The organism is Amylibacter marinus (assembly GCF_030160015.1).
Taxonomy (GTDB): domain Bacteria; phylum Pseudomonadota; class Alphaproteobacteria; order Rhodobacterales; family Rhodobacteraceae; genus Amylibacter; species Amylibacter marinus.
This window is the reverse complement of the sequence record NZ_BSNN01000004.1, coordinates 169,952-227,622: the sequence shown is the minus strand read 5'-3', so window position 1 is coordinate 227,622 and position 57,671 is coordinate 169,952. Positions and strand designations below refer to the sequence as shown.

Genomic DNA, 57,671 nt, shown 5'->3' with positions numbered 1-57,671 from the left:
CCTATGTGGGCGAGGGCACCATGGTCGATACATGGGCCACTGTTGGTTCCTGTGCGCAGATCGGCAAAGATGTGCATCTATCTGGCGGTGTAGGTATTGGTGGTGTGCTAGAGCCTATGCAGGCTGGCCCAACCATCATCGAAGACAACTGTTTCATCGGCGCGCGTTCTGAGGTGGTAGAGGGCTGTATCGTTCGCGAAGGCTCTGTGCTGGGCATGGGCGTATTCATCGGCCAATCCACAAAAATCTTGGATCGCGAAACCGGAGAAGTGATGTATGGCGAGGTTCCAGCAGGATCAGTTGTGGTGGCGGGATCTATGCCATCCAAAAACGGCGTAAACCTGTATTGTGCTGTGATCGTGAAAAAGGTCGATGCAAAGACCCGTTCGAAAACATCGATCAATGAGTTGTTGCGCGACTAAGGCGTTTGCAATTTGAAATTTGGGCATGCCAATTCTGGTGTGCCCTTTTTTATGCGCCACCAAAATTATGAAACATTTCTAAAGCAGATGTTACGTCCCATCAGCGAAACGTTTATTGTTCGCTATGCAGATCAGGTTAGGGTGGCGCCATGGAACTTATCTTTGCATATATAGCGGGCCTTTTGACCCTGATTAACCCCTGTGTTTTGCCGGTGCTTCCGATTGTTTTGGTGACAGCGCTGAACGCAGACAAGCGCGGGCCATTGGCTTTGGCCCTGGGGATGTCGATCTCGTTCATTGGATTTGGGATGTTTGTCGCGCTGTTTGGGCGAGCAATCGGCCTAAGCGTGGATCGCCTGTCTAGTATCGGTGCATGGGTGATGATCGTGTTTGGACTGATTCTACTGATCCGTCCTTTGGGTGCGATATTCGAACGGGGTCTCGCCCGATTTGCACAGAATGCGGATCAACAGATCGGCAATAGCCCTACCTCTGGTCTGCGCGGGCAATTTATTGGCGGTACATTGTTGGGGGCGGTTTGGTCTCCGTGTATTGGGCCAACGCTAGGCGGGGCAATCGCATTGGCCAGCCAAGGTGAAAATTTGTTTTGGGCTTTTCTGATTATGCTGTTCTTTGCATTGGGTGTATCGACCCTGATTATCGGCATTGGGATGGGCGGACAGAACCTGATCCGCAAGCGTGCACAGAAATTACAGGGCTTGGCCGAGAAATCCAAACCCCTAATGGGGGGCGTTTTCATAGCCGTTGGGGTTATGATTCTAACCCGCCTACACCATACCATCGAACGCTGGGCGGTAGAGAGCCTGCCCTATTGGTTCCAAGATTTATCAGTCGCACTATAGGAGAGAGACATGAAACGTAGAACATTTATCACAAGTACATTGGCTATGGGGGCATTTGCGCCAGCTGCGCTTGCAGCAGATACTGTATCCTTTAGCCCTGGTGTGATCCAGAAGGCGCTGGATGAGGGCAAGACCGTGTTTGTGGATTACTACACTGGCTGGTGTTCGACCTGTGCGCGCCAAGAGCGGGTGATTAACGAGCTGCGCAAATCGAACGCTGATTACGATGCGCATATTCTGTTTGTGAAGGTCGATTTCGACAAGTACGGCAGCCATCCCGTATCAACAAAGCGCAACATACCGCGCAGATCAACGTTGATCGCGCTAAAGGGGTCAGACGAGTTGGGGCGCATTGTGGCCGGTACATCAAAGAGCGCGATCAAAGAGCTGATGGATGCGGCATTGGCCGTGGCCAGCTCTTAGGTCTTTCTTAGTTGGCGGCGCTGTTCTATACCGCCGCCATGACAGAGAAAAAGCAAAAGAGAAAACAGCAGGTCTTTACCCTGTTGGTCGAGGTGGGCCGCAACGAGAACGATGGCCTGCCCAAGGGAGCCACCGGTGGCGCGCTGATGTGTTTCAGCTCGGGTGTGGACGAGGCCGAGGCCGTGCGCGAAACGGTTGCGTTATTAAAACAGGCTGATTTAGCGCCGCTGGATGTGACCGGATACGGCACATTGGACGAGCGCATCGAACAGGGCCATGATATCAACGAAGAAGAGCGCGGGCTGATGCAGCAGGCACTAGATGAAAATTCAGTGGTGGTCTATCAGTTGACGCCGTTTTTCGAGGATAAGAAGTAATGCTGAACCTGTTCTTTGATCTGGATGGCACGCTAATCGATCCCCAAGAGGGCATCACCAATTGCGTACAACACACGCTACGCGAGCTGGGTGCAGATGTGCCTGATGCGGCGGAATTAACATGGATGATTGGCCCGCCGCTTGGGCATGGGTTCATGCATTTACTACAGGACCCCGACCTGGCGATGCAGGCGGTGGAAATCTACCGCGAGCGCTATGCTGAGGAAGGCATGTTTGAGGCCGATATTTATGATGGCGTTGGCGAGATGTTTGATCAGTTACACCAAATCGATGCGCGTCTGTTTATCGCCACATCAAAGCCATTGGTTTTTGCCCAAGAGGTGGTGGGCCATTTCGGATTGCACGCCCATATCGAACAGCTGTTTGGATCAGAGCTGGATGGAACACGCGCCGACAAAACCGAATTGTTGCAGCATGCTCTGGATGAAACAGGTATCGATCCTGCGCAGGCGATTATGATCGGCGATCGCGAGTTTGATATTTTCGGGGCAAAAAACAACGACATCCCCAATATTGCCGCCCTATGGGGATTCGGCGACGCCGAGGAGTTACGCCGCGCCGAACCTGATATGATGGCAGGCCATCCAGAAGAGGTTCTGGAGATTGCCGCGGATATGATGGGGTTAGAGATTTAGGGGTTTTATTTGATTATGCCAAAGTTCATTATTTGTTTCGCATTTTTTATATCGGTAATGTGGCTAAATAATACCTCTTTGTTTATGTCGCCCACTGACCAAGATCCCAAAATATTATCGCATCGCGGTATTCATCAAACCTTTGCGGGAAAAGAGCTGAATCTAGATACCTGTACTGCCCAGCCTATTGCCCCGCCGGCCCATAGCTACATCGAGAACACCTTGCCATCGATGCAGGCTGCATTTGAGCTAGGCGCCGAGGTGGTTGAGCTGGATGTCCATCTCACCCCTGATAAGGTGTTCGCAGTTTTTCATGACTGGACCATTGATTGCCGCACAAATGGAACAGGGCAAACGAATAAAATTACCTATGATGACCTTCGGACGTTAGATTTGGGCCACGGATATTCCACAGATGGCTCTCATTTTCCTCTGCGTGGATCTGGGGTGGGCATGATGCCAAACCTTGCCGAGGTTTTGGCAAGGTTCCCGACGGAGAAATTTCTAATTAACTACAAAAGTAACAAGCGAAGTGAGGGCAAAGAGCTTGTAAGACGTTTGCGCGATGTGCCGGCATATAAGGATCAGATTTTTGGGGTGTACGGTGGAGATGAACCAACCAACTATGTTATAAATGCAGGTCTAGGAATTAAGGGTTTTACCCGCAAGAGTGTCAAGAGATGCGTCGTACAATATACGCTTATTGGTTGGTCTGGTTTTGTGCCTCGGGCATGCCGAAATCAGATCGTGATGATACCGAGTGATATTGCTCCGTATCTTTGGGGGTGGCCCCTGCGGTTTCAGGCGCGCATGAGCGCAAATCAAACGGATATTGTGCTGGTTGGCCCATTGCAAAAAAACAGTCGCATTCTCGGCATTGATAGCCCAGAAATGTTAGACGAGGTCGCACAGGGATTTACCGGATATATTTGGTCGAACGATTTGCCGAATTTACTAACAAAAAGGGCACCCCAGCGGGATGCCCAATAGGAATTTATGTATTAGAATTTACATCTCGAATTTAAGAGCAGAAACCGTTTTAAACATGCCGGTTTCCTTTAGCGCATCCAGCGCTTCTTGGTTTGGAGTATCGTCTAAATACAACAGGGCGATTGCATCACCGCCCACCTCTGTACGACCCAATGTAAAGTTCGCAATATTAACATCATTGGCCCCCATGGTTTGACCCAATGTACCGATGATACCCGGCGCATCATTGTTGGTGGTGTACAACATATGTGCACCTACCTCTGCATCAATGTTGATCCCTTTGATTTGGATGAAACGTGGCTTGCCGTCAGAGAATACAGTCCCAGCAATTGCGCGCGCGCGCTCGGCTGTTTTTACAGTCAGCTTGATATAGCTGTCAAAAACGCCTGACTTTGCTTGGGTTGTGTTTGAAACCTTGATGCCGCGATCCTGCGCGATAACGGGTGCAGACACCATATTCACATCCGGATTTTGTGCCTGCATCACGCCTGCGATTGCAGCAGATGCCAATGCTTTGGTGTTCATTTCGGCCACACCACCATCATAGACGATGTTGATTTCGGTGATCGGTTCGTCGGTTAGCTGACCCGCGAATGCGCCAAGGTGTTGTGCCAATTTCACAAACGGCCCCAGTATAGGCGCCTCTTCTGCGGTGATGGATGGCATGTTAATTGCATTGGATACTGCGCCGTTATTCAGATAATCTGACAGTTGCTCTGCGACTTGGATCGCGACGTTTTCCTGAGCCTCTGATGTAGACGCGCCAAGGTGGGGTGTAACCACAACATTTGGCAGATTGAACAGCGGGCTATCTGTTGCAGGTTCTACTGCGAATACGTCAAATGCGGCACCGGCTACATGGCCAGATTTCAACGCCTCTGCGAGGGCTTCTTCATCTACTAGGCCACCACGCGCACAGTTCACGATGCGGATGCCTGGTTTCATTTTTGCGATTGCTTCGGCAGAAATCATGCCTGCGGTGGCCTCGGTTTTTGGAACGTGCAGGGTGATGAAATCTGATCTGCCCAGCAATTCGTCCAACTCTACCTTGGTGACACCCATTTCTTGGGCGCGCTCTTCGGACAAGAAGGGGTCATATGCGACGACCTTCATCTTTAGACCCAAAGCGCGAGATGCAACGATTGACCCGATGTTGCCTGAGCCGATCAAGCCAAGGGTTTTGTTGGTCAGCTCAACACCCATAAATTTGGATTTCTCCCATTTGCCGGCATGTGTTGATTGCGATGCTTCTGGGATTTGGCGTGCCACGGCAAACATCATCGCGATCGCATGTTCTGCGGTGGTGATAGAATTACCAAAGGGGGTGTTCATAACGATCACGCCGTTTTTAGATGCGGCTTTCAGATCCACATTATCCACACCGATACCCGCACGGCCTACGACCTTTAGGTTGGTTGCGGCTTCTAGCAACTTTTCGGTGACCTTGGTGGCCGAACGAATGGCTAGGCCATCATATTCGCCAATTTTGGCCAGCAGGGCGTCCTTGTCTTTGCCAAGAGTTGGTTCGAAATCTACATCGATTCCATTGTCGCGAAAGATTTGAACGGCGGTTTCAGACAGTTTGTCAGATACAAGTACTTTGGGCATTACAGCCTCCTTTAGAAATATTTGGGTGGCCGGCCCCTTGGGGCCAGCAAGAATTACAATGTGGCGATTTGGGTTTCAAAGGCCCAGTTCAACCAAGGCGCCAACGCCTCTAGGTCGGCTTGCTCGACCGTGCCACCCGTCCAGATACGCAGACCAGCAGGCGCATCGCGATAGGCGCCGATGTCTTGGGCAACGCCCGCATCGTCCAATAACTTGGCCAGCCCCTTGGCAAATGCGGCTTGGCCGTCCGCATCCAGTGCCGCAACACGCGGGTCGGAAATCTTCAAACATACGGATGTGTTTGAGCGGGTTTCGGGCACCTCTGCCAGAAAATCGATCCAGTCATTGGCGGCCACAAAATCGGCCAACACGTTCATGTTGGCATCTGCCTTGGCGATCAGGCCAGCGTTGCCGCCCAAGCCCTTGGCCCAGTTCAGCGCAAACAGGTAGTCCTCGACCGCCAGCATAGATGGCGTGTTGATCGTGGCCCCCTTAAAGATACCCTCGATCAATTTGCCACCTTTGGTTAGGCGGAAAATTTTTGGCAATGGCCATGCCGGTGTATAGGTTTCCAGGCGCTCAACCGCGCGCGGGGACAGGATGATCATGCCATGGGCCGCTTCGCCGCCCAGTACTTTCTGCCAGCTGAATGTGGTTACATCCAATTTATCCCATGCCAAGTCCTGGGCAAATGCCGCAGAGGTTGCATCACAGATGGTTAGACCAGCGCGATCAGATGGGATGAAGTCGCCGTTGGGAACCTTTACGCCTGATGTGGTGCCATTCCATGTGAAGACAACATCGTTGTCGAAATTCACGGCACTCAGATCAGGTAGGTGGCCGTAATCGGCGCTGTGGTGTGTTACATTTTCCAGTTTCAGCTGTTTGACCACATCCGTGACCCAGCCGGCGCCAAAGCTTTCCCATGAACACATATCTACACCACGTGCGCCCAATAATGACCACATGGCGGCTTCGACTGCACCGGTATCAGATGCGGGCAGGATGCCGATTTTGTAATCTGTTGGAATGTTCAAAACCTCGCGGGTGGTTTCGATGGCTTCTAGCAATTTATTTTTGCCAATGGCAGCGCGGTGCGAACGGCCCAGTGCCGCATCAGATAGCGCATCCAAAGTCCATGTAGATGGTTTGGTGCAGGGGCCAGAAGAGAATTGGGGATTGTTCGGACGGATGTCCGGTTGTGTCGTCGTCATATGTGTATCCTCACAGATAAAATGCCCTTCGTTGGGGAAGGGTGTCCCACTGCCGCAAATAGGCAAGAAAGGGTCGCAGGGCAAGTGTTAGTTCTGGTAATTTTGCAAAATTTCCTCATAAGGGCGGAGAAACAGGTTCAGATATTTTTGATAGGACACCCAATGTTCGTTGCTACACTGATTGCAAATCCCTCCGGTAAACCGCTAACCGATGAATTGGTGCAAAGAGCCGCAGCAAATCTGAATAGTGCTGATATCAATTGGCTGGCCGATGGAATCGCCGCCGACATTGCCTGTGATCAATCCGAATGCGAATCCCTATGGCGCGATTTACAAGAATCAGAGATTGATCTGGTGATCCAAGCAGAGAGTACGCGCCGAAAAAGGGTTTTGTTGGCTGATATGGACAGCACGATGATTCAGCAAGAATGCATCGACGAACTGGCCGATGTTGCAGGGGTTGGCGCAATGGTCGCGGATATTACTGCACGCGCCATGAACGGTGAAATGGACTTTGATGGCGCATTGCGCGAACGGGTAGGATTACTGAAGGATCTGAACCTAGATGTGATCCAACAAGTTCTGGAGACACGCATAACCCTTATGCCCGGCGGTCCGGCGCTATTGGCCACCATGAAGGCGAATGGCGCATATTGTGCGCTGGTTTCTGGCGGGTTTACAGATTTTACACAGGCAATCGCGGCGAGATTGGGATTTGATGAGAATCGCGCGAACACGTTGCTGAATGCAGATGGTAAGCTGACAGGAGAGGTCGGCATGCCGATTCTTGGGCGCGAGGCCAAGGTTGAGGCGCTAAAGGATATCGTCGCGCGCCTAGATATTTCACCGAAGGATGTGATCGCGGTTGGGGATGGAGCGAATGATCTGGGGATGCTGACCCTTGCAGGCAGCGGCGTGGCCCTACATGCAAAGCCAGTGGTGGCCGCACAGTGCAATATTCGGCTAAATTTTGCAGATTTAAGCGGCCTATTGTACCTACAGGGTTATTCAAAGTCGGAATTTGTGCTGTCGATCTAATAAATCCTCTTGTAACACCTGCGCCTTCTCAATAAACACGCCCGTGGAGACGTGGCCGAGTGGTCGAAGGCGCTCCCCTGCTAAGGGAGTAGGCGGTTTGTAGCTGTCTCGAGGGTTCGAATCCCTTCGTCTCCGCCATTTACTTTAAAATCAATGACTTACAAGTTGATAGCGTCCGGTGCACCACATAGGTGGAACACAAGGCCATGAAATTCGACGCGTACCTAAGTCCCTCACGCCACGGCATTTATTACTTTAGATGGCCGTTGCCGTTAACGGATCATCAACCAAAACGAGCCACGTTTAGAGTATCTTTACGAACTCGTTGCCCAGAACGGGCTGGACGGCTTGCAAGATTGCTTACAGTATCGGGCGAAAAGCTAAGGGAAAGCAGCGCATTGGCAGGGCTGAGACAAGATGAAATGCGGGAAATGGTCCGCAAGTTTTTCCAATCTGTGTTAGACAAGCATATTGATCGTGTGAACAAGCGTGGCTTGTCGCCTATGCAGATCACGGCCATTCAAAATGGGATCGACTTCCATGATGAGGCTGTCGATGGTGACACGGAAGTTTCTGATCAGATGCTTAACCTTGTTGGGTTTCGAAAGGCTGCTAAGCTGACAGAAGAGCAGTGGACCGACAACGAAACATTCTTGTTGCGGGAAATACGGAAGGCTGACCGAGATCATCTTCGAGCTGTCCTTGCGCACTACAAAACTTTGGATAGCTATGAGTTTGGCAATGATGGGCGAGCAGTTAGCAAAGCCATTGCAGCATCTAACGAAACCACGTTGGGCGATGCTATTCGAGACTATCTGGACGAACAAGCACGGGCCAAGACTTGGCGAGGAAAGACAGCAGAAAAGAACCGTCGCGCTTTAGATCACTTGATTGAGATATTTGGACAGGACAGGGTTCTTACCTCAATCTCACAAAGGGATGCGCAAGAGGCAAAGAAGCTGATGATGGAGTTGCCAGCCCGTCAGAAAACCCTGCCTGCCACACGTGACTTAAGCCTAAGAGATGCGACAAAAGTTGATGGTCTCAGCAAGATCAGTGTCGAGACATTGAACTGGTACTTGCAGGCTTTTGCTGCATTTTTCGGATGGGCCAAAAAGAACGGCTACATCCATGAAAAACTGTTTGAAGGTATGAAAGTTGGCCGCGCCAATGCCACCAAGGAAGAACGATTGCCTTTCACGCCTGATGCTATGAACACCATGTTCATTGAGCTGACATCGAACAGGTCTGGCTTGGTCAAAAGTGAAAGCCATAAGTGGGGCGCATTGATCGGCATGTTTACAGGTGCGCGGCTCAACGAGGTTGCTCAACTTTTAGTTGAGGATGTTCAGGAAACAGATGGTGTTTGGCACTTCAATATCTCCGACGAGGGCGAGAACCAGAAAGAAGTGAAAAACAAGGCCAGTAAGCGCAAGGTGCCAGTCCATAGCGCCTTGATCGATGCAGGGTTTCTTGACTTCTACCAGTCACGCCAACGTGGAAAACAACTCTTCCCCGACTATCGGTTTACGAAGTCAAACGGCTATGGTCGAAACCTAGGTCGGTGGTTCAATGAGAGCTTCACCCCGAAGTTGGGCATCAAAACACCCCGCCACGTCTTCCACAGCTTCCGGCATACGATGATCACAAGATTGATCCAAGCTGAGGCCCCACCAGAAAAGGCCAAGTGCATAGTTGGACATGAACAAGCGGGCGTCACCTTCCAAGTCTACATGCGGGAAAGATACACACTTACTCAACTGAAAGAGACCATAGAGAGGTTCCAATTGTGAAGGGCATTGGGGGAAATTTGAGCGCAACTAGTAGAGTATATGGGCATGGAAAAATGTTTCATTTTTTATCGCAGCGCCTTTGAGCGTAAAGCGAAATGTAGTAGTAGGCCTTTGGAGAGTTCGCCAATTGGTTGACTAGTAATTGAATTTCACGAGAGCTAATTACATGGCCGACCAGTATGACTTTGGTAATTTATCACCCATCGAATTTGAAGCTCTCGTAGCTGATCTTATGAGTGCGGAATGTCGAGTACGGTTTGAAACGTTCTCGGAAGGTGCGGATGGCGGCATTGATGCACGACACAGCAGTGCATCGGGCAATGTAATTCTTCAGGCCAAACACTACAAAAACAGTACATGGGCTGACTTGGAGACCTCAGCGAAAAAAGAATCCCCGAAGATTCGTAAGCTCAGTCCCAGTACGTACTATTTTCTGACGTCTCAAAAGTTGACACCAGATAGAAAAACTTCGCTCAAAAACCACTTAAACCACCCTTCGGTTGCGGTATCGAACATTCTCGGGAGGACCGAGCTAAACGCTCTGATAAGAAAGCATAGTGATGTCGAAAAGAGTAACATTAAGCTTTGGCTTTCAAGCGCGGCGGTGCTTCAGCGATTACTCACTAACGACATAGCAGTTTTCACTGAAGCAACTAAAGAAGGCATAGAGCGCATACTTAAGGTGTTTGTTGCCAATCCAAGCCTACCGACAGCTGCAAAAATTTTGAAGAAACAACATTGCTTGATAGTTTCCGGTCCGCCCGGTGTGGGAAAGACAACGTTATCGCAAGTTTTGGCGGCAGAACACTGCGAAGACGGTTGGGAACTTGTCGCGATAAGTAGCATCGAGCAAGGCTATGAAGCGTTCCATCCTGAAAACAAGCAGGTCTTTGTTTTTGACGACTTCCTTGGCAAGATCAAACTTGATGCGAGATCATTGGCGAAAGATGACGCAAAAATCGCTGGTTTTATGCGGCTCGTCGCTGGGCGGACTACAAAGCGGTTCATTTTAACCACACGTAAGTACATACTAGAAACGGCACGAACCGCTTCTGAATCACTAGATGATGATCAGGTGGAATTAACAGAGATGATCCTTGATCTCGACGTTTATACGAGAGAGATCAAAGCTCGAATTTTGTACAACCATTTATATCACTCAGGTCTTGAAGAAAGTGCTATCGGGGCGCTTTTAGTGGGCGATACCGTCTCCCGTATTGTTGATCATCCGCACTATATGCCGCGCATCGTACAGTGGATGACAGACCATGTTCGATTTAGAGATGCTGACCCTGAAGAATACCCACGCACGTTTATACAAGCACTCGATAACCCTGAGAAGGTTTGGGAAAAGCCTTTCCAGAATCATATCAGCGGCGCGGCGCGTGTGATGCTGTATTGCATGTACTTATCGAGACATGAGACCTTCATTGAAGGTAGTGGAGTTGCGAGAGGCATAAAGGTAGAAAAGTTGCGCGATTTTTTTGAAAGAGCGCTATCGGCTTTTTCTATCGAGAGTGACGGAACCATTCCAGAGAGCCGCTTCGAAGATACACTCCGAGAAATCAAATCATCATTTATTGTACTTCAAGGAGGAACGGTAAATTTCATAAATCCTTCGGTACAGGACTTTCTGGCGCGTAGGTTGAATGATGTTAAAATTCTGGATCGACTATCTCGTTCAATATCGACATTCGACAATGCAGCAGACTTGTGGAAATTCGCGTCCGAATATTTCAATGGGAAACCGTCTAAGACCATTCAGGTCGCAACCGTAATCCTGTTACAGATTAAGTCTGGTGCAGTGAAGGGGCGGCTGCCTCTCGAAGATTTAGCACCTTTTCTTGGAGATTTAATTTCCGAATCTAAGGCGTCTGATTTTATCCATTTTTTGCGTGGAGGTGGATTGTCCGTCAGTTCTTGGATCAATGAAGTAGAGCTGCCTAACCTCATAGATGACCTGATGTTTGGGAAATATAGTGAATTGCAGCATGCACAGGCATTCGGCAGGTGGCTTCGACTTCAACTGTTTAAGTACCTGTCGAAGAGAGACTATGTTCTGGAAATCGAAGAATTAGGCATGCTTGCTGACAACTTGCCCATGTATCGAGAAGACCTGCCAGAATGCATACTCGAACAGTTTGAAGAAGCAGCAACGGAAAGTATCGATAGTTTGGAGCCTTCTGGCATAGCAGGCCATGAGGATCGCGAGTCAGCTATTGGCACATGGCTAGAAGAGATTGAGAAAATTGAGAGTTATCTTGGGCATCCTGTTGATAGCTGGAAACGAAGGGAGCTTGAAGATGATCTATGGATCATGCAGCAGCTTCATGATCAGCAGATGCAAGAAATGAGGGAAGAAGGTGGCTTAAGACGGTCTTCTGCTAGCTCTGGCACATCCGCAAACTCGTCATCTCCTGCCAGTCCTTTGGGGGCAGCCAGAAGTGGCTTCTCCAACGTTGACTTGGGCAACATGTTTTCATCACTCAAGAAATGAGTTGCAGTAATTCACATCAAGTCGTGTTTTCAATCGTGATGTGCCAAAGGAGATAGATACTACACGTGACAGCACGCCCATTTGACCCACAGTGGACCACTGATGCACCTGAGCTTCTGAAGTATCTTGATGATCTTTGCACAGAGATGACATTGGCAGAGGTGCGTCTGAAAAAACGTAAGTCCGATGCTCAGCCGAGCTTTGAAGCGGCAATAAAAGCAATTGTGCTGGACCTGTATCGCGCCAATGAAAGTAATCCTGACTTGGAGGTTGGGATCGCGTCGGGCACTACTACCTTACAAAAATTGAGTAAATCACGCTATGGCGCTTCGTTCATATCAGCTCGAACCTTTCAGGACGCGCTAAGCATTTTGATCAGCCAAGGCCTTGTGATTATAACGACACCCCATTGGCACGATCCATCGGGAAAAACGAGCCGTGTAGCGCGTCACAGAGCGTCAGAAATGCTCTTGAGCGCCCTACGTGGTGCAGGCGCTTCCGTTGCCCTCCTGCGTCGGCACAGTGCCTCTGAGGGGATAATCCTAAAGGACGGAAAAAAGAAAAAGATCGAATATGGCGATATTCAAGTTGCCAATGATGCACGAGATCGACTTCGGGTAATCAACAGGATGCTTCGAAACCACTGGGCTGACATCGCGCTGCCAGACAGCGAACTGATCGCGCACAAAGCTGCTGTGAGTGGAAAACGTAAGGAGGAAGCCAGTCAATCTTTCGACTTTGCTGCAAGGACCGTTCATCGTGTCTTCAATAATGATGATTGGGAACAAGGTGGTCGGTTTTATGGTGGTTGGTGGATAAGCATTCCTTCAGAGCTAAGACCTTTGATCCTGATCGATGGAAAGCCAACTGTTGAAGTGGATTACTCAGGCCTTCACGCTGCTATGCTGTATGCAATGGATGGAAAAGCAATCCCTTCGGACCCTTACGAACACTGCTACTCTAAGTGGAGCAATAAGAGCGCTCGCAAACTTGTTAAACTGGCATTCAATGCAATGTTAAACGCAGACAGCACCATTAAGATTAGCCCTATAGACGGCTTCAGAGAAGATTTTATGGGCATGGCGTGGCAAGAATTTCTTCTATATGTAGTCAGCTGCTTTCCAGAGTTCGAACATCATTTCGGAACCGGAATAGGTCTGCGGCTGCAATTTAGAGACAGCATGTTGGCGGAGACAGTTATGTTAAAGTTTGCCTCTCAGGGTAACGCTTGCTTACCAGTTCATGACAGCTCCATCGTTCATCATGCTCTTCTCGATGATCTGACAAGTGCCATGCAAGAAGCATTTGAAGATGAATTCGGTGCAGTTGGAGAAGTCAGCTACCAGCTTGGAGCTGGGGAACAGATCAGTACAACAGGACAGATGGTCGAAGTAGATATGGACGAGCTATTAAGCCCAATTGGCTATCTAGAGCGTTTACAGGCCTTTTGGGACAATCAAGATCATCAGCAATCGTGATGCAGTATCTCTATATATGAGTAAATGCTGTAAGTGATTGATTAGAATAAATAATATATAAACCAATAGAAAGGCCATAATATATATATGCTGGATAATATAAAAACCCTTCGGTCAGGCCAACCAGTGACCCTCCCTCGCTACTGGTAACGATAAGGTTGCATCATCCAGCTTAGTGTGACACACAAGTGCGACAAACACAGCAAATGCGTTCCGGAATATCGCTATTTGCCAAGGGTTTAGATTTATGGTGGAGCCTCCCTTCGTCTCCGCCACTGAACTTGTGAACATGCTAGGCGACCTTACTCGTCTGTTCCAGTTTCAATCGGAACATCTAAAGGTACGGTGATGCGTGGTTTTGTTTTTAGCTACAAGCTATTAAATTGATGACCAAGTCTAGATAGTCCCATAGGCCTAACCTGCGTCTTTAATTACAGCACGTCACCTTGGTACCCGGTTGATGCTACGTGCACTTACCCCCTAGTTGCCCCAATCAGAGCAGTCACGTGGATTAAGATCACGAGAGGCAGGGCTAGGGGAGCTCTCCCAACCTTTCATTGTTTCCGCGGCTACTCTTGTTGGAAACTATAAGCATTGAATAAGAGAATCTTCGGTCATTGATCTCTGCTGCTTAACATATTTGATAGATCAGCATGAGCCTAGGCGCCTACTCCAGAGAGCTAACTATCAGTGATGCGCTAGCTTCGTTTATGGCCAACACTGTGTTGTATAGGGTGGCCAGCCTTAGCAGAGATTTCACATCCACATCGTGGGGCAGTGCAGAAAGCGGATCTGTGAAAAATATCAACGCGTCCAATTTGTTTTCTGCAATCATGGCGCCGATTTGTGCGTCACCCCCTAGAGGGCCACTTTTAAGGCATTCGATATTCAGGCCGGTCTCGTTGGCAATACGGCCGCCTGTTGTGCCCGTGCCATAAAGTGTTAGCGTGGAGAGCATGGATTTGTGCGCCTGAACCCATTCAACCAGCGCGTCCTTTTTCTGATCATGTGCGACCAATGCCATGGTTTTTATATTTGGAAAGCTGTTTTTAGGCTGTGTCATTACTTTTGTCCACGCGGTTTGAATTGTCGGTTGCCCAGTTCCATGTCAGTGGAGATTTACGTTTCATTGCCCCGCTGAGATGTTGCCGCATACGATAGGATGCGTCGGCTATTTCGCCGCGCTCAAGCAGTGTTAGGATCTCTAAGTGTTCCGTACATTGCTCTATTAAACGCTCGCGGTTTATTTCAGCGCGATATTCCATCAAGCGGCGCATACGATTTACGCGTTGCAAGGCCACATGGAAGAACGGGTTGCCTGAGAGCTTGATGATTTCTTCATGAAACTGTGAGCCGCTGTGCAAAAGCGCCTCGCCGGGCGCTGTGTTTATGCTCATTTCCAGCATGTTCTCTTGGTTCCGGCGCTGTTCGTCTAGCACCTTTCTGTTTAGTGAAAACGAGGGTTCAAGCAATGCCGCGGGTTCGATCGCCAGTCTGAAACGATAAATCTCGTCAAAAGCTTCGGGCGTTTTGGCAACAGGTAACAATCGCCACCCATAGCCTTCTTTGCGCTCTGCCCAGCCCTCGCGCGCGGCGCGAATTAACAGATCACCAACCTTAGCCTTGGTCCAATCATATTTATCGCGCAGAAATTGCTCGGTCACTTCCTCGGGGATTTGGTTTGTCAGCCAGTCATTGGCGAAAATTTGATAATCATTTGCTTCTTCGCGGTTGCTTAGTGCCATCTCCTGCGTGATTTCCAAGGGCATCTCGTCAGTTACGAAATACCCGCGGTTTTCCTCGCGGGTCAGAACGCTCTTGGCCTCAAGCGTGTTGAGAGCCTCTCTGACAGGGGTGCGTGATACCCCATATCTATCGGCGACCTGTTGGGCGCTGATATGTTGGCCGGACGCTAGTGCTCCTGATAGAATATCTTGGATAAGCCGATTAGAAATCTTTGTGGATAGGTCACTTTTTCGCATCAAACTCTCTGGGGTGCTCTGGCATTGCCGTGGTTGTATCTTTGGTTTTAAACCCTAGGGTAATCCCGTTATTTAGGTTTTCATAGTCTAAAAAACCTAAATATTGGATTTTTAACCGATATTGGGTGGGATTCGCGTTTCGTTATTGACGTGTGACGGATAAAGCAATTGTTATCTAAACGTCAATGCAAGAGCGATTCTGTTAAAAAATCTACTTATAAACAATACGTTGCTGAATTTTGGGCTGTTCGGCTCAGCCTTTAAAAACCTGTTTTTTGGTTTTTGTAATATAAAAAGCCAAATTTATATTGGCTTTTAGGGTTTCAATGTGCAATTTAATGGTGTGGGGCGAAGAATCACCCTACCTGACATCACAATTTCTGGGAGGAACTATCTGTGTTCAAAAAATATTCACGTATCGGCCTGCTTGTAGCAGCAAGCGCCATTGCCAGCACGACTGGCGCATCCGCTGAGGGCTTCAAAGCGGAAAACCCACAATGTATCGCTCCATCTAATCCAGGTGGCGGTTGGGACTTTATTTGCCGGACAACAGCAAAATACCTATTTAACCTGAAGGTCATCGAAGATTCGATGCAGGTGACAAATATGTCTGGTGGCGGTGGCGGCGTTGCGTTCGCACACGTTACCAAAGAGCGTAATGAAGATAACAACCTAATCGTAGCTGCATCAATGAGTACCAGTGCACGTATCGCACAAGGTATCTATGAAGGTGCTGAGCAGGACGACGTTCACTTCTTGGCGACATTCGGCGCTGAGTATGGTGCGATCGCTGTTCGTGCGGATTCACCTTACACATCTCTTAAGCAAATGATGGATGACATTGTAGCGGATCCTAAGTCTGTTGGTATCGCTGGTGGTTCTTCTGTTGGTAGCTTTGACCACATCAAGCCGATGCTGGTTGCACGCGAAGCAGGTTTGGCCGATGTGACGCAAATGAAATACGTCTCATTTGACGGTGGCGGCGAAGCTATGACTGGTCTTCTGTCCGGTGCGGTTGAAGCGCTTTCGGGTGACTTCTCTGAAATGTTGGGCTTCTTGGAATCAGGTGACATTCGCATCCTGACCATCATGGCGCCTGAGCGCTTGAAGAACTTCCCTGACATCTCAACAGCCAAAGAAGAAGGTTACGATGTTGTTGGTGCAAACTGGCGCGGTCTTTACATGCCAGCTGGTGCAACAGACGAAGCCAAAGAATTCTGGAAAAGCGCAATCATGACGCTGACACAGGACCCAGGTTTCCAAGCAGAGCTTGAAGCGGCTGCAATCGAGCCATTCAACAACTTTGGCGATGACATGCACAAGTTCGTAGCAGGCAGCATTGCAGATGTGACCAAGCTTTCTAAAGAAATTGGCATCATTAAATAATACACTAACGTGCCGGCCAATGTGATTGGCCGGCACCCATTTTTCCCACAAAACAGGAGGCGAAAATGAGCGACCGCATATTTGGTGGTTTCGGGCTGCTACTTGCAGTTTTTTATATTTGGGCTGCGTCCACCATCAAAGATAGCTTTATGGTCGATGTTGTTGGGCCGCGGGCCTTTCCCTACATTGTAGGCACAATTCTTGGCCTGTGTTCGTTGTACTTTATCATCCGCCCTGATGATGAACCTGATTGGCCACATATGCGAGAATTCGCAGAAATCTTCTTCGCTGCTGCCGTTATGTTTGCGTATTGCGTAGCGTTGCCCGAATTTGGGTTCTTGATTTCAACCGTATTTGCCACAGCATATCTGACTTGGAGACTGGGAACACTGCCTTTGTGGTCGTTGCTAACCGGTGTTCTGACGTCTGCTGGCATCTATATCGTTTTTCACCTGATCCTTGGCCTGCACTTGGCCGAAGGTCCCCTAGGATTTTAAGGAGAGGATCATGGAGACTCTTTCACTTCTTGCGGATGGATTTAGCGTTGCTTTGACGCCGCAAAACCTATTCTTGGCCATTATGGGCTGCTTTTTGGGTACACTTATGGGTGCTTTGCCCGGACTTGGCCCAGCGAATGGCGTAGCTATTCTTATCCCAATTGCTTTTTCATTGGGGCTTGGGCCAACACCATCTCTAATTCTGTTGGTCAGTGTGTATTACGGGGCCATGTATGGGGGGCGGATCAGTTCGATTCTGCTGAATATTCCTGGCGATGAACCGGCAATGATGACCTGTCTTGATGGGTATCCAATGGCACAACAAGGCAAAGCTGGCGAGGCCCTGTCCTTGTCTGGGGTTGCATCTTTTGTTGGTGCATTTGTTGCTACATGTGGCCTGGTTGTTTTGGCACCGCAATTGGTTAAAATTGCGTTGTTGTTCGGACCTGCAGAATATTTCGTTTTGTTTACGGTGGCCTTTGCGACATTGGGTGGTATTTCATCCACGAACCAAGCCAAGTCTGCATTTGCGGCGGCGTTGGGGCTGGGTATTGCGATGATTGGCAGTGACAGTCAAACTGGATCGCAACGCTTTACCTTTGACCATATTCACCTATACGACGGGATTGATTTTCTGATCGCGATTGTTGGTTTGTTTGCGTTGAGCGAGGTTTTCATCTTCCTTGAGCATCACCGTGGCGGCGCCGCAGGCAGCTCTGCTGCGACAAAAGTTGGTCGCATCATGCCTGACTTTGGGATGATTAAACGCTGTATTCCATCCATGGCTCGCGGTACTGGCCTTGGCTTTTTCTCTGGTGTCTTGCCAGGTGCTGGGGCGTCTTTGGGTTCATTCTTGGCCTATTCGCTAGAGAAGCAAACCGTCGATCGTGATGGCAAAACATTTGGTACGGGTGATCCGCGTGGTGTTGCGGCGCCTGAGGCTGGGAACAATGCCGCCTCTGGTGGTGCGCTTGTACCTATGCTGGCACTTGGTGTTCCGGGTTCTGGAACGACGGCGGTTTTGTTGGCTGTATTGTTGCAGTTGAACATCACACCAGGCCCGCTTCTGTTTACCAAAAACCCAGATATCGTTTGGGGCCTTATCGCGGCGTTGTTCATTGCGAACTTCATCCTACTAGCGATGAACATCCCATTGGTGGGCATCTTTACACGGGTGCTGATGGTTCCAACGCGGATCCTGATGCCGATTGTTGCGATGATTTCTTTCGTTGGCATTTACAGCATCACCGGTTCATCATTTGATGTGATGTTGATGGTTGGATTTGGATTGGCCGGTTGGGTCTTACGCAAATTGGACGTGTCATTGGTTCCTGTCATTCTAGGCATTCTTTTGGGCAACCAAATGGAAGTGAACCTGCGTCGCGCCATGACGATTTCGGATGGTGATTGGCTGACTTTGGTCGGTAGCCCGCTGGCGATCATTTTGTGGATCATTGCGATTACCGGATTTGTTTTGCCGATGATGCTGGGCCGCCGGATGAAAAACAAAATGGAAGCCGCCCGCAACGAAGAAGAATTTGTTGGTGACTAAACCAATACTAGAGACAAGGGCCTTCGGGCCGAATAAAGGAGATAAAAATGAAGATTATGACACTTCCCTGTGATGGGATCGGGCCAGAAATTATGTCAGCGACACTGGCAGTAGTCGAGGCTGCGAACCAAAGGTTCAACCTGGGCATTTCGTTCCACGAAGAAGAATCCGGATTTGATAGCTTGAAAAATCATGGTATTACCTTGCGCGAAGAAGTTCTGGATCGTGCCAGAACTGAGTTCGATGGCGTGATTTTGGGAACCCAATCGCATATGGATTACCCCCCGCTAGTTGAGGGTGGTCGCAATGTATCGGCTGGATTTCGCATCGGGCTAGACCTGTACGCCAATGTTCGACCTGCCCGCAGCCGGGAATTTATTCCCAACAAGGCGCCAGGAATGGATTTGGTGATCATGCGCGAAGCGACCGAGGGTTTCTATCCTGATCGCAATATGTATCAAGGTGTGGGTGAGATGATGCCAGATCCCGATATGGCACTGTCTGTTCGCAAGATCACACGCCATGGGTCAATGCGCATCTGTCGCGAGGCATTTAAATTGGCAATGCAACGCGAGAAAAAAGTAGCTGCGATCCATAAGGCGAACTCGTTCTTGATGACCGATGGTTTGTTCTTGGAATGCTTCCGCGAGGTCGCGAAGGATTTCCCAGAAGTGGAAACAGAAGAGCTGATCGTTGATGCCTATGCAGCGCTATTGGTTCGCAAACCAGAAGCATATGATGTGGTTGTTGCTACCAATTTCTACGGTGACATCCTGTCTGATCTTGCATCTGAGTTGTCTGGGTCACTGGGACTGGCGGGATCGATTAATGCCAATGCTGAAACAGGGCTGTGCTGTGCTCAGGCGCAACATGGTTCCGCCCCTGATATCGCAGGTCAAAACGTTGCAAATCCGACGTCATTGATCTTGTCTGCGGCGATGATGCTTTCTTGGTTGGGTGAACAACGCGGCGTGGCCGATTTGATGAAGGCTGGTGATGCCATCGCACAGGCTGTGGATCGTGTAATTGATGATCCATCTACCAGAACTCGCGATCTTGGCGGTACGCTGAATACTGATGAGTTCGGTCAGCTGGTGGCCGATGCCGTAGCTGAAGAAGCGATGGCCGCATAAATCTTCTCCCAGTGGGTTCCCATGCCCACACTTTGCGTGGCGCCACCTTCTGGTGGCGCCCGATACTACCCCAAGGAGGTCTAAGTGACTGAACGCCCACGCATTGCCCTGATCCATGCGACCAAAGTAGCGATCGAACCGATTGAAACGGCGGCCAAGGAAATCTGGGCGGAGGCTGAAACATTCTCGATCTTAGAGGAAGCTTTGGCGCTGGATCGGCAAAAGCACTCAGATCTAACAAGTGATATGAATCGGCGCATCGTTGATCTTGCACGTTACGCAGAAGCCGCGAATGCCGATGGCGTTCTTTTCACCTGCTCTTCTTTTGGCGATGCAATTAGCCGCGCTAATTTAGATACAAATATTCCCGTGATGAAACCCAACGAAGCCATGTTTGATGATGCGTTTTCGTATGGGGATAATGTTACGATGATTTACACATTCCCACCTGCCGCACCTAGCATGGAGGCAGAGTTTGCCGAGATCGCAAAGGCCAAAGGGCGGGATGCTACGCTAACATCCGTTCTATGTGAAAACGCATTAGAGGCAAAAAAGGCAGGTGACGTTGCAGCTCATGATCAGATGATTGCAGATACTGTGGCCCAGATTACCAATGCGGATGTAATATTGTTTGCACAATTCTCAATGGCCTCCGCCGCTCCATTAGCGCGTGAAGGCACCCATACCCCCATACTAACCAGCCCCGAATCCGCTATAAAAGAAGTGCGACAGCGGGTTGGCGCAGGGCGAAAGGACTAATCCATGCTTATAGGCGTTATTGCAGATGACTTCACTGGTGCTAGTGATATAGCAAGTACTCTGGCCAAGGGCATCGGTGCCGAAGGCGGATTGAAGACAGCTCAGTTTTCAGGCGTACCTACCGCACCCGTATCCGCAGAGATCGAAGCTGGTGTGATTTCGTTGAAATCCCGATCTGCACCAGTGGAGCAAGCCGTAGAGGATAGTTTGCGCGCTCTTGAATGGTTGTTGGCGCAGGGGTGCTCACAAATTGTTTTCAAATATTGCTCGACATTTGATTCGACGCCAAAGGGAAATATCGGCCCTGTAGCCGATGCTTTGGCCGATAGATTAAATGCCAGTGGTATTGTGGTTTGCCCCGCATTCCCGGCGACTGGACGCAGTATCTATCAAGGGTATCTGTTCGTTGGGGACGTTTTGCTAAGTGAATCTGGAATGCGAAATCACCCTCTCACACCTATGACGGATGCAAACATCCGCCGGTGGCTGGGGCACCAAACCGACAGTTCTGTTGATCACCTACCGCTACCACGCATAATCAAAGGTGCTGCTGAAACGCACAAGGCGTTGTCCGAATCGCGTGCCCGTTTTGTTGTCGCGGATGCGATACTTGATGAGCATCTAGTTACGCTGGGCGCGGCATTAGACGGCGCACCATTGGTTACCGGCGGATCTGGTATTGCCTTGGGTTTGCCGCGGAATTTCATCCGCTCGGGCCAGGCCAAGGGCACTGTTCCTGCTAAAGGTGGGGTCAGTGGTAAGGCAGCCATTTTGGCCGGATCATGCTCGGGTGCAACGCGGGGCCAAGTGGATCTACACATGCAATCGCATCCCAGTTTTGCAATTGATGTTCCGGATGTAATGGAGGGCCGCCTTGGATCACAAGATTTGGTCGCGTTTATTGAAAAACATTCTGGAAATGCACCCCTAGTGTATTCTTCTGGTGCGCCCGAAGATGTACGAAAAATTCAAGACCGATTTGGTGTAGAAGCGGTGGCGGCACGTTTAGATAAATTATTTTCAGAAACGGCTTGTGCATTATTGGATCTCGATTATCGGCGTATTGTTGTTGCAGGTGGTGAAACATCGGGCGCAGTGGCCCAAGCAGTGGCAGACAAGTTGAAATCTCCTGCGTTGGAAATCCGCGCGGAGATTGATCCTGGTGTACCTATCCTGATGTTGGGCGATGACAGACCAGTGGCCCTTGCCCTTAAATCGGGAAACTTTGGGTCAGTAGATTTCTTTGTAAAGGCATTGAGTATGATGGGTGATGAAACATGAGTATTGAGAGAGATTTACGGGAACAAATGTCCACGCTTTGTGCCTCGTTGTATCAACGTGGTTTTTCGGTTGGTACAGCGGGTAATGTATCTGCGCGCCTGCCAGATGGCATTTTGATGACGCCAACAAATGCAACATTGGGTGGCATAGATCCAGACAAGATCAGCAAGCTGGATTTGAATGGCGAACACGTTAGCGGAGACCGCCCAACCAAGGAGGTATTCCTACATCAGGCGTTTTATGACACGCGCCCTGAGGCGGGTGCGGTGGTGCATTTGCATTCAACTTGGGCTACGGCGTTATCGTGTCTAGAAGACACTGATCCAGATGATTGCGTGCCGCCTTTGACACCCTATGTGGTGATGCGGGTAGGGCGTGTGAAATTGGTGCCCTATGTCAAGCCAGGCGACCCAAAATCTGGGGATTTGATCCGTGATCTAAACGGCGCCTATGGAGCGGTATTGTTGGCCAATCATGGGCCAGTTGTATCTGGTAAGGATCTATTCTCGGCAGGTTGCGCAGCAGAAGAGCTGGAGGAAACGGCGAAATTGTTGGTTGCGCTTCGCGGGCAGAAAACACGCCTTTTGTCCAATGCGGATGTCATGGACTTGAAGGCGACATTTGGAAACATGTGAAGAGGAACACTGCAGAATTGCGGGATGAAAGATACCGCTGATTTTGCGAGTGATCACGTTCAATGCTGACACATGAGGATGGGCATTTTTGTGAATATTGACTATGCCGAGAATGGCCCACATTTCCAGAAAAAAACTCTGTGAAACAGTATATAGTACAGTCATGGCCTGCGGTTCGTACCCTTGCCTTGGCCTCGCTGGTGGGGTGGCTGCTTTCGCTTAGCAGCTTGCCCTTGGCGTGGATGATCGGTGCAATGCTGGCTACGGCATCGGCGACCTTTCTGAAGCTGCCTGTCGATTTACCTACCAAGGCACATCAGATCGTTCGCACCATGGTTGGGATGATGCTTGGGGCCTCAATAACAATGGAGCTTTTGCTCTCTGTGACGCAATGGTGGGCGTCATTGTTGGGCTTGTTTGTCGTTTTCGCGGCAATGTTTCTGGTGGGGTATATAGCGTTACGCCGGATCTCGGGTTTTTCGCGTGCTTCGGCGGTTTTATGTGCGATACCGGGTGGAATAGCCGAGATGATATTGCTGGCCGGCGATGCCGGCGCCGATCAATCTCGGGTGTCGATTGTACATGCCCTACGCATTGCGCTTACGATTTTGGCCATGCCATTTTTGTTGGTCTGGATGGGCGAATATGATGGGACAAGCACGCAAATAGCTAACCAAGTCAGCCTATCTGTAGAGGATTGGTTTTGGATGTCTGTCTGCCTCGTGTTGGGATTGGTCGCGCATCGCTACCGGATCCTGCCCGCCTCTTTGGTGTTGGTTCCAATGCTCATAAGCGGCTGTTTACATGTAGCTGGTATAACAGATTTTTTGGTGCCAGATTTTGTGACGATTCTTGTGCAGATTTTCATTGGCGTCCACGTTGGAAGCCGTTTCCAAGGCATCACATTGGCAACGCTAAGTGGCGCATTGGCGTCGGCAATTGTTGTGGTCGGGGTGCAGATTAGCCTCGCCTGCGGAGCCGCGATCTTAGTCAGCGGTGTCGTGAATTTGGATACCACGGCACTGATGCTGGCCTATGCGCCGGGTGGGTTGGCGGAAATGTCGCTGATTGCTGTGGCGGCGGATGTCGAATCTGCCTTTGTTGGTTTACATCACCTGTTCAGGGTTCTCGTGGCATTGATCGCGGCACCTATTCTGATCGGATGGGCCAAAAGAGCAGCCTAGGACACCTATATGTTTTGCAGGGCAAATCGTGTTGAATAAACGAACCGCGCGACGGCTGATATATGAGCGCCGCGACCATTGCGCGGGCAAAGACCTGTTCTTGCACAACCTCAGTAAGTGAAATCTTGGCGTTGGGTGTGTAAATCAATCTAGGGTGTGATTTCGCATGTATTCATCAATACGGCAGGCCGGATCGCTGTTGTCTAGTAGAGATGACCCGATGCGGTTCCAATTTCTCTGATCAAATTCGGGGAAAAAGGTATCAGCGCCTTCGATAGTGGTGTCCACCTCGGTGATCAATAGTCGCTGGGCAAGGGGTAACATTGCGCTATAGATGCCTTGGCCGCCGATCCCATAGACGCGCCTAATCCCATGTGAATAAGCCATGTCGATCGCATCTGTCGGGGTGCTGCAAACATTTTCGGCAATATTGTGGTTCGATGAAACCACTATGTTCAGCCGGTTTTTCAGGGGCTTGAAGGGCAGGCTATCCCATGTGTTGCGCCCCATGATAATTGCGCCACCCAGCGTTTCTGTCTTGAAAAAGGCCAGATCCTCGGGAACGTGCCATGGAATTGTGTTGTCTAGGCCTATGGCGCCATTTTTTGCGCGTGCAACGATAAGAGTTAGCATGATTAAACCGCCACTGGTGCTTTGATACTGGGATGAAACTGATAGTTCTCGAATTCAAAATCCTCGAATTTGAAATCGAAGATTGAGGAAACGGTGCGGCGAATTTTCAAGCTGGGCAAAGGGAAATGTTCGCGTTGAAGTTGGGTGTTAACCTGATCAACGTGGTTTGAATAGATATGTGCATCACCGATGGTATGGATGAAATCACCCGCCTCATACCCTGTAACATGCGCGAGCATTTTCAACAGCAATGCATAGCTGGCGATGTTAAAGGGCACACCCAGAAACATATCCGCAGAGCGCTGATAAAGTTGTAGGTGCATTTTGCCGCCAACGATCCGCACCTGCCACATGGTGTGACAGGGGGGCAGGGCCATGTTTTCAATTTCGGCGGGGTTCCATGCGGATACAATCAACCGGCGGCTATCGGGTGTTTTTTTGATAGCCTCTATCAGGTTGGAAATCTGATCAATTGATCCTCTGTGGTATAGTGGGTGATCGTCCTTTTGCTTGTCGGTTGCAACTAGGCTGGGGAAATTGCGCCACTGTGCACCATAGACTGGCCCCAAATTTCCAGTCTCGTCCGCCCATTCATCCCAAATCGATACGCCGTTTTCTTTCAGGTATTTGATGTTTGTATCGCCACTTAGAAACCATAGTAGCTCGTGCACGATTGATTTTAAATGTAGCCGCTTGGTCGTAACCAAAGGAAAGCCATCGCGCAGAGGATAGCGTGTTTGGGTGCCAAAGTACGAAAGGGTGCCTGTTGCGGTACGATCGCTCGAGGCTTCACCGTTGTCCAGAATATGGCGAAGAAGATCGTGGTACTGTTTCATTGCGCAAGGCCTCCCAAATTGCCTGTGTTCCGGGGGTAATAAAATCCCAGCCACAGCTCTGGGATATTATTATGAAACAATAGGCTTAATACCAGAGCTAATCTGTCGATTTTCTGGCATTTTCGCGGGGGGTGTTGCGGGGCTGTGGCAAAGGTGTTGGCGCAATCTCGCTGGGGGCTAGGGGAATGGCATTAGGTCTTGAGATTTGTTATTTTATAAAATAACGATTTGTTAACTATTTCAGGATCGCAAAATGAGAAAACGTGCCGCAGACCGACAACAGGATGTATTAAGTGTACTGGGTGCTTGTGACAAACCCATGACCGCCTATCAAATTCTTGCGAAATTACAGTTGGCAGAGCCTGATATTGCTCCGCCAACTGTGTATCGAACACTATCAGCGCTTACTGATCAGGGGCGCGCGCATCGCCTAGAATCACTCAAGGCCTTCGTTCCCTGTCGGTGTAACCACGGGGAAAACCTACCCGTTTTGGCGATCTGTGAAGATTGCGGATCTGTCGAGGAGCATGATGGAAGCGCACTGTTGCCCAAACTGGCGGCCCTAACGGGCCACAGCGCATTTCGCGTTGATCGCCACATTGTTGAAATCCACGGCCAATGCGGGATGTGCTTGGCCTAACCCCCTATAACGTAACTATTGGAAATATAATGAAAAAAACACTTTCTTTGCTGGCCACAATCGCTGCCGCCCCCGTATTAGCCGAAGAGGCCCGGCATTTGGATGCCCACGAGCACGGCATTGGCGCGCTGAATATCGCAATACAGGACAAGAGCGTTGTGATGGAGCTGACCGCGCCGGGTGCGGATATCGTCGGGTTTGAGCACGAGGCGACCAGCGATGCCGACAAAGAGGCCATTCATCACGCTGTAGAGATATTGGAAAACCCTCTGGCTCTTTTTGTATATCCAGCCGCGGCAGGATGTAGCGTAACGGCGGCTCATGCGGGGCTAAAGGTAGAGCACGAGGAAGGTGAAGAGCATGACGACCATGAAGAAGAGCACGCGCACGAAGAAGCGCATGATGGTCACGATGACCATGATGAAGAGCACGACAAGCATGATGACCATGAGCACGAAGAAGAGCACGATGATCACGAAGGCCATACAACAGATGCAGGGCACAGCGAATTTCATGCCGAATATGAGCTGAGCTGTGATGCGCCAGAGGCCTTGTCTTCCATCAACTTTGCGTATTTTAATGTATTTGAAAACGCCAAAGAAGTCGAAGTTCAGATTATCAATGGCGCGGGTGCACATGCCTATGAGGTAGAGCGTGCATCTCCGATGCTAAAATTGGAGCACTGATGCACGGTGAATGACCCAGTAATAGATATGCGTGATGTCGCCTTTCGTTGGCCGGGACGGGCAGGGTTTTCTCTGCGCGTCGCGCACCTTCGGGTGGCGGCGGGCGAATCCGTTTTATTATTGGGGGAAAGCGGTTCTGGTAAATCGACCCTGTTGTCTCTGTTATGTGGGACATTATCGGCGGATCAGGGCATGCTCTCCATAGCCGGTACGCCGGTTTCCAATCTGTCTGGCTCTGCGCGGGATAGATTTCGTGCGGAAAAAATTGGGGTGATTTTTCAGCAGTTTAACCTGTTGCCCTTTGGGACTGTGCTAGACAACATCCTACTTCCCTTGCGGTTTGCACCTTTGCGGCGCAAACGGGCAGGGGATGCGATAGTGGCGGCACAAGATCTATGCACCGCGCTGGGTTTGCCAAAAGGTATCGGTAGCATTAAGGCTAGCGCGCTAAGCGTAGGCCAGCAACAGCGGGTTGCGGTTGCGCGTGCATTGATCGGCCAACCGCCACTGATTATAGCAGACGAGCCGACCTCGGCGCTGGATGCAAATAGCCAATTGGCCTTTTTGAATGTGTTGTTTTCACAGGCTAAGACCCACAATACTGCCCTGTTAATGGTTAGCCATGATCCACGTCTTGGGGCGCATTTTGACCGGGTGATAAACATGGCGGATATCGCCGAGGTAGAAAGAGAAATGGTATGAACTTGCGCCTGGCACTTGCCTCTCTTTGGGCGCGGGCATTGACCGTTGGGATGACGATTCTGGCGGTAGCGCTGTCTGTTGCGCTGTTTCTGGGGGTTGAGAAGGTGCGCACAGGTGCCAAGGCCAGCTTTGCCAATACCATATCGGGCACGGATTTGATTGTTGGAGCGCGCTCTGGCTCTGTTCAGCTATTGTTGTATTCGGTTTTTCGCATCGGTAACGCGACCAATAATGTCACATGGCAGAGTTACCAAGACATCGCACAACGCCACGAGGTAGACTGGATCGTGCCGATCTCGTTGGGGGATAGCCACCGACAGTTTCGCGTTATGGGCACGACCAAGGCGTTCTTCGATCACTACAAATACCGCCAAGGCCGCGCTTTGGCTTTGCGTGATGGATTGGTGCTAGATGATCTGTTTGATACGGTGATCGGGGCTGATGTGGCCGCGACCTTGGGCTATGCGGTTGGGGATCCGATTGTGGTGGCCCATGGTTTGGCCTCGTTTTCCGAACACAAGGATCAACCCTTTCGCATCTCTGGAATCTTAGAGAAAACCGGTACGCCAGTGGATCGTACCGTGATCGTGAGTATGGAGGCCATCGAGGCCATTCATGTGGATTGGAAGCGTGGTGCCAAAATACCGGGCCAAGTCACACCAGTGGATCGAATTCGCCAGATGGATCTAAGACCACAGGCTATTACTGCGGCCCTTGTGGGTGTGAAAAGCCCACTCCAGACGTTTAAATTACAACGCGCGATCAACGAATACCCTCAGGAACCGTTATTGGCAATTTTGCCAGGTGTTGCGCTGCAAGAGCTTTGGGGAATTGTAGGCATCGCGGAAACGGCGCTATTGGCTGTATCTGGAATGGTGGTGGTTACGGCGTTGATCGGGATGATGGCCACGATATTCTCTAGCCTAAATGAGCGGCGCCGCGAAATGGCGGTATATCGCGCAATGGGTGCGCGCCCTGCCACGATCCTGTGCATGTTGGTGCTAGAGGCGGCGCTGATTGCGGCGCTTGGGGCGGTATTGGGCTTGGCTTTTTTATACGCGGGATTATTTGTCGCACAGCCGATGGTGGATAGCGCCTATGGGCTGTGGTTGCCGATTGAGGCCCCCAGCCTACAAGAGGTATGGGTGATGCTGGCGGTTATAGGTGCTGGCGCAATTGTGAGCTTGGTCCCAGCGATAAGGGCTTATAAAATGTCCCTTGCTGATGGTATGATGGTTAAAACGTAAACGAGGTAGTCCAAGTGGAACTGATGCTAAACCGTAGAAAAACCGTGATGCTTCTGTCCGCTGGTTTGTTGGCCCCTCGGGCTGCGCTATCGGCCACACCACGCGAAATCACATGGGAAGAGTTGATCCCAGAGGGTGTTCCCTATTCCAATATTATTGGTGAGGGCGAGTTGGATGAGACCAATGATACATGGAATCCGATCTATGATGAAAATGGCGTTAAGCTGAATGAACAGCTGAATGGCGCCTATATTAAAATGCCCGGATTCGTGATCCCCTTTGAGATAACCGATCAGGGCGTTACGGATTTCATGCTGGTGCCCTATATGGGGGCCTGTATTCACACCCCGCCGCCCCCTGCAAACCAATTGGTGGTTGTCAGCGCCAAGACCCCTTGGCCCAGTGATCGATTGTGGGATGCGGTATGGGTCACCGGCCAAATGCGCACGCAATTACAATCCACGGACCTCGGCCAGACGGGGTATTCCATAGTGGCGGAAGAAATGGAGGTCTACCAATGGTAGGCCCGCGTCTTGCGCGGCGATGGCTATTGGCGGGAATGGCCGCCAGTGCCTTGGTAACGCGCAGAGTACATGCAGATGAATTTATTGATCTAGATTGGGATGATTTATTACCCGAGGGCGAAAGCATAATTCCCAATGATTTGCTTAATTTGATTGATCATGACAAATCTCTGCCAAGTAGCGAACAACCGATATCCAGCGGTGTGCGTACCGATTGGACAGGACAGACCGTGCGTTTGCCTGGGTTTGTGGTGCCTATCGAGCATCGCGGCACTGGTGTTACGGCTTTTATTCTGGTGCCCTATGTAGGGGCATGCGTGCATGTGCCACCCCCCCCGGCAAATCAGTTGGTCTTTGTAACCACTGAGACCCCTTTTGAAACCAAAGGTTTGTACGAGCCGGTGAATGTGATCGGGATGTTTGGGGTGTCATCCATCTATACCCATCTTGCCGAGGTGGGCTATGCAATATCTGCGGATCGTATAGAGCCCTATAACGGCTAACCCTGCCTGTGCGGGGGCATCGATCGCATGGCGCGCACACTGTGCGCCCATCACTGCCCCGACAACAGGCAAAGGTCTGCATCCTAGGAGCGATTCTCATTGATCAACTGCTCCGTTATCTGCATGTAATGACGCAAATTGCCCACAAGGGGCGCGTATCGAGATGCGCCGCCCGCAAATAAGATGTCCAATCCATCGAGGATTGGGTGCAGATACCCACAGAACAGGTGCGACCATGACATTAAAATGCCAACCCAATGCCAGCCATTTCATCAATGGCGCCTATGTTGAAGATACCGCAGGCAAGCCGATAGATTGCTTTTACCCTGCCACAGGGGAAAAGGTGGCACAGCTATATTCCGCCACTCCTGCAATCATCGACGCGGCCCTAAGTGCGGCACAGGCGGCACAGAAGCAATGGGCAAAAACAGCGCCAGTGGAGCGCGGGCGTGTTTTGCGCCGCGCAGCAGATATCATCCGCGCCCGCAATCAAGAGCTATCTGTTCTAGAAACCTATGATACCGGCAAACCATTGCAGGAAACGCTCTATGTGGATGCAACATCAGCAGCGGATGCCTTGGAATATTTCGGTGGTCTTATCGCATCTGTTACTGGCGAGCATATCCCACTGGGCGATAATTGGGCCTACACCAAACGTATCCCTCTGGGGGTGTGCGTGGGGATAGGCGCATGGAACTACCCGACACAAATCAGCTGTTGGAAGGGGGCGCCAGCGCTGGCCTGTGGCAATTCGATGGTTTTCAAGCCCTCCGAAATGACGCCTCTATGCGCATTGAAAATAGCAGAAATTTTCATCGAAGCCGGTGCCCCTGCTGGTCTGTACAATGTGGTACAGGGATACGGGGATGTGGGTGGCGCACTGGTGAGCGATCCGCGCGTAGACAAGGTCTCGCTGACTGGATCTGCCGAAACCGGCAAGAAGGTCTATGCCGCGGCTGCGGCGAACATGAAACACGCAACCATGGAATTGGGTGGCAAATCCCCACTGATCATTTTTGATGATGCCGATGTTGAAAATGCCATCGGGGGTGCGTTGTTGGCCAATATGTATTCAACCGGTCAGGTGTGTTCCAACGGCACACGGGTCTTTGTGCAAAAAGGCATCAAAGAGGCATTTTTAAAACGCTTATCCGAGCGTACAGAGGCGATAAAAGTTGGGGATCCAATGGATGAGGAAACCCAGTTTGGGCCCATGGTCTCTAAGGGTCAGCGCGATATCGTAATGAGCTATGTGGCTAAGGGGATCGATGAGGGCGCCAGATTGGTTACGGGCGGTCACGTGATCGAGGGGGAGGGCTATTTCATTCAGCCCACCATTTTTGCGGATGTCACAGATACGATGACCATCGCGCGGGAAGAGATTTTCGGCCCTGTAATGTCTGTGTTCGAATTCGAAACAGAAGAAGAGGTTATCGCGCGCGCAAATGACACAGAATTGGGGCTGGCCGCGGGTGTTTTCACCAATGATTTTACACGGGCCCACCGCGTGATAGATGCGTTGGATGCGGGTACGTGCTATATTAACAGCTACAATGATGCCCCGGTTGAGGCGCCTTTTGGTGGCGTAAAGGGATCGGGAATTGGGCGTGAAAATTCAAAGGCCGCGATCGAACACTATAGCCAGTTAAAAACCGTTTATGTGGGTATGGGGTCAGTAGACTCGCCCTACTAAGGATCGAAAAATGGAAGCAGATTATGTAATCGTGGGTGCGGGATCGGCGGGCTGTGCTTTGGCCTATCGTCTGTCTGAAAGCGGCAAATATTCGGTGCTGGTAATTGAACATGGTGGCAGTGATATCGGCCCCTTTATTCAGATGCCTGCGGCCCTCTCTTATCCAATGAACATGAAAACCTATGATTGGGGCTTTGAGAGCGAACCAGAACCACACCTAGGTGGGCGAAAATTGGCAACGCCGCGGGGCAAGGTGGTTGGCGGATCGTCCTCTATTAACGGCATGGTTTATGTCCGTGGTCATGCCAAAGATTTTGACCACTGGGCCGAAAGCGGCGCACAGGGTTGGGGTTATGCCGATGTTGCGCCCTATTTCAAACGTATGGAGAACTGGCACGATGGCGGCCATGGGGGAGATGCCAGCTGGCGCGGAACCTCTGGCCCCCTGCATGTGACGCGCGGCCCGCGGAAAAACCCGCTTTTTCATGCCTTTGTACAGGCAGGCAAACAGGCAGGTTATGTGACAACCGATGATTATAATGGGCATCAGCAAGAGGGTTTTGGCCCGATGGAGCAAACCGTGTACAAGGGGCGGCGCTGGTCTGCGGCCAATGCCTATCTGCATCCGGCCCTAAAACGCGATAACTGCAGCCTTGTCAGAGGGTTAGCGACCAAAGTTACCTTTGATGGTACCCGCGCAACCGGCGTAGAAATGATCCGGAATGGCGCATCCGTTATCGCCCATGCCAAGCGCGAGGTGATCATCGCGGCCTCTAGTATTAATTCACCGAAATTGCTGATGCTTTCCGGTATTGGGCCGTCCAACGAATTGAAAGAACACGGAATACCAGTGTTGGCGGATCGCGCTGGTGTTGGGAAAAATCTGCAAGATCATCTGGAATTGTATATCCAGATAAAGAGCCTAAAGCCCATCACCTTGTATCGGTATTGGAATTTATTCTCCAAGGGCCGCATTGGATTGCAATGGTTGTTGACCAAGGCTGGGCTGGGTGCCTCAAACCAGTTTGAATCCGCGGCCTTCATCCGGTCTGATAAAGGGGTGGATTACCCTGATATCCAGTATCATTTCTTGCCAATTGCTGTGCGCTATGATGGCAAAGCCGCGGCCGAGGGTCATGGTTTCCAAGCACATGTTGGCCCCATGCGCAGTGCGTCTCGCGGCGAAATCACCCTGCGCTCGAGCGATCCTACAGAGGCGCCCAAAATCCTGTTTAACTATATGAGCGATCCACAGGATTGGGCGGATTTCAGAACCTGTATTCGCCTAACGCGCGAGATTTTCGCGCAAGAGGCCTTCGCCCCCTATGCCGAGCGGGAGATCCAGCCCGGCCATGATGTGGAAACCGACGAACAGTTGGATGCCTTTATTAAGGAACATGTGGAAAGCGCCTATCACCCCTGTGGCAGTTGTAAAATGGGCGCCGTTGATGACCCCATGGCCGTGGTTGATCCCGAATGCCGGGTGATCGGGGTGCAGGGGCTTCGGGTGGCGGATAGCTCTATTTTCCCGCGGGTGACCAATGGTAATCTAAATGCGCCCTCAATTATGACCGGCGAGAAGGCCGCCGATCATATCTTGGGGCAGGGGATGCTAGCGCCGATCAATGACCAGCCCTGGATGCATCCTGATTGGGAAACCAAACAGCGTTAATCATTCGCCGCGTGGGAAGCGTTGATCGTTTTCCACGTTATCCAAATTCATGTGATTGCGCATAAAACGCTCGGATGCTTTTTGTAGGGGCTGGTAATCCCATGGGTAATATTCACCATTGCGCAGGGCTTCGTAGACGACCCACCGGCGCGCTTGGCTTTCGCGAACCTGTTGGTCAAACGCGGATAAATCCCAGCGCGCCTCTGATTCTGCACGCAATTTTACCAAGATACCTTGATGATTGGCCGAGGTCGCTAGATTTACCTGCTCGTGCGGATCATCATCCAGATTGAACAACTGATCAGGATCCAAGGCACAGCGCGTGTATTTCCACGCACCACTGCGCAAAGAAACCATCGGCGCATAAGAGGCCTCGGCAGCATATTCCATGGCCACTGGGGATGTACGGCTGCCGCCTTGGCCTAGGTGGACTAAGCTCTCGCCTTGGACCCATGGCATGATTTGCGTCATCGACACTCCCGCCAAATCACATAGGGTGGGCGTAACATCGATGTTGGAAACAGGTGTTGTGACCAGACCGGCGTCCATCTGCGGGGATGAGATCATCAGCGGCACACGGGCCGAGCCCTCGAAGAAAGACATCTTAAACCACAGTCCCCGTTCGCCCAACATATCGCCATGGTCAGAAACAAATAGAATTGTCGCTTCTTGGCGGGTGGATTCCAGCGCGCCAAGAATTTCGCCTACCTTGTCGTCTAGGTAGCTGATGTTGGCAAAATAGGCACGGCGCGAACGCTTGATATCCTCTGGGGTAATGTCGAAACTACGCCAATCATTGGCGTCGAAAATTCGCTGAGAATGGTTGTCGTGATCATCGTAATCCAGCGCCGGCACTTCTGGCAACAAATGCTCGCAATCCTCGTATAGATCCCAATACTTTTTACGAGTCACATAGGGGTCATGGGGGTGCGTAAAGCTGACCGTTAGACACCATGGGCGGCTATCATGCCCCCGTGCTAGGTCATAAATTTTGCGCGTAGCGTGATAGGCGACCTCGTCATCATATTCCATCTGATTGGAAATTTCCGCAACACCTGCACCGGTGACCGACCCCATGTTGTGATACCACCAGTCTATCCGCTCGCCGGGTTTGCGATAATCTGGTGTCCAGCCAAAATCAGCGGGGTAGATATCCGTCGTGAGGCGTTCCTCGAACCCATGCATTTGATCTGGGCCAACAAAATGCATCTTGCCCGACAAGCAGGTCTGGTATCCCGCCCCGCGCAGGTGGTGTGCATAGGTTGGGATATCCGAGCAAAATTCGGCGGCATTATCATACACTCGAGAGCGTGAAGGCAGGAGCCCCGACATGAAAGACGCCCGCCCAGGTGCGCAGAGAGGCGATGCCGTATAGGCATTTTTAAACCGTGTTGATTTTTTTGCCAGCGCCTTTAGGTGCGGGGCATGTAGGAAATCTGCTGGCCCATCGGGGAAGAAGGTGCCATTCAGTTGGTCGACCATAATGATCAGAATATTTTGTTGATTTTTCATGTGGGTCTCTTTCACAGATTTGCCCTAGCATACTGTGATGTAGGGCAAAAGAGTGTTCAAATTCGACGCTCGTGACCAATAATCGACCCTATATTTCACCGATAAAGATATAGCCGGCGCCATAGATGGTTTTTATCATCTTGGGGTTTTGGGGATCATCATGCAGTTTGGTTCTAAGGCGAGACACCCGCACGTCCATGGCTCTCTCGAAGCTATCGGCCACACTGACGCCCAGCTGATCCGCCATATGCTCGCGCGAGATCAGACGGTTGGGCGAGGATAGGAACAGATGCAACAGCTGCATTTCCGCCGCAGACAGACCAAAGACCTCGCCGTCAGGGTTGGTTAGCTTGTGTTGATCAAAATCGGCAGTCCATCCAGAAAAGCGGATCACCGATTTGCTGGGCGAAGAGGGGGGATGCTGATTCCGCCGCAATAGCGCACGCACCCGCGCCACCACTTCGGCGGCTTCGAATGGCTTGGTGATATAGTCATCCGCCCCTAATTCTAGCCCGACGATTTTATCCTGAACCCGAGAACGACCAGAAATGATGATTGTAGCGATGCCATCCTCTACGGACAATCGATTGACCAACGCTAGGCCGTCCTTATCCGGTAGGCCTAGATCAATTATGCAGACATCGGGTTTGTGAATAGACAGGTCGCGCTCAAACCCTGTGGCGCGGCCATAGCTGCGGGTTTGGTATCCTGCGTCGTTCAGCTCCTCACAGAGCAGCTGTCGTATATCGGCGGAATCTTCGACGATTGAAATTAATTTTTTATCCATGGGTTTGTCTCTGAAGCATTGCCGCAAGGGCGCTATAACTGAAGGGTTTATGCAATACGGGAAAGTCGCTGGCGGCATCCCTACGGAGGGGATCCTCGGATGGCAACCCTGTGATGGTTATGATTGGAATATCGGACCGCAATTTTCGTATGCTTGTCGCCAGATCAAGTCCCGTTAGGGTGCCTGCCAGCATCAAATCGGTAATTACATGGGTCAGGTCTGGGATCTTCCCTAGATTGACCGCCTCTTCGGCGCTGTTTGCTTCGATCACGGAATGGCCCATATTGCGCAGATACTCGCGTACAGTCGCGCGGATTTCATCGTTGTCTTCGACCAGTAGTACCAATCCGGGTTTGCTGTGCTTTGCTGGGGTGTAGGGGATGCGGATGCTGACGCGTGCGCCGTGGCTTGTGCGGTTTTGGATGTCGATATGCCCGCCGCTTAGTTTGGTGAAATCAAAAACGGTCATCAACCCAAGACCACGCCCTGCCTGATCTTTCTTCGTGGTATAAAATGGCGCAAAGGCATTTTTTTGTGCGGCTTCGCTAAATCCTGGCCCTGAATCCAGCACCAGAAACTCCAACCAATCTTGGTGTGGGCGATGGGCAATCACCATGATTACGCCTTGCTCGGTGATGGCCTCGGACGCGTTTAGGGCCAGATTTAATAGGGCATCAAGAACGAAACCGTGATCGAGGATAATTTTTGCATTGCCAATTTTGTTTTTGATCACGAGTCGAATGTCGGGTGCTACCGCTGCCGTCGCTAGGCGGCGAAAATCCTGCATAAGATCATCAAAGGAGATGACCTCTGGTGCCAGACTACGGGTGGTATCTACTTGGGACAGGCCTTGTAGCAATGCGCCCCCGCGTAGTGCGGCAGCCTTGGTTGTTTCTACGATGTTTTGGATTTCACTGGATTGGGGCGCTAGTTTTTCCAGCTTGGCCTGTTGGCCGATAATAATGGTTAGTAGATTGGAAAAATCATGTGCAAGGCCGCTGGTCAGCTGCGCCGCCAATTCGCGGCGCTTGGCATGTGTAAGGGCGCGACGGGCATTGGCCTCGTCGGTGATATCCATCGACAGAAGATATGCGCCGATCACGCGGCCCTTGGCATCGCGATCGGGTGTGATTGCCAATCGGATTTGCTGACCAGTTTTTTTAACCGAAAACTGAAACGTTTCTGCTTGTCCTTGTAGGGCTTGGTTCAGGCGCGGAGCAATCAGGGCATAGACCTCTTTACCCAAGGCTTGTTCAAAATGTAGGCCGATAATTTCCTTGGGCCTGCCGGAAATTACCGTATCTAGGCGACGATTGGAGTAGGTGTAAATGCCCTCTCGATCCACACGGGCAATATGCGCTGGGGTCATTTCATTTGTGGTTTGCAACAGCGATTCTGACTCGATCAACTCGTTTTTCGTCTCTTCCAAAGCCATGATCGTAGCGCTAAGCTGGCGGTTGCTACGGGCCAACTGCTCTGAGCGGCGCAACAGCTTTTCTGACAGGTCTTTTGAATGGCCCTGTAGCAGTTTCTCTTGGGCCTTGGTTTCCGAGATATCCGTATAGACAGCCACCCAGCCGCCCTGCCGCAGGGGGCTGCCTTCGATAGAGACGTAGCTGCCGTTGGCGCGTTGGCGTTCTAGGTAATGTGGCCGAAAGGTTTTCGCCTGTGCCACGCGTTGATCGATGAACCTTTGTTTGTCCTCGATCACACCGTATTCACCGGTTTCGGTCAAATGGGTGATCGTGTCCTTGAATAGGGCACCGGGCTGTACCAGATGATCGGGTAGGCCGAACAGATCCTTGAATCGGCGATTGGCTACAACCAGTCGCAGATCTTGGTCGTAGATCGAAATTGCCTGCTTGATCAGATTTAACCCTGAGCGGGTCATTTTTTCTGTATTGGGATTAGGGTTCTGTCGTTCCATGTCTTATTGCTAGCACCCAAAAAGTGGTCTTGACCAGCGGTATGAAAATTATTTCATTTGTTACATTTTGATACATTTCAGAAAAACTTCTGCAAAAGGCCGACCCTAAGGTAACGATAATGTAACCCAAGATTCGGTAGCTTTGGGTGCGTCGATTGACGTTTTGGGAGGATACATGACCAAAGAAAACAAAGGCCAATCACTGGATACTATTCCAAAGCTATTGGCACGAAATGCACAACTGTTCGCCGATGCGCCCGCGTATCGAGAGAAAGAATTCGGAATCTGGCAAAGCTGGACATGGGCCGAGGCAGAACAGGAAATCACTAATCTGGCTCTAGGATTTTTAACCATTGGCGCTGAAAAGGGCGACCACATAGCAATTGTGGGGCGCAATCGCCCCTATTTCTATTGGGCGATCGTTGCGGCCCAAATGATAGGCGCGGTGCCGGTGCCGGTGTATAAAGACGCGGTTGCCGAGGAGATGGCCTACGTCTTGGATCATTGTTCGGCGCGCTTTGTTGTGGCCGAAGATCAAGAGCAGGTCGATAAGGTTGTTGACGTTATGGATCAGATTAAAACTCTGAAATCCATCATCTATCTTGATCCGCGCGGCATGCGTAAATACGATAGAAGTGCCTTGTTTGATTTTCACGATCTGCAAAAGCAAGGGCAGGCTACTGCATCTGAAAAGCTGTCAGAGCTAAAGAAGCGCATTCAGGAGCAAAACTCCTCAGATACCTGCGTTATGCTATATACATCGGGTACAACAGGTCGCCCCAAAGGGGTTGTGCTATCCAATCAAAACATTGTGGAAACGGGTCGCGCTACGGCGGAATTCGATGGTCTGCGCTCCACTGATAGTGTGTTGGCATACCTACCTATGGCATGGGTTGGGGATTTCATTTTCTCGGTCGCTCAGGCCTATAATATTGGATTTTGCGTTTGTTGCCCCGAAAGTGAGGAAACAATGCAGGAGGGTTTGGTTGAATCTGGGCCCAGCTATTTCTTCGCTACACCGCGTTATTTCGAAGGGTTGCTAACCTCGGTGCAGATCCGCATGGAAGATGCGGGCCGCTTTAAGCGCTGGGCGTTCCACACCTTTATGGGTCATGCTAAGGATATTGGCCCAAAATTGCTGGATGGAAAACCAGTCGGCGTTGTAGATCGGTTGAAATACCGCCTTGGTCGTTTGTTGGTTATTGATCCGCTGAAAAATTCTCTTGGGTTAAGCCGAATGCGGGTGGGTTATACTGCGGGTGAAGCGATTGGGCCGGAGCTGTTCGATTTCTATCGTTCGCTGGGGATCAACCTGAAGCAGCTGTATGGTCAAACTGAAGCTAGTGTGTTTATTACACAACAAAAAGATGGTGAAGTACGCGCGGATACCGTTGGTACGCCGTCACCGGGTGTTGAGTTGAAGATCACCGACAGCGGCGAGGTGTTCTACCGTTCGCCTGGTTCGTTTGTGTGCTATTATAATAATGAGAAAAGCACCAAAGAGACCAAAGATTCCGAAGGCTGGGTTGCCACTGGGGATGCTGGGTTCATCGAACCGGAAAGCGGCCAGTTGCGCATAATCGACCGCGCCAAGGATGTTGGCAAGATGAAGGACGGGTCAATGTTTGCCCCGAAATTTGTCGAAAACAAGCTGAAGTTCTATGCAAATATTCTAGAGGCCGTTGTCCTTGGGAATGGCAAAGATACCTGTGTGGCCTTCATTAATATCGATTTGAATGCGGTGGGTAGCTGGGCAGAGCGCAATAATATTGCCTATGCGTCCTATCAAGAATTGGCGGCCCATCCTGAGGTTTATCAGATGATTCAGGCCAATATTGAAGAGACGAATAGGTCGGTTGCAACTGATCCGTTCCTGTCGGGATGTCAGATTCATCGGTTTATCATTTTGCATAAGGAATTAGATGCAGATGACGGTGAGTTAACCCGTACCCTAAAGGTACGCCGTAATGTCATCGAGGAAAGATATGCCGATTTGATCAACGCGATATATGATGGATCGACAACCGTTTCCACCGAAACCGAGGTCACCTACGAAGATGGCCGTAAGGGTAAAATATCTGCGACCCTAGAAATTCGCAATACAGAGACATTTGAACGCAAGCAGGTGGCAGCATGAACACGCAATCCTATGTAACGGCCGATGGGCGCACCATTGGGCCGGCGGTAATGGAGATGAAAAACATCACCTTACGGTTTGGCGGTGTGGTGGCCATTAAGGACATCTCTTTTGATATCCGACAGGGCGAAATTCGCGCGATCATTGGGCCAAATGGGGCCGGTAAATCATCGATGTTGAATGTGATGAATGGCTTTTATCACCCGCAAGAGGGCGAAGTGATGTTCCATGGCACGAAACGCCGTGCCATGCGTCCGCATCAGATTGCCCATCAGGGTATCGCGCGTACATTCCAAAACATTGCCTTGTTTAAGGGAATGTCTACCTTGGACAACATCATGACGGGCCGTTTGACCCATATGAAATCGGGCCTGTTGCGCCAGATGGTTTGGTGGGGTGCTTCTGAACGCGACGAGGTGAAGAATCGCGAAGTCGTCGAAAAAATAATCGACTTTCTCGAAATTCAGGCCATTCGTAAAACGCCGGTTGGCCGCCTGCCTTATGGGTTACAAAAGCGAGTAGAGCTTGCCCGTGCACTGGCCGCAGAGCCAAAGCTATTGTTGCTGGATGAGCCAATGGCGGGAATGAATGTTGAAGAAAAAGAAGACATGTCGAGATTTATTCTGGATGTGAATGATGAATTTGGCACGACAATTGCCCTGATTGAACATGACATGGGGGTGGTGATGGATATCGCTGATCGTGTTGTGGTGATGGATTATGGCAAGAAAATTGGTGATGGCACCCCAGAAGAGGTGCGCACCAATCAGAATGTAATTGATGCCTATTTGGGGGTTGCGCATGACTAAGAACTTGAAAAATAACTATAGATACGGGGCGATGTTATGAGCGCTGGATTTTATTTTGGTGTCGAGGTCTTCCTAAACGGGCTGATGGCTGGGGTGATGTATTCACTGGTTGCTTTGGGTTTTGTTTTGATTTTCAAGGCCTCTGGAATTTTCAATTATGCGCAGGGCGTTATGGCCCTGTTCGCGGCCCTAACCTTGGTTGGGTTTCAGTCAGGGCAGATCCCGTTTGCGCATTTGATAAATGCTGTATTCGGCACAGAGCTGCATCATTTTGGGTGGAAAATGCCCACGATACTGGCATTGATTTTCACTCTTATGGTGATGATCCTATTCGCCTTCTTGGTCGAGAAATTTATCCTGAAGCATTTGGTTAACCAAGAGCCGATTATTCTGTTTATGGCCACCATTGGGCTGGCCTATTTCATGGAAGGTTTTGGCGATCTAATGTGGGGGTCTGAAATCAAGAAGCTGGATATCGGCATTCCACAGGGTGGTAATTTCTGGCTCGAGGAAAAAACCGCTACTTTAGGTGGGGATGGTTTCTATGGGTTCTACCTAGATAACCTAGACATCTGGGCCACGGTTTGTGCGATCATCTTGGTGGCTTCGTTGGTTGTGTTCTCGCAATACACCAAAACAGGCCGCGCCCTGCGTGCGGTGGCCGATGATCATCAGGCGGCGCTATCGGTAGGTATATCCCTGCGGGCTATCTGGGTGATTGTCTGGTCAATCGCTGGGTTCGTGGCATTGATTGCTGGGATCATGTGGGGCTCGAAATCGGGGGTACAGTTCTCGCTATCGTTGATCGCCCTAAAGGCATTGCCGGTTTTGATGTTGGGTGGCTTCACTTCTATCCCTGGGGCAATCATTGGTGGATTGATCATTGGGGTCGGTGAAAAGATGTTTGAATTTCTAATCGGGGCGCCCTTTCTTGGGGGGGCTACGGAGAACTGGTTTGCCTATATGCTGGCGCTGTTGTTCCTAGTGTTCCGTCCCCAAGGCCTGTTTGGCGAAAAAATCATTGAGAGGGTATAATCATGTTCTATCGCGAAGCAGGTGAGTTTAAGACAACCTATGCAAAGGACCAACAAACGTTTCCAATCGCATTGGATAGATGGGGCTACTTTATAACCTTGGCCCTAGCCTTTCTGGCGGTACCGTTTTTCATAAACGATTACTGGGCAAATGCGGTTGTTTTACCATTCCTGATCTATGTGATCGCGGCCTTGGGATTGAATATCCTGACAGGATATTGCGGTCAGGTCAGCCTAGGAACGGGTGGTTTTATGGCTGTGGGCGCTTATGCATCCTACAAGCTTATGACGGCCTTCCCAGACCTAAACATCGTATTCGTGATCCTATTGTCTGGTGGTATCACGGCCCTTGTGGGGATGTTGTTTGGTCTGCCAAGTCTGCGGATTAAAGGCTTCTATCTGGCGGTTGCCACACTGGCGGCCCAGTTTTTCCTAGTCTGGCTGTTCAACAAGGTGCCATGGTTCTACAACTACTCAGCATCAGGTCAAATTTCAGCACCAGAGCGCACCCTATTTGGCCAAGCGGTCACAGGTGCCAATGCGGTGCCCGCAATTAGCTATCTGTTCTGCCTTGTGTTTGTTGTGGTACTGGCTTGGGCCGCGCGCAACCTAACTCGCGGTGCGAATGGGCGCAAATGGATGGCCATTCGCGATATGGATATCGCTGCCGAGATCATCGGGGTGAACCCGCTGAAAACCAAGCTTACTGCCTTCGGTGTTAGCTCGTTTTATATCGGGGTTTCAGGGGCGCTGTTGTTTGCGGTGTATTTGGGTGCGGCCGAGGTGGGCGAGGCCTTTGGGATTAACAAATCCTTCTTGGTCTTGTTTATGATTATCATCGGCGGGCTAGGATCTATTTTTGGCTCGTTCGCTGGGGCTGCATTTATGGTGCTGATGCCGGTACTGCTGAAAAATATCATGGTAGGGCAGTTTGGCTTTCCTACGGATATCGCAGCACATTTCGAGTTTGTCATCGTCGGAGGTCTGATCGTGGTGTTCCTAATTGTGGAGCCTCATGGGCTGGCGATGCTTTGGCGGATTGCCAAAGAGAAGCTCAGACTGTGGCCGTTCCCACACTAATAAGAACAAACAGCGCAAGTCGCGCAATAAGATATGTCAAAATCAGGGAGGATAAAGACATGAGAATAACCAAACTAGCCGCTGCAGCCGTGGCGGTAACTATGGCCGCAGCACCCGTGATGGCGGATCTCGTTTTTCCATCGCTTAGCTATCGTACTGGCCCCTATGCGGCGAATGGTATCCCCTTCGCTGATGGGTATGAGGATTACTTCACATTGGTAAATGCCCGTGACGGAGGAATCGGGGGGGTTCCTGCGCGTGTGGTAAAATGCGAAACTGGCTATAACACCGAAAAAGGTGTGGAATGCTATGAAAGCACCAAAGGTGAAGGCGCATTGGTCTATCAGCCGCTGTCTACGGGTATCACTTATCAGTTGATCCCAAAGGCAACTGCCGATGGAATTCCCGTACACTCTATGGGCTATGGTCGTACATCTGCCGCAAACGGCAAAGTGTTCTCTAACATCTTTAACTACCCTGCCAACTATTGGAACGGTGCATCATTGGCCGTGAACCACATCTTGGATGAAAATGGTGGTGACATTAAAGGTAAGAAGATTGCGTTGCTGTACCACAACTCTGCCTACGGCAAAGAGCCAATTCGCACCTTGGAAGAGCTGGCTAAAAAGCATGGCTATGATCTAAGCTTGCTAGCGGTTGATCATCCTGGCCAGGAGCAAAAATCACAGTGGCTGCAAATCCGTCGTGAAAAGCCTGACTACGTGTTGATGTGGGGCTGGGGCGTGATGAACCAAGTCGCGATTCAAGAAGCTGCGAACATTCGCTTCCCTATGGATAATTTCATCGGCGTTTGGTGGTCAGGTTCTGAGGTGGATGTTGTCCCCGCAGGCGAAGGCGCAAATGGCTACAAAGCTTTGGCGATGCACGCAGTGGGCGACGATTTCCCAGTGTTCGATGATTTGCGCAAGTACGTAGTCGATGCGGGTACTGCCGCAGGTGCTGGCGATCAGCTGGGTACAGTTTTGTATAACCGCGGAATGTACGCGGCTATGTTGGCTGTAGAAGCGGCCAAAACAGCACAGGCCCTTCACGGCGTTGCAGAAATTAACCCTGCACAGATGCGTGATGGAATGGAAGCGCTTGAAATGACAGAGGCGAAAATGGCGGCATTAGGCATGCCTGGTTTCGGCCCTGAATTCACCGTTACCTGTGAAAATCACGGTGGCCCTGGTCTAGGTGCAGTTCAGCAATGGAATGCCACTGACAAGACATGGTCATTGATCAGTGATTATGGCCCCTCTGATATGGAGGTTATCGGCAAGCTGATCATGGAAGACAGCTCCGCCTTTGCCGCAGAGAACAACATCTCAGAGAGCTGTAACTAATAATAACCGGTCTTGGCCATAGTGGCCAAGACCTCTGATAAAGGAGTAGGATACTGTGCTGGACACGACCGAACCCACCGAGACACTGCTCGAAGTGAACAATATCGAGGTGATTTATAATCACGTTATTCTTGTGCTTAAAGGTGTAAGCCTTTCTGTACCCAAAGGCGGCATTACGGCCCTATTGGGCGGCAATGGCGCGGGGAAAACCACAACCCTGAAAGCTATTTCAAACCTTCTACACTCAGAGCGTGGCGAGGTGACCAAGGGAAGCATCAGCTATCGCAATGCACCTGTTGCCGATCTAAATCCTTCCGCCTTGGTGAAAAAAGGCGTGATTCAGGTGATGGAGGGCCGTCATTGTTTCGAGCACCTGACCATTGAAGAGAATCTGATGACTGGTGCCTATACACGTGGCGCTGGACGCGGTGAAATCGCTAAAGATTTGGAAATGGTCTATGAATATTTCCCGCGCTTGCGCGAACGACGCAAAAGCCAAGCAGGCTATACCTCGGGTGGTGAACAACAAATGTGTGCCATCGGGCGTGCATTGATGTCCCGACCAGAGACAGTGCTGCTGGACGAGCCTAGCATGGGACTGGCACCGCAGTTGGTCGAAGAGATATTTGGGATCGTTAAGGATTTGAACGAACGCGAGGGTGTTTCGTTTCTACTGGCGGAGCAAAATACCAATGTGGCGCTGCGTTTTGCGCATTATGGCTATATTTTGGAATCCGGGCGCGTGGTTATGGATGGCCCTGCCGACGAGTTGCGCGAAAATCCCGACGTAAAAGAGTTTTATCTAGGTATGTCAGACGACGGCCGCAAATCGTTTAGGGATGTTAGATCCTATCGTCGTCGCAAAAGGTGGCTCAGCTAATGGGGCGTTATTACAGTGATTTAGAAACCAGATCTGAGGACCAACGTGCTCAAGATCTGGCGCAAGATCTGCCGCGCCAAGTGGCTAATGCCCAAAAAAACTCGCGCGGTTATGGTGATACGCTCCAAGGCTTTGATCCTGCATCGATTAACTCGCGCGAGGCACTGGCTGAATTACCGGTTCTACGCAAATCTGCGTTAGTTCATGCGCAACAGTCCATTCCCCCCTTTGGGGGATATGAGGCGGTTGGTATGGACAGCATACACCAAGTGTTTCAATCCCCTGGCCCGATTTATGAAATGGGTCAGCGGAACACAGATTGGTGGCGGTTCGCGCGGTTTCTGTCTGCGCTTGATATTGGCGCAGGTGATGTGGTGCAAAATACATTTTCCTATCACTTTACCCCAGCTGGCATGATGTTTGAAAATGCCGCTAGTGCGGTAGGTGCTACGGTCTTTCCTGCGGGCCCTGGGCAGACAGAGCTTCAGGCAAGGGCAGCGGCCGACTTGGGGGTAACCACCTATGTGGGAACCCCCGATTACCTGAATTCGATATTGTCGAAGGGCGACGAGCTAGGGCTTGATCTGTCTAAGATCACCAAGGCAGCCGTCAGCGGTGGCCCACTGTTTCCGCAGCTGCGCAAAACCTATAGTGATCGAGGGATCAAATGCCTTCAGGCCTATGCGACGGCGGATTTGGGCAATGTGGCCTATGAAACCATTGCAGATGATGGATTGGTTGTAGACGAAGGCGTTATTGTCGAAATCGTAATGCCGGGAACGGGTATTCCCGTCGCGGATGGCGAGATAGGCGAAGTTCTGGTGACCAGTTTGAATCCTGATTATCCGCTTCTGCGATTTGCCACTGGTGATTTGTCCTCGGTCGTATCTGGCGTTAGTGCCTGTGGTCGTACCAACATGAGGATTTCCGGTTGGAAGGGGCGCGCAGATCAGGCAACCAAGGTGAAGGGTATGTTTGTACGCCCGGAACAAATTGCCCAATTTGTCGCGCGTCACCCCGAGGTCGCGAAGGCCCGGGCCGAAGTGCGTCACGATGGTCGCAATGATCACCTGACCCTGTGCCTAGAGACGGACACAGAAGAATCATCCGAATTTGCTCAATCCGCACAAGCAGTTTTGAAGCTGCGTGCAGATATTACACTATGTGCCAAAGGCAGTTTGCCGAACGATGGCCTAGTGATTGCAGATCTAAGAGATTTTTAAGCGCATATAACCTGTAGACGAAAGGGTTGACTCTGCAATTCTTTCGATCTATTTAAAAGAACGAACGTTCATTTAATTAATGGGTAACCATGGCGCGCATCAAGGGATCAGATGGAAGAAGGACAGCGGAACGCATCCTGAGAGAGGCGTTACCGCTGATCGCTCAGCGCGGATATTCTGCTGTTTCGATGCGTATGATTGCTGGCGCGGTCGGAGTGAATGTGGGGGCTATCTACAATCACTTTGCGAACAAACAGCAAATCCTAGTGCGTCTAATGTCAGATCATATGGATGGCCTACAGGGCAGCTGGGATGCCTTGGATGCATCTGATCTAAATCCCGCAGAACAACTGGAACAGTTCGTGCGCTATCACATCGGCTATAACATCGTGCGCGGCGATGACGTCTTTATCTCATTTATGGAATTGCGCTCGCTAGAGCCACGCAGCCATCGCCTGATTGAGGGCAAAAGACGCGCCTACGAAGATGTGGTGCGAAAGATTATCCGTGATGGAGAAGAGAGCGGTATTTTTGATGTCGAAGATGCTCATGTAGCCGCCATGTCGGTGCTAGGCTCCTTGATCGGGGTAAATACATGGTACCGCGCCAAAGGTCGCCTGACACAGGCGCAAATCGAAGATTTTTATGTGGCAATGACCCTACGCAGTGTTGGGTATATCCACCAAGGAGACAGTGATGTTTGATGCAACGATGAATTTTAACCTAGGTGACGACATTGACGCGTTGCGTGAAACTGTGCGCAGATTTGCGGCAGATGAAATCGCACCACGCGCCGCCGAAATTGACGCCAGCAATGAGTTCCCCATGGATCTATGGGAAAAGATGGGCGCATTGGGCCTGCATGGGATTACTGTCCCAGAAGAAGACGGTGGCGTGGATATGGGCTACTTGGCTCATTGTATCGCGATCGAGGAAATCAGCCGCGCCAGCGCGTCTGTTGGACTGTCTTATGGCGCGCATTCCAACCTATGTGTTAATCAGATCAACCGCTGGGGCACCCCAGAGCAAAAGCAAAAATACCTGCCAAAGCTAATTTCGGGCGAACATGTTGGATCATTAGCAATGTCCGAGCCAGGTGCCGGGTCCGATGTGGTTTCGATGAAGTTGCGCGCAGACAAGAAAAACGACGGGTTCGTTCTGAATGGCAATAAAATGTGGATCACCAATGGCCCAGATGCAAGCACGCTAATTGTCTATGCAAAAACTGATCCGGATGCTGGCCCCAAGGGAATCACCGCCTTTTTGATTGAACGCGGCATGGAGGGTTTCTCTACAGCGCAAAAGTTAGACAAGCTGGGCATGCGCGGATCTAATACCTGTGAGCTGGTTTTCCAGGATTGTTTTGTGCCGTTTGAAAATATTCTGGCTGAGGAAGGCAAGGGCGTAAACGTCTTGATGTCAGGTCTGGATTACGAACGCGTAACGCTGGCGGCGGGGCCAATTGGCATTATGGCCGCGGCATTGGATATCGTGGTTCCCTATGTGCACGAGCGCGAGCAATTCGGAAAGCCGATCGGAACATTTCAACTGATGCAGGGTAAACTGGCCGATATGTATACCACCATGAATGCATGCAGGGCCTATGTTTATGCGGTGGCGCAGGGCTGTGATCGCGGCGAAACATCGCGCAAAGATAGCGCAGGGTGCATATTGTACGCCGCCGAGAAGGCCACGCAGGTGGCGCTGGATTCCATCCAATGTCTTGGTGGAAATGGTTACATCAACGACTATGCAACAGGGCGACTGTTGCGCGACGCCAAGCTCTATGAGATTGGCGCTGGCACATCTGAAATTCGACGCATGTTGATTGGGCGTGAACTGTTTAATGAAACAGCTCCCTAAGATGCTGGGACAGCCTACCTCTCTTGATCACTTGCACGCTGATTTTCGCTGGGACATTCCGCATGCCTATAACATGGGTGTTGATGTCTGTGATAAATGGGCGGCGACGGATCCTGAGCGGGTGGCGATCATTGATCTAGAGTGTGGGTCTCGCATCACCTTTGCGCAGTTAAAAAAAATGTCGGATACCTTGGCCATGGAATTGCGGGCCAAGGGCATCGGCTTTGGTGATCCCGTGGGTGTCTTGCGCAGCCAATCTGCATGGACTGCTGCGGCGCATATCGCCATCTGGAAGCTCGGCGCGATTTCAATGCCCCTATTTGGCCTATTTCGCGCAGAGGCATTGAAAATGAGGTTGAGCGACTCCGCCGCAAAAGTGGTGGTCAGCGAACCAGATTTTGCGCAAAATATCCTTGGTATTCGCAGACAGTTGCCCGATCTAGCGCATGTGATAATCCCAGAGACAATGGCGGATCGCCCAGCGTTGCGTAATTTTGTACCTGAACAGACCAGCGCCGAAGACCCTGCATTGTTGATTTATACCTCGGGAACAACGGGTGACCCCAAAGGCGCGTTGTTGGCGCAGCGTGTTCTGTTGGGCCATTTACCTGGTGTTGAGATGAGCCATAACTTTCTCCCCCAAGCATCGGATCGTTTCTGGACACCCGCGGATTGGGCATGGATCGGGGGTCTGTTAGATGTTTTGATGCCTGCTCTGCATCATGGGATATCTGTCGTTGCCAAACGTATGGCGAAATTTGATGCCCAGGCCTGCAAACAGTTGATCGAGGAAAATGCGGTGCGCAACGTATTTTTCCCACCTACGGTTCTGAAAGTGTTGAAATCGGAACAGACACAGATCAAGGGGCTGCGCTCGGTTGCCTCTGGTGGTGAGCCGCTGGGCGAAGAGCTGTTGGCATGGGGACGCACGGCGCTAGGGCTAGAAATCAACGAATTTTATGGGCAAACCGAATGCAACATGACGGTTAGCGCATGTGGGGATATTTATGAAACACCCGCTGGCTCTACAGGCAGGGCGGTGATTGGCCATCGGGTTTCAGTGCTGGATGCGGATGGGAATGAAACCATGGAAGAGGGCGAAATCGCCGTTCACCGCGATAGCCCATCTATGATGCTGAAATATTGGAAAAACCCAATAGCGACATCCGATAAATACTCATCAGATTGGATGTTGACCGGAGATCGCGGCGTATTGCGCGATGGCTTTGTCTACTTCCTTGGTCGCGATGATGATGTGATCAGCTCGGCTGGCTATCGTATCGGCCCTAGCATGATAGAAAATTGCCTACTTGGTCATCCTGCGGTTTTGATGGCGGCCGTGGTGGGCAAGCCAGATGAAAGCCGCGGCGAGATCGTGAAGGCATATGTGAAAATTCATCCTGATTTCAAAGCCAACTCCAATTTGGAGCAGGAATTGAAAGACTGGGTGCGCTCACGCCTAGCGGCGCACGAGTATCCCAGAGAAGTCAGCTTTGTAGAGGATCTGCCTATGACCATTACAGGCAAAATAATACGAAAAATCTTGAAACAGCGCGCATGCGCAGAGGCGGAGAATTGAGATGGCGAAATTAATTTCGAAAATTTCACCCCAATCGCAGGAGTTCCATGAAAACACTGCGGCTAACCAAAAACATCTGGATGCGATTTCGCAAATTGCCCAGCGCATTTCCTTGGGGGGGCGGCAATCCTCCCGAGATCGCCATGTAGCACGGGGAAAATTGTTACCGCGCGACCGTGTAGCGGGGCTGTTGGATGCAGGATCCGAGTTCCTAGAGGTTGGGCTTTTTGCCGCCGAGGGCGTCTATGATACAGATCTACCCTCTGCTGGTGTGATCGCTGGTATTGGTCAAGTGATGGGGCGCATGTGTATGATCCTGTGCAACGATGCCACTGTGAAGGGCGGGACCTATTTCCCCCTAACTGTGAAAAAGCATCTGCGTGCCCAAGAGATCGCCGAAGAGAATAACCTGCCCTGCATATACCTGGTTGATAGTGGCGGTGCGAACCTGCCTAATCAAGATGAAGTATTCCCTGACAAAGAGCATTTTGGCCGCATTTTCTTCAATCAGGCCCGCATGAGCGCCAAAGGCATTACGCAAATCGCCGTGGTGATGGGGTCTTGTACCGCAGGGGGGGCTTATGTACCGGCGATGTCTGATCAGACAATCATTGTAAAGGAACAGGGTACCATTTTCCTAGCGGGCCCGCCCCTTGTGAAAGAGGCAACCGGTGCGGTGGTTGACGCCGAAACATTGGGTGGCGGTGATACCCACACGCGCCTATCTGGTGTGGCCGATTATTTGGCCGAAGATGATGGTCATGCGTTGGCGCTGGCCCGCGAAATCGTTGGCAATCTCGAACCGGTCGCGGAGATCGAGGGGCGCCGCCCTGCGGTCGAGCCAGCCTACGATCGCGATGAACTGTTGGGCGTAGTTCCCAAGGATGCAAAAACCCCATTTGATGTGCGCGAAATCATCGCCCGTATTGTGGATGGATCAGAATTCGAAGAGTTCAAAGCGCGGTTTGGCACCACCCTGATTTGCGGATTTGCCTATATTGATGGAATGCGGGTTGGAATTATCGCCAACAACGGCGTGCTGTTTTCCGAAAGCAGCCAAAAAGGAGCGCATTTCATTCAGTTATGTTGCAAGCGCAAAACCCCGCTGTTGTTCCTGCAAAATATCACGGGCTTTATGGTTGGCCAAAAATACGAGGCAGGTGGTATCGCCAAGGATGGGGCGAAACTGGTGGCCGCTGTTTCTTGTGCCAATGTACCAAAGGTCACGGTGGTGGTCGGCGGGTCTTATGGCGCGGGCAACTACGGGATGTGTGGGCGCGCCTTTAGCCCTAGGTTTATGTGGATGTGGCCCAATTCCAAAATTTCGGTGATGGGGGGTGAACAGGCGGCAGGCGTGATGGCGACCGTGACCAGAACGGCGATCGAGGCCAAGGGTGGCACGTTTAGCGATGCACAAGAAGTGGCCCTGAAACAGCCGATACTGGATCAATTTGAAGAACAATCAACCCCGGTTTATGCCTCGGCACGCCTTTGGGATGATGGGATTATTGACCCTAGAAAAACACGTGATGTTGTTGCGCTGTCCTTGCGCGCTGCATTGAATCAATCAATTTCAGACACCGCCTTTGGCGTGTTTCGGATGTAGGGGATGGCTATGTTTACGAAAATTTTGGTGGCGAACCGCGGTGAAATTGCCTGCCGCATCTTTGAAACAGCGCAGAAAATGCGGATCAATACCGTTGCGGTATATTCTGATGCTGATGCCCAGAGCAGACATGTGCGTATGGCGGATCAGGCGGTTCATATTGGTGGTTCAGCCGCCAGTGACAGCTATTTGTTGGGGGCCCGTATTATACAGGCGGCATTGGATACCGGCGCTCAGGCGATTCACCCCGGGTATGGGTTTTTGTCCGAGAACCCAGATTTCGCTCAGGCCGTAGCCGATGCGGGTTTGGTCTTTGTGGGCCCAAGCCCCGAATCCATTCGCAAGATGGGCCTAAAGGATGAGGCAAAGCGCCTGATGGAACAAGCAGGCGTTCCCGTTGTGCCCGGGTATCACGGCGCAGAACAAGAGGCATCCTTTCTGGCGCAAGAGGCCGAAAAGATTGGGTATCCTGTGATGATCAAGGCCCGCGCTGGGGGCGGGGGCAAGGGCATGCGCTTGGTCGAGAAACCTGCGGATTTCGCCGCCGCTTTGGCTTCAGCCGCTAGCGAAGGGCAGGCCAGCTTTGGTGACAGCCATGTATTGATTGAAAAATTCATAACCGCCCCGCGTCACATCGAGGTACAGGTTTTTGGCGATACCCATGGCAATGTGGTGCATTTGTTCGAGCGGGATTGTTCGCTTCAGCGCCGCCACCAAAAAGTGATCGAAGAGGCCCCGGCGCCCGATATGCCGCTGGATGTACGCGATGCGATGACAACAGCGGCCATAAATGCTGCACGCCAAATTGACTATGTAGGCGCGGGCACGATCGAATTTATCGTTGATGGATCTGGGCCGCTGCGCAAGGATGGGTTCTGGTTCATGGAAATGAACACCCGCCTACAGGTAGAACACCCGGTAACCGAGGAAATCACGGGCCAAGATTTGGTCGAGTGGCAGCTGATGGTGGCCAGTGGTGCGCCAATGCCCAAGGCTCAGGATCAACTGGAAATTTCCGGCCATGCATTAGAAGCACGTATCTATGCCGAGGATCCACGGGATCAGTTTAAGCCAACTCCTGGCCCATTGAATGTACTGCAATTTGGTACAGGATGCCGTGTGGAAACGGGGGTAGAAGCAGGTGATTTGGTCAGCCCCTACTACGATCCTATGATCGCCAAGCTGGTCACCCATGCGCCAACCCGAGCCCAAGCAATTGCCCAGCTAGATGCAGGCCTAAAGGGTACCCTGTGCTTGGGTCCTAAAACAAATGTGGATTTTCTGACCGCTCTAAATGGCTCAGAAAAGTTTGGTGCGGCGCAGTTGGATACGGGTCTAATTGATCGTGATTTGGCACAGCTGGTTAGCTATCGCCCGCCCAGTGCTCTGGCCTTGCTTACGGCCTGTGTGCATCTATCGGGTATTGATCTGACCAGCCCAACGTTGGGTTGGCGTCAGTGGGGCCAAGGGGTGCAAACATTTCAGTTAATGCACGAGGACGAGATTATCGCTCTTAAGTTGCAGTTTGAAGAAAACGGTCAGATCACTGTGCTAACGTCTGATGAAACGATCATATTGGATCAGATCCAATCGGTGGACAACCAAATGACCGCAAATGAGGATGGGCAAAAGCACCAAACTCTATGGGCAAGGCATGGCTCATCTATCACAGTTAAAACCGCTGGATGCCAATATGATTTCACCGCCTTTGACGCCCTAATGCAGGCGGGCGATGATGGTCAGGGTTCTGGCCAAATTCGCGCACCAATGACGGGAACAATTACCTCGGTTCTGGTTAAGGCCGGACAAGAGGTTACCCAAGATACGCCCTTGGTCGTGGTCGAGGCGATGAAAATGGAACATGTGATCAAGGCTCCGTTTGATGGCGTGATCAACGAGGTGTTCTGCACGGCAGGCTCTGCGGTGGATGATGGTGCCGATCTCTTGGTATTAAGCGAGGCCGAGGAATGAGCGACACCGTTACCATTTTCGAGGTCGGCCCCAGAGATGGGTTGCAAAACGAGAGCAATCTTGTGCCAGCCGCGCAAAAAATCGCGTTGATTGATTTGCTGTCACGATCTGGTTTACGCCAGATCGAGGCCACCAGTTTTGTTTCCCCGAAGTGGGTGCCACAGATGGCCGATGCCGCCGAGGTAATGGCGGGTATTTCGCGTGTAGATGATGTAACCTATTCGGTTCTTACCCCCAACATGCGTGGATTAACCGCGGCCCTAGAGGCGCGGGCGGATAGCGCGGCAATTTTTGGCGCCGCATCAGAAAGTTTTAGTCAGAAAAACATCAACTGCTCGATCAAGGAAAGCCTTGCGCGGTTTAGGCCGGTGTCTGAGGCGGCATTGAGCGCGGGCATTGGCCTGCGGGGGTATGTCTCTTGTGTGGTGGCCTGCCCATATGAGGGCACCATTCAGCCAGATGCGGTGCGCGATGTGGCGCTTCAGATGCTGGATATGGGGTGCCATGAAATTTCGCTGGGCGATACAATTGGCAAAGGCGGCAGCGACGATATCCGCAGACTGTTGGATGTGGTGGCGCGTGATATCGATGGCGCGCTATTGGCGGGCCACTATCATGACACAGATGGCAATGCGCTGGTCAATGTAGAGGCCTCGCTGGATTATGGATTGCGCGTCTTTGACAGCGCCATTGGGGGATTGGGCGGGTGCCCATACGCACCTGGTGCAAAGGGCAACCTGTCTACCCTATCTCTGTTTGATATGCTTAGCGACAAGGGGTGGGACACAGGTCTTGATCGCGATGCATTAATCCAAGCAGAGCAATTTATAGCGACCGCAATAGCCAGTGAAAAGGAGCAGTGAAATGTCGATGATCGAGGTAACCACTGATCAACGCGGTGTTGGGAAAATCACCTTGGCACGCAGTGAGAAGCATAACGCATTATCCAGCGAAATGATGCAAGATTTGACCCACGCCGCCATAAATCTGGCACAAGATGAAGCGGTGCGTGTGGTGGTTTTGGCGGCCCAGGGGCGTAGCTTTTGTGCGGGGGCAGATTTGAACTGGATGCGCGAACAATTGGCTTCGGATCGCGCAGGAAAAATGGAACAGGCGCAGGTATTGGCGGGCATGTTGGCCAGCCTTGACCAGTTGCCCAAGCCCCTAATCGGCTGTGTTCAAGGGAATGCATTTGGCGGTGGGCTGGGAATGATGTCGGTCTGCGATGTTGTCTTGGCCGAGCCAGATTTGAAATTCGCCCTAACGGAAACTAAGCTGGGGCTAATTCCGGCAACCATTGGCCCGTTCGTCCTGCGACGCATAGGCATGGCAGCAGCGCGGCGGGTATTCTTTACTGGAAAGGTAATGAATACATCCATGGCGCAGGATATCGGATTGGTCAGCAAAATTGTCGCCCGCGGCGATATGGAGGGGGCGTTGGAACAAGAAATCGCGCCCATGCTGCAAACCGCACCAAATGCCGTGGCACAGGCCAAGGCGCTATTGCGCCAACTCTCGGCGCAAGATGATGCAGAGGATATGCGCATAACCACCGAGGCCCTAGCCGATTGTTGGGAAACCGAAGAAGCACAAACACGTATCACAGAATTCTTGGAGAAAACTAAATGACAAATCCGATTGTAATTGTAGGCGCGGCGCGAACTCCGATGGGGGGATTTCAGGGTGATTTCGCATCAGTAGATTCCCCGAAATTGGGTGCAGCGGCGATTAAGGGCGCGCTAGAAAATGCAGGTGTCCAAGCCGAGGATATTGGCGAGGTGCTGATGGGCTGTGTGTTGCCGGCCGGATTAGGCCAAGCCCCTGCTCGGCAGGCGGCATTGGGGGCGGGGTTGCCATTGGCCACCCCCTGTACCACGGTGAACAAGGTCTGTGGGTCTGGCATGAAAACAGTGATGACCGCCCATGATCAAATCATCGCCGGATCTCAAGACGTGATGGTGGCAGGAGGCATGGAAAACATGACCCAAGCGCCCTACCTTTCTGTGAAAACCCGCAGCGGTGCGCGTCTGGGGCATGTTGAGATGAAGGATCATATGTTCTTGGATGGTCTGGAAGACGCCTATGAGGCTGGTGCCCTGATGGGGCATTTCGCAGAACGCACAGCGGCAAAATACCAGTTCACCCGCGAGGATCAGGATGAATTCGCCCTACGCTCGCTTTCAAATGCGCTAGAGGCTCAGAAAAACGACGCATTTGCTGGGGAAATCACCCCCTTTGCGGTGCGCACTCGCAAGGGTGAAACGCTGGTAGATGCGGACGAGCAGCCAGCCAAGGCCCGCCCAGAGAAAATTCCGACCTTGCGCCCGGCCTTTGCCAAGGATGGTACCGTTACGGCGGCAAATTCCTCGTCTATCTCGGATGGTGCGGCGGCGGTCGTGGTAACCAGTGCCACCGTTGCAGAACAGAAAAACCTTGCTGTGCGCGCAACAATTGTGGGCCATGCTAGCCATGCGCAAGAACCAGAATGGTTCACCACGGCACCTGTGCCTGCTGCGCAAAAATTGCTGAAAAAAATCGGCTGGGATGTCGAGGATGTTGACTTGTGGGAGGTCAACGAGGCTTTTGCCGTGGTGCCAATGGCCTTTATGCAGGAAATGGGTTTGTCGCGCGATATTGTTAACGTCAATGGTGGCGCCTGTGCGCTGGGCCACCCGATTGGCGCATCTGGTACACGCATTATCGTTACGTTGTTGAATGCCCTGGAAAAGCGCGGACTGAAACGCGGCGTTGCCGCAATTTGCATTGGTGGCGGCGAAGGTACCGCCATCGCAATTGAACGCGCATAGTGTAGCATCGGAGAAAACATGTATTTTGATTTGAGTGAAGAACAGAACCTGTATTTTGAAACCGCCTATGCGTTTGGTCAGGAACAAATCGCTCCGCATGCCTATGCTTGGGACAAGGCGGGGGAAATCCCGCGCGAAGTGCTGGCGGCCGCTGGCGAGCTGGGATTTGGGGCGATCTATGTCCCAGAAGAGCTGGGCGGTACGGGCCTATCGCGCCTAGATGCCACGCTGATTTTCGAAGGTCTGTCCATGGCATGCCCTAGTGTTGCGGCCTTTATTTCCATCCACAATATGTGCACAAATATGGTGGCCAAATATGCCACCGCATCCTTCAAGGATGCTTGGCTAGAGCGCCTGACCTCGCTACAGGCTTATGCAGCATATTGCCTGACCGAACCTGGATCGGGATCTGATGCGGCAGCACTGCGCACCAAGGCAGAGAAAACCGATGATGGTTTTGCCCTAACTGGCAACAAGGCCTTTATCTCGGGCGGCGGCTATGCGGATTTGTATTTGGTGATGTCACGCACGGGCGACCAAGGCCCCAAAGGTATTTCAACACTGGCGGTTCCCGATGGCGCAGATGGCCTATCCTTTGGCGCAGCCGAGCATAAGATGGGATGGAAGTCCCAGCCGACCGCTCAGGTTCAAATGGATGCCTGTCAGGTGCCAGCCGACCACTTGTTGGGTGAAGAGGGGCGTGGATTTAACTATGCGATGGAGGGCTTGGATGGAGGGCGGCTAAATATTGCCTCTTGTTCTTTGGGTGCGGCATCACAGGCCATGTCCATCGCCACCAAATACATGGGCGAAAGACAGGCATTTGGCCAAAGCCTTGATCAATTCCAAGCATTGCAATTTAAACTGGCTGAGATGGAAACCAAGCTACAGGCCGCGCGGGTATTCTTGCGCCAAGCTGCTTGGAAGTTGGACAACAAAGCGCCTGATGCTACCAAGCATTGCGCTATGGCCAAATTGTTTGTCACGGATCATTGTTTTGACGTAGCCAATGATGCCCTGCAGATGTTGGGGGGCTATGGCTATCTAGAGGATTACGGTATTGAAAAGCTGGTACGCGATATGCGTGTGCATCAGATCCTTGAAGGAACCAATCAAATCATGCGGATGATTATCAGCCGCGCAGTGCTGATGGAAAGAGACCGCTCATGAGCCATATGCTAACAGAAACGCGCGGGCGCGCGGGCATTGCAACGCTAAACCGCCCCGAGGCGTTGAACGCGCTTGGCCATGAGATGTGCATCTTACTAGAGGATGCCTTGAGGCGCTGGGCTAAGGCAGACGATGTCGATTTGGTGATTGTCGACAGTGTGGGCGAAAAGGCTTTTTGTGCGGGCGGAGATATCAAGAGCATCTACAACAATGCCTTGGCTGGCGAGTCTGAAAAGGCCTTTGATTTCTGGCTGGACGAGTATCGTTTGAACGCCACGATCGATACCTATTCAAAACCCTATGTTGCCATTATGGACAAAATCGTCATGGGCGGAGGAGTTGGAATTACCGCCCATGGATCGCACCGCATTGTCACCGAGCGCACGATGCTGGCAATGCCGGAATGCGCTATTGGGCTATTGCCTGATGTGGGCGGAACCCATTTGTTGGCACAGGTACCTCATGATCTGGGACTTTATGCTGGGTTAACCGGTGCGCGGCTGTCGGGCGCGGATTGTCTCTATGCGGGGCTGGCCGATTATTTCGTACCATCGGATCAGCTGCCCGCGCTAATAGAAGAACTTTCCACCACGGGTGATGTTGCTGTGATTGAAAAATATGTCACAGATCCAGGGCCATCGGATTTGCAGAGCAACTGGTCTGAATTACGCGATCTGTTCGGCCACGCCAGCGTTGCGCAAATCATGAAGGCCTGCCAATCTAGCGATAGCGCCTTGGCCGAAGCTGCGTACAAGGCGCTACAAAATGGGGCGCCTTTGTCTTTGATGGTAACCTTTGATGCTATTCGTACCGCACAGGGGCGCAATACCTTGGTGGATGCGCTGCGTCTTGAATACCGTACCTGTCGCATGGCGTTAAATGATGGAGAGTTCATTGAGGGCGTACGCGCAGCTGTGATTGACAAAGACCGCAATCCACGGTGGAAATATGCCACATTGGATAGTGTGCCCGCAACATTAACGGCCGCAATCCATGCCCCCGCACAGGGCGGCGACTTTCAGTTTAGTCCAGAAAA

Annotated in this window: 52 protein-coding genes and 1 tRNA gene (2 of these 53 running past the window's edge); 44 read left to right on the top strand and 9 right to left on the bottom strand. The window is 51.2% G+C overall.

Annotation, left to right across the window (positions count from 1 at the left end; genetic code table 11):
- The 6 genes from dapD to QQL62_RS08300 all read left to right on the top strand — a co-directional run.
- Positions 1-422, top strand: the 3' portion of a protein-coding gene (dapD, locus tag QQL62_RS08325) for a 2,3,4,5-tetrahydropyridine-2,6-dicarboxylate N-succinyltransferase (protein ID WP_284377707.1). It extends 406 nt beyond the left edge of the window; only the last 422 of its 828 coding nucleotides appear in the window; its start codon lies off the left edge, out of view; the stop codon is at positions 420-422.
- A 149-nt stretch (positions 423-571) separates the two neighbouring features.
- A complete protein-coding gene (locus tag QQL62_RS08320; protein WP_284377703.1) occupies positions 572-1,285 on the top strand; it encodes a cytochrome c biogenesis CcdA family protein in 714 nt (237 codons plus the stop codon).
- Between the two features lie 9 nt (positions 1,286-1,294).
- Complete coding sequence (locus QQL62_RS08315) at positions 1,295-1,708, top strand: thioredoxin family protein (protein WP_284377700.1); 414 nt, start codon at positions 1,295-1,297, stop codon at positions 1,706-1,708.
- 38 nt (positions 1,709-1,746) lie between these two features.
- Positions 1,747-2,085 carry a DUF8846 family protein gene (locus QQL62_RS08310; protein WP_284377697.1) on the top strand — a complete coding sequence of 113 codons (339 nt, stop codon included), beginning with the start codon at positions 1,747-1,749 and terminating at the stop codon, positions 2,083-2,085.
- Positions 2,085-2,741 carry an HAD hydrolase-like protein gene (locus tag QQL62_RS08305; protein WP_284377695.1) on the top strand — a complete coding sequence of 219 codons (657 nt, stop codon included), beginning with the start codon at positions 2,085-2,087 and terminating at the stop codon, positions 2,739-2,741. Before QQL62_RS08310 ends, QQL62_RS08305 begins: the two co-directional genes overlap by 1 nt.
- A gap of 15 nt (positions 2,742-2,756) precedes the next feature.
- On the top strand, positions 2,757-3,731 hold the full coding sequence (locus tag QQL62_RS08300; RefSeq protein ID WP_284377693.1) for a glycerophosphodiester phosphodiesterase family protein: 975 nt from the start codon (positions 2,757-2,759) through the stop codon (positions 3,729-3,731).
- Positions 3,732-3,749: 18 nt separating this feature from the next.
- Here QQL62_RS08300 and serA read toward each other — a convergent pair whose 3' ends face one another.
- On the bottom strand, positions 3,750-5,339 hold the full coding sequence (serA, locus tag QQL62_RS08295; RefSeq protein WP_284377692.1) for a phosphoglycerate dehydrogenase: 1,590 nt from the start codon (positions 5,337-5,339) through the stop codon (positions 3,750-3,752).
- Between the two features lie 53 nt (positions 5,340-5,392).
- Positions 5,393-6,553 carry a phosphoserine transaminase gene (locus QQL62_RS08290; RefSeq protein WP_284377688.1) on the bottom strand — a complete coding sequence of 387 codons (1,161 nt, stop codon included), beginning with the start codon at positions 6,551-6,553 and terminating at the stop codon, positions 5,393-5,395.
- A gap of 162 nt (positions 6,554-6,715) precedes the next feature.
- Here QQL62_RS08290 and serB point away from each other — a divergent pair, with 162 nt between their 5' ends.
- From serB to QQL62_RS08265, 5 genes are all read left to right on the top strand, one after another.
- Positions 6,716-7,591: a phosphoserine phosphatase SerB gene (gene serB, locus QQL62_RS08285; RefSeq protein ID WP_284377686.1), complete on the top strand. Its 876-nt coding sequence runs from the start codon at positions 6,716-6,718 to the stop codon at positions 7,589-7,591.
- 45 nt (positions 7,592-7,636) lie between these two features.
- Positions 7,637-7,729 (top strand) — tRNA-Ser (locus QQL62_RS08280).
- 218 nt (positions 7,730-7,947) lie between these two features.
- Complete coding sequence (locus tag QQL62_RS08275) at positions 7,948-9,384, top strand: site-specific integrase (RefSeq protein ID WP_284377684.1); 1,437 nt, start codon at positions 7,948-7,950, stop codon at positions 9,382-9,384.
- Positions 9,385-9,550: 166 nt separating this feature from the next.
- Positions 9,551-11,881 (top strand): nSTAND3 domain-containing NTPase, encoded by a 2,331-nt coding sequence (locus QQL62_RS08270; RefSeq protein WP_284377681.1) that lies wholly within the window; start codon positions 9,551-9,553, stop codon positions 11,879-11,881.
- Positions 11,882-11,946: 65 nt separating this feature from the next.
- The gene (locus tag QQL62_RS08265) at positions 11,947-13,359 is read left to right on the top strand and encodes a hypothetical protein (protein WP_284377678.1); all 1,413 of its coding nucleotides are present in this window, start codon (positions 11,947-11,949) and stop codon (positions 13,357-13,359) included.
- Positions 13,360-14,026: 667 nt separating this feature from the next.
- Here the strand turns inward: QQL62_RS08265 and QQL62_RS08260 are convergent.
- Entirely contained in the window at positions 14,027-14,422 is a 396-nt protein-coding gene (locus QQL62_RS08260) for a methylglyoxal synthase (RefSeq protein ID WP_284377675.1), read from the bottom strand.
- On the bottom strand, positions 14,409-15,341 hold the full coding sequence (locus QQL62_RS08255; protein WP_284377673.1) for a GntR family transcriptional regulator: 933 nt from the start codon (positions 15,339-15,341) through the stop codon (positions 14,409-14,411). The genes QQL62_RS08260 and QQL62_RS08255 overlap by 14 nt, the downstream gene beginning before the upstream one ends.
- A gap of 396 nt (positions 15,342-15,737) precedes the next feature.
- On the opposite strand from QQL62_RS08255, the gene QQL62_RS08250 reads away from it, so the two are divergent.
- The 8 genes from QQL62_RS08250 to QQL62_RS08215 all read left to right on the top strand — a co-directional run bounded on the left by QQL62_RS08250 (position 15,738) and on the right by QQL62_RS08215 (position 23,768).
- Positions 15,738-16,727, top strand: a complete 990-nt coding sequence (locus tag QQL62_RS08250) for a Bug family tripartite tricarboxylate transporter substrate binding protein (RefSeq protein ID WP_284377671.1) — start codon at positions 15,738-15,740, stop codon at positions 16,725-16,727.
- Between the two features lie 65 nt (positions 16,728-16,792).
- A complete protein-coding gene (locus QQL62_RS08245) occupies positions 16,793-17,224 on the top strand; it encodes a tripartite tricarboxylate transporter TctB family protein (RefSeq protein ID WP_284377669.1) in 432 nt (143 codons plus the stop codon).
- Positions 17,225-17,234: 10 nt separating this feature from the next.
- Positions 17,235-18,776, top strand: coding sequence for a tripartite tricarboxylate transporter permease (locus QQL62_RS08240; protein WP_284377667.1), 1,542 nt, complete (start codon positions 17,235-17,237; stop codon positions 18,774-18,776).
- 47 nt (positions 18,777-18,823) lie between these two features.
- Positions 18,824-19,909 (top strand): isocitrate/isopropylmalate dehydrogenase family protein, encoded by a 1,086-nt coding sequence (locus tag QQL62_RS08235; protein ID WP_284377665.1) that lies wholly within the window; start codon positions 18,824-18,826, stop codon positions 19,907-19,909.
- 84 nt (positions 19,910-19,993) lie between these two features.
- On the top strand, positions 19,994-20,668 hold the full coding sequence (locus QQL62_RS08230; RefSeq protein WP_284377662.1) for a hypothetical protein: 675 nt from the start codon (positions 19,994-19,996) through the stop codon (positions 20,666-20,668).
- A gap of 3 nt (positions 20,669-20,671) precedes the next feature.
- Positions 20,672-21,949 (top strand): 3-oxo-tetronate kinase, encoded by a 1,278-nt coding sequence (otnK, locus tag QQL62_RS08225; protein WP_284377660.1) that lies wholly within the window; start codon positions 20,672-20,674, stop codon positions 21,947-21,949.
- Positions 21,946-22,584, top strand: a complete 639-nt coding sequence (gene otnC / locus QQL62_RS08220) for a 3-oxo-tetronate 4-phosphate decarboxylase (protein ID WP_284377658.1) — start codon at positions 21,946-21,948, stop codon at positions 22,582-22,584. The genes otnK and otnC overlap by 4 nt, the downstream gene beginning before the upstream one ends.
- Before the next feature lie 140 nt (positions 22,585-22,724).
- Positions 22,725-23,768, top strand: coding sequence for an AbrB family transcriptional regulator (locus tag QQL62_RS08215; protein ID WP_284377656.1), 1,044 nt, complete (start codon positions 22,725-22,727; stop codon positions 23,766-23,768).
- 144 nt (positions 23,769-23,912) lie between these two features.
- Here the strand turns inward: QQL62_RS08215 and QQL62_RS08210 are convergent, their stop codons facing one another.
- Both QQL62_RS08210 and QQL62_RS08205 read right to left on the bottom strand, forming a co-directional pair.
- Complete coding sequence (locus QQL62_RS08210) at positions 23,913-24,401, bottom strand: dihydrofolate reductase (protein WP_284377654.1); 489 nt, start codon at positions 24,399-24,401, stop codon at positions 23,913-23,915.
- A 2-nt stretch (positions 24,402-24,403) separates the two neighbouring features.
- Complete coding sequence (locus QQL62_RS08205) at positions 24,404-25,237, bottom strand: thymidylate synthase (RefSeq protein WP_284377651.1); 834 nt, start codon at positions 25,235-25,237, stop codon at positions 24,404-24,406.
- 253 nt (positions 25,238-25,490) lie between these two features.
- On the opposite strand from QQL62_RS08205, the gene QQL62_RS08200 reads away from it, so the two are divergent.
- The 8 genes from QQL62_RS08200 to betA all read left to right on the top strand — a co-directional run bounded on the left by QQL62_RS08200 (position 25,491) and on the right by betA (position 32,904).
- On the top strand, positions 25,491-25,877 hold the full coding sequence (locus QQL62_RS08200; protein ID WP_284377648.1) for a Fur family transcriptional regulator: 387 nt from the start codon (positions 25,491-25,493) through the stop codon (positions 25,875-25,877).
- 29 nt (positions 25,878-25,906) lie between these two features.
- Entirely contained in the window at positions 25,907-26,563 is a 657-nt protein-coding gene (zrgA, locus tag QQL62_RS08195; RefSeq protein ID WP_284377646.1) for a zinc uptake protein ZrgA, read from the top strand.
- A gap of 27 nt (positions 26,564-26,590) precedes the next feature.
- Positions 26,591-27,265, top strand: a complete 675-nt coding sequence (locus QQL62_RS08190) for an ABC transporter ATP-binding protein (RefSeq protein ID WP_431355762.1) — start codon at positions 26,591-26,593, stop codon at positions 27,263-27,265.
- Positions 27,262-28,512, top strand: coding sequence for an ABC transporter permease (locus tag QQL62_RS08185; RefSeq protein ID WP_284377642.1), 1,251 nt, complete (start codon positions 27,262-27,264; stop codon positions 28,510-28,512). Before QQL62_RS08190 ends, QQL62_RS08185 begins: the two co-directional genes overlap by 4 nt.
- Before the next feature lie 23 nt (positions 28,513-28,535).
- Positions 28,536-29,036, top strand: a complete 501-nt coding sequence (locus tag QQL62_RS08180) for a DUF3299 domain-containing protein (RefSeq protein WP_284377640.1) — start codon at positions 28,536-28,538, stop codon at positions 29,034-29,036.
- Positions 29,030-29,539: a DUF3299 domain-containing protein gene (locus QQL62_RS08175; protein WP_284377638.1), complete on the top strand. Its 510-nt coding sequence runs from the start codon at positions 29,030-29,032 to the stop codon at positions 29,537-29,539. Before QQL62_RS08180 ends, QQL62_RS08175 begins: the two co-directional genes overlap by 7 nt.
- A gap of 235 nt (positions 29,540-29,774) precedes the next feature.
- Positions 29,775-31,232, top strand: coding sequence for a betaine-aldehyde dehydrogenase (gene betB / locus QQL62_RS08170; RefSeq protein WP_284377636.1), 1,458 nt, complete (start codon positions 29,775-29,777; stop codon positions 31,230-31,232).
- A gap of 10 nt (positions 31,233-31,242) precedes the next feature.
- On the top strand, positions 31,243-32,904 hold the full coding sequence (gene betA / locus QQL62_RS08165) for a choline dehydrogenase (protein ID WP_284377634.1): 1,662 nt from the start codon (positions 31,243-31,245) through the stop codon (positions 32,902-32,904).
- Here betA and betC read toward each other — a convergent pair whose 3' ends face one another.
- The 3 genes from betC to QQL62_RS08150 form a co-directional block, all read right to left on the bottom strand.
- Positions 32,905-34,416, bottom strand: a complete 1,512-nt coding sequence (gene betC / locus QQL62_RS08160) for a choline-sulfatase (protein ID WP_284377632.1) — start codon at positions 34,414-34,416, stop codon at positions 32,905-32,907.
- Between the two features lie 88 nt (positions 34,417-34,504).
- Positions 34,505-35,203: a response regulator transcription factor gene (locus tag QQL62_RS08155; RefSeq protein WP_284377629.1), complete on the bottom strand. Its 699-nt coding sequence runs from the start codon at positions 35,201-35,203 to the stop codon at positions 34,505-34,507.
- The gene (locus QQL62_RS08150; RefSeq protein ID WP_284377627.1) at positions 35,196-37,130 is read right to left on the bottom strand and encodes a PAS-domain containing protein; all 1,935 of its coding nucleotides are present in this window, start codon (positions 37,128-37,130) and stop codon (positions 35,196-35,198) included. Before QQL62_RS08150 ends, QQL62_RS08155 begins: the two co-directional genes overlap by 8 nt.
- Positions 37,131-37,305: 175 nt before the next feature.
- Between QQL62_RS08150 and QQL62_RS08145 the strand changes: the two genes are divergently transcribed.
- From QQL62_RS08145 to QQL62_RS08065, 17 genes are all read left to right on the top strand, one after another.
- Positions 37,306-39,267: an AMP-binding protein gene (locus QQL62_RS08145; protein ID WP_284377625.1), complete on the top strand. Its 1,962-nt coding sequence runs from the start codon at positions 37,306-37,308 to the stop codon at positions 39,265-39,267.
- Positions 39,264-40,076: an ABC transporter ATP-binding protein gene (locus tag QQL62_RS08140; protein ID WP_284377623.1), complete on the top strand. Its 813-nt coding sequence runs from the start codon at positions 39,264-39,266 to the stop codon at positions 40,074-40,076. The genes QQL62_RS08145 and QQL62_RS08140 overlap by 4 nt, the downstream gene beginning before the upstream one ends.
- A 36-nt stretch (positions 40,077-40,112) precedes the next feature.
- Positions 40,113-41,111: a branched-chain amino acid ABC transporter permease gene (locus QQL62_RS08135; RefSeq protein WP_284377622.1), complete on the top strand. Its 999-nt coding sequence runs from the start codon at positions 40,113-40,115 to the stop codon at positions 41,109-41,111.
- A gap of 2 nt (positions 41,112-41,113) precedes the next feature.
- Entirely contained in the window at positions 41,114-42,190 is a 1,077-nt protein-coding gene (locus tag QQL62_RS08130) for a branched-chain amino acid ABC transporter permease (protein WP_284377619.1), read from the top strand.
- A gap of 59 nt (positions 42,191-42,249) precedes the next feature.
- A complete protein-coding gene (locus QQL62_RS08125; RefSeq protein WP_284377617.1) occupies positions 42,250-43,536 on the top strand; it encodes an ABC transporter substrate-binding protein in 1,287 nt (428 codons plus the stop codon).
- Positions 43,537-43,591: 55 nt separating this feature from the next.
- Complete coding sequence (locus tag QQL62_RS08120; protein WP_284377614.1) at positions 43,592-44,416, top strand: ABC transporter ATP-binding protein; 825 nt, start codon at positions 43,592-43,594, stop codon at positions 44,414-44,416.
- On the top strand, positions 44,416-45,639 hold the full coding sequence (locus QQL62_RS08115) for a phenylacetate--CoA ligase family protein (protein ID WP_284377612.1): 1,224 nt from the start codon (positions 44,416-44,418) through the stop codon (positions 45,637-45,639). Before QQL62_RS08120 ends, QQL62_RS08115 begins: the two co-directional genes overlap by 1 nt.
- Before the next feature lie 89 nt (positions 45,640-45,728).
- The gene (locus QQL62_RS08110; RefSeq protein WP_284377610.1) at positions 45,729-46,343 is read left to right on the top strand and encodes a TetR/AcrR family transcriptional regulator; all 615 of its coding nucleotides are present in this window, start codon (positions 45,729-45,731) and stop codon (positions 46,341-46,343) included.
- On the top strand, positions 46,336-47,502 hold the full coding sequence (locus QQL62_RS08105) for an isovaleryl-CoA dehydrogenase (RefSeq protein ID WP_284377607.1): 1,167 nt from the start codon (positions 46,336-46,338) through the stop codon (positions 47,500-47,502). The genes QQL62_RS08110 and QQL62_RS08105 overlap by 8 nt, the downstream gene beginning before the upstream one ends.
- A complete protein-coding gene (locus tag QQL62_RS08100; protein WP_284377605.1) occupies positions 47,486-49,081 on the top strand; it encodes an AMP-binding protein in 1,596 nt (531 codons plus the stop codon). Before QQL62_RS08105 ends, QQL62_RS08100 begins: the two co-directional genes overlap by 17 nt.
- A gap of 1 nt (position 49,082) precedes the next feature.
- The gene (locus tag QQL62_RS08095; RefSeq protein WP_284377603.1) at positions 49,083-50,687 is read left to right on the top strand and encodes a carboxyl transferase domain-containing protein; all 1,605 of its coding nucleotides are present in this window, start codon (positions 49,083-49,085) and stop codon (positions 50,685-50,687) included.
- Between the two features lie 9 nt (positions 50,688-50,696).
- The gene (locus QQL62_RS08090; protein WP_284377601.1) at positions 50,697-52,658 is read left to right on the top strand and encodes an acetyl/propionyl/methylcrotonyl-CoA carboxylase subunit alpha; all 1,962 of its coding nucleotides are present in this window, start codon (positions 50,697-50,699) and stop codon (positions 52,656-52,658) included.
- Positions 52,655-53,521, top strand: a complete 867-nt coding sequence (locus QQL62_RS08085) for a hydroxymethylglutaryl-CoA lyase (protein WP_284377599.1) — start codon at positions 52,655-52,657, stop codon at positions 53,519-53,521. The genes QQL62_RS08090 and QQL62_RS08085 overlap by 4 nt, the downstream gene beginning before the upstream one ends.
- Before the next feature lies 1 nt (position 53,522).
- Positions 53,523-54,287, top strand: coding sequence for an enoyl-CoA hydratase-related protein (locus tag QQL62_RS08080; protein WP_284377597.1), 765 nt, complete (start codon positions 53,523-53,525; stop codon positions 54,285-54,287).
- On the top strand, positions 54,284-55,465 hold the full coding sequence (locus QQL62_RS08075; RefSeq protein WP_284377595.1) for a thiolase family protein: 1,182 nt from the start codon (positions 54,284-54,286) through the stop codon (positions 55,463-55,465). The genes QQL62_RS08080 and QQL62_RS08075 overlap by 4 nt, the downstream gene beginning before the upstream one ends.
- Before the next feature lie 18 nt (positions 55,466-55,483).
- A complete protein-coding gene (locus tag QQL62_RS08070) occupies positions 55,484-56,635 on the top strand; it encodes an acyl-CoA dehydrogenase family protein (protein WP_284377593.1) in 1,152 nt (383 codons plus the stop codon).
- Positions 56,632-57,671, top strand: the 5' portion of a protein-coding gene (locus QQL62_RS08065) for an enoyl-CoA hydratase/isomerase family protein (protein WP_284377592.1). Its footprint extends 4 nt past the window's final position; only the first 1,040 of its 1,044 coding nucleotides appear in the window; the start codon lies at positions 56,632-56,634; the stop codon falls past the right edge of the window. The genes QQL62_RS08070 and QQL62_RS08065 overlap by 4 nt, the downstream gene beginning before the upstream one ends.

Coding starts and splice junctions, on each gene's coding strand:
- QQL62_RS08320 (WP_284377703.1), top strand. CDS start 572: ATGGAACTTATCTTTGCATATATAGCGGGCCTTTTGACCCTGATTAAC.
- QQL62_RS08315 (WP_284377700.1), top strand. CDS start 1,295: ATGAAACGTAGAACATTTATCACAAGTACATTGGCTATGGGGGCATTT.
- QQL62_RS08310 (WP_284377697.1), top strand. CDS start 1,747: ATGACAGAGAAAAAGCAAAAGAGAAAACAGCAGGTCTTTACCCTGTTG.
- QQL62_RS08305 (WP_284377695.1), top strand. CDS start 2,085: ATGCTGAACCTGTTCTTTGATCTGGATGGCACGCTAATCGATCCCCAA.
- QQL62_RS08300 (WP_284377693.1), top strand. CDS start 2,757: ATGCCAAAGTTCATTATTTGTTTCGCATTTTTTATATCGGTAATGTGG.
- serA (WP_284377692.1), bottom strand. CDS start 5,339: ATGCCCAAAGTACTTGTATCTGACAAACTGTCTGAAACCGCCGTTCAA.
- QQL62_RS08290 (WP_284377688.1), bottom strand. CDS start 6,553: ATGACGACGACACAACCGGACATCCGTCCGAACAATCCCCAATTCTCT.
- serB (WP_284377686.1), top strand. CDS start 6,716: ATGTTCGTTGCTACACTGATTGCAAATCCCTCCGGTAAACCGCTAACC.
- QQL62_RS08270 (WP_284377681.1), top strand. CDS start 9,551: ATGGCCGACCAGTATGACTTTGGTAATTTATCACCCATCGAATTTGAA.
- QQL62_RS08260 (WP_284377675.1), bottom strand. CDS start 14,422: ATGACACAGCCTAAAAACAGCTTTCCAAATATAAAAACCATGGCATTG.
- QQL62_RS08255 (WP_284377673.1), bottom strand. CDS start 15,341: ATGCGAAAAAGTGACCTATCCACAAAGATTTCTAATCGGCTTATCCAA.
- QQL62_RS08245 (WP_284377669.1), top strand. CDS start 16,793: ATGAGCGACCGCATATTTGGTGGTTTCGGGCTGCTACTTGCAGTTTTT.
- QQL62_RS08240 (WP_284377667.1), top strand. CDS start 17,235: ATGGAGACTCTTTCACTTCTTGCGGATGGATTTAGCGTTGCTTTGACG.
- QQL62_RS08235 (WP_284377665.1), top strand. CDS start 18,824: ATGAAGATTATGACACTTCCCTGTGATGGGATCGGGCCAGAAATTATG.
- otnK (WP_284377660.1), top strand. CDS start 20,672: ATGCTTATAGGCGTTATTGCAGATGACTTCACTGGTGCTAGTGATATA.
- otnC (WP_284377658.1), top strand. CDS start 21,946: ATGAGTATTGAGAGAGATTTACGGGAACAAATGTCCACGCTTTGTGCC.
- QQL62_RS08210 (WP_284377654.1), bottom strand. CDS start 24,401: ATGCTAACTCTTATCGTTGCACGCGCAAAAAATGGCGCCATAGGCCTA.
- QQL62_RS08205 (WP_284377651.1), bottom strand. CDS start 25,237: ATGAAACAGTACCACGATCTTCTTCGCCATATTCTGGACAACGGTGAA.
- QQL62_RS08200 (WP_284377648.1), top strand. CDS start 25,491: ATGAGAAAACGTGCCGCAGACCGACAACAGGATGTATTAAGTGTACTG.
- zrgA (WP_284377646.1), top strand. CDS start 25,907: ATGAAAAAAACACTTTCTTTGCTGGCCACAATCGCTGCCGCCCCCGTA.
- QQL62_RS08190 (WP_431355762.1), top strand. CDS start 26,591: ATGCGTGATGTCGCCTTTCGTTGGCCGGGACGGGCAGGGTTTTCTCTG.
- QQL62_RS08185 (WP_284377642.1), top strand. CDS start 27,262: ATGAACTTGCGCCTGGCACTTGCCTCTCTTTGGGCGCGGGCATTGACC.
- QQL62_RS08180 (WP_284377640.1), top strand. CDS start 28,536: ATGCTAAACCGTAGAAAAACCGTGATGCTTCTGTCCGCTGGTTTGTTG.
- QQL62_RS08175 (WP_284377638.1), top strand. CDS start 29,030: ATGGTAGGCCCGCGTCTTGCGCGGCGATGGCTATTGGCGGGAATGGCC.
- betB (WP_284377636.1), top strand. CDS start 29,775: ATGACATTAAAATGCCAACCCAATGCCAGCCATTTCATCAATGGCGCC.
- betA (WP_284377634.1), top strand. CDS start 31,243: ATGGAAGCAGATTATGTAATCGTGGGTGCGGGATCGGCGGGCTGTGCT.
- betC (WP_284377632.1), bottom strand. CDS start 34,416: ATGAAAAATCAACAAAATATTCTGATCATTATGGTCGACCAACTGAAT.
- QQL62_RS08155 (WP_284377629.1), bottom strand. CDS start 35,203: ATGGATAAAAAATTAATTTCAATCGTCGAAGATTCCGCCGATATACGA.
- QQL62_RS08150 (WP_284377627.1), bottom strand. CDS start 37,130: ATGGAACGACAGAACCCTAATCCCAATACAGAAAAAATGACCCGCTCA.
- QQL62_RS08145 (WP_284377625.1), top strand. CDS start 37,306: ATGACCAAAGAAAACAAAGGCCAATCACTGGATACTATTCCAAAGCTA.
- QQL62_RS08140 (WP_284377623.1), top strand. CDS start 39,264: ATGAACACGCAATCCTATGTAACGGCCGATGGGCGCACCATTGGGCCG.
- QQL62_RS08135 (WP_284377622.1), top strand. CDS start 40,113: ATGAGCGCTGGATTTTATTTTGGTGTCGAGGTCTTCCTAAACGGGCTG.
- QQL62_RS08130 (WP_284377619.1), top strand. CDS start 41,114: ATGTTCTATCGCGAAGCAGGTGAGTTTAAGACAACCTATGCAAAGGAC.
- QQL62_RS08125 (WP_284377617.1), top strand. CDS start 42,250: ATGAGAATAACCAAACTAGCCGCTGCAGCCGTGGCGGTAACTATGGCC.
- QQL62_RS08115 (WP_284377612.1), top strand. CDS start 44,416: ATGGGGCGTTATTACAGTGATTTAGAAACCAGATCTGAGGACCAACGT.
- QQL62_RS08110 (WP_284377610.1), top strand. CDS start 45,729: ATGGCGCGCATCAAGGGATCAGATGGAAGAAGGACAGCGGAACGCATC.
- QQL62_RS08105 (WP_284377607.1), top strand. CDS start 46,336: ATGTTTGATGCAACGATGAATTTTAACCTAGGTGACGACATTGACGCG.
- QQL62_RS08100 (WP_284377605.1), top strand. CDS start 47,486: ATGAAACAGCTCCCTAAGATGCTGGGACAGCCTACCTCTCTTGATCAC.
- QQL62_RS08095 (WP_284377603.1), top strand. CDS start 49,083: ATGGCGAAATTAATTTCGAAAATTTCACCCCAATCGCAGGAGTTCCAT.
- QQL62_RS08090 (WP_284377601.1), top strand. CDS start 50,697: ATGTTTACGAAAATTTTGGTGGCGAACCGCGGTGAAATTGCCTGCCGC.
- QQL62_RS08085 (WP_284377599.1), top strand. CDS start 52,655: ATGAGCGACACCGTTACCATTTTCGAGGTCGGCCCCAGAGATGGGTTG.
- QQL62_RS08080 (WP_284377597.1), top strand. CDS start 53,523: ATGTCGATGATCGAGGTAACCACTGATCAACGCGGTGTTGGGAAAATC.
- QQL62_RS08075 (WP_284377595.1), top strand. CDS start 54,284: ATGACAAATCCGATTGTAATTGTAGGCGCGGCGCGAACTCCGATGGGG.
- QQL62_RS08070 (WP_284377593.1), top strand. CDS start 55,484: ATGTATTTTGATTTGAGTGAAGAACAGAACCTGTATTTTGAAACCGCC.